Genomic DNA, 57,671 nt, shown 5'->3' with positions numbered 1-57,671 from the left:
CAGTGAAAACCGCACCCTGTGCGTCAATACCCTGAGCGCCGGACAAGAGCCGCTATCAAACCTGTTTGGGGGGAAAACCCCGATGGACGAGCGCTTCGCCGCCGCGCGCTGGGAGACCGGCGAAACGGGGTGCCCGCGTCTGGAGGAGGCGCTGGCCTCGTTTGACTGCCGTATCAGCCAGGTGGTGAGCGTGGGCACGCACGACATCCTGTTTTGCGACATCGTTTCGATTATTCGCCACCCCGCGCCGCAAGGGCTGGTGTGGTTTGACCGCGGCTATCACGCGCTTATGCGACCCGCCTGTTAACCCTCCTTAAGGAGTCAGCTCATGGCAATGTTCGGTTTTCCCCACTGGCAGTTGAAATCGACCTCTACAGAACCTGGCGTGGTCGCGCCGGATGAAAGGCTCCCGCTCGGGCCAACCTTAGTGATGGGGGTTCAGCACGCGGTCGCGATGTTCGGCGCAACGGTGCTGATGCCCATGCTGATGGGGCTTGATCCCAATCTGTCCATTCTGATGTCGGGTATCGGTACCCTGCTGTTCTTTTTCATCACCGGCGGGCGCGTGCCCAGCTATCTTGGTTCCAGCGCTGCGTTTGTCGGCGTGGTCATCGCCACCACCGGCTTTAACGGTCAGGGTATCAACCCGAATCTGAGCGTCGCGCTCGGCGGCATTATCGCCTGCGGGCTGGTCTACACGCTGATTGGCCTGGTGGTCATGAAGGTCGGGACGCGCTGGATAGAGCGGATGATGCCTCCCGTCGTCACCGGGGCTGTGGTGATGGCAATTGGTCTGAACCTTGCGCCAATAGCCGTCAGAAGCGTCTCCGGTTCGCCCTTTGAAAGCTGGATGGCGGTGATCACGGTACTCTGCATTGGCCTGGTGGCGGTGTTTACGCGGGGGATGATCCAGCGACTGTTGATCCTGGTGGGGTTAATCGTTGCCTGTCTGGTGTACGCCCTGCTGGCAAACGTCTTCGGTCTGGGCAAGCCGGTTGATTTTACACTGTTGCATAACGCCGCCTGGTTCGGCCTGCCGCAGGTGACGTCTCCGGTCTTTAACACGCAGGCGATGATGTTAATCGCGCCGGTTGCGGTGATCCTGGTGGCAGAAAACTTAGGCCATCTGAAAGCCGTTGCGGGTATGACCGGGCGCAGCATGGACCCTTACATGGGCCGCGCCTTTGTCGGCGACGGTCTGGCTACCATGCTCTCCGGCTCGGTCGGCGGTAGCGGTGTAACGACCTACGCTGAAAATATTGGTGTGATGGCAGTGACCAAAGTTTACTCCACCCTGGTCTTCGTGGCGGCAGCGGTGATGGCGATGCTCCTCGGGTTCTCACCGAAATTCGGCGCGCTGATCCACACCATTCCCGCGCCGGTGATTGGTGGGGCATCGATTGTGGTATTTGGTCTGATTGCCGTTGCCGGGGCACGCATCTGGGTGCAGCATCGTGTCGATCTGAGCCAGAACAGCAACCTGATTATGGTGGCGGTCACGCTGGTGCTGGGGGCGGGAGATTTTGCCCTGACGCTGGGCGGCTTCACCCTTGGTGGGATTGGCACCGCAACCTTTGGCGCAATCCTGCTTAACGCCCTGCTGAGCCGCCGGGAAGCGGCTGCACCGCAGGGCGACGTGGTACATCAGGACTCTTGATTTATCGCAGCGCTGTCACGCTCAGGCAGCGCTTTTTTCTTCCGTTTCAGCTTCAGCTCACTCACCAGCACGCCGGCGACAATAAACGCCGCACCCACCAGCGCCAGCAGCGGTAAACGCTCTCCGGCGATACGCCCGAAAATGCCCGCCCATACCGGTTCGCCGGTATAGATAACCGTCGCACGCGTCGGGGAAACGCTGCGCTGCGCCCAGTTCATGGTGACCTGGATAATGGCGCTAAAGATACCCAGCCCCAGCGCCACCACAACCAGCCCGGTGGACATCGGCGGAACAGACTCCCCTGCCGGCACCATGGTGGCAAAAGCCACCAGCGACGCGGTCGCCAGCTGAACCACGGTGACGCGCTTGACGTCCACTTTGCCAGCCCAGGCGCTGATCAGAATAATTTCCGCGGCAATCGCGATAGCGCCCACCAGCGTAATGATTTCGCCCGGCCCCAGCGCCAGCAGGTTGTTTTCCGGCCCGGCAAGCAAGATAAGGCCAATAAACGCCAGCACGATCCCCGTGCAGGACATCAGACCCGGTATTCTCCCCAGACAGAGCCATTGCAGTAACGGCACCAGCGGCACATACATGGCGGTGATAAACGCCGATTTGCTGCTGGTGATGGTCTGTAATCCCCACGTCTGCAGGCTGTAGCCCATGGCAATCGCAACCCCAATGGCCACCCCGGCCTTCAGTTCTTTAAGCGTCAGCCCGCGCAAGGTTTTAAGCGAGAGTAATCCCACGGCAATCGCCGCCGTCGCAAAGCGCAGGCCGACAAAAAAGAACGGACCGCTCAGCGTGACCGCGTACTGGACGGCGAGAAAGGTTCCGCCCCAGAACATGGTGATCAGAATGAGAAGGGCTTCCTGAGGTTTGACGGAGAATGTGAAACGGGAGAGAGACATGCGGCACCAGCAAATAAGCATCAATCCTCTAGTGTGCGATGCCTTTGGTGACAGTTCAATGTTGCAGAAATAAAAAACCGCCGGGAGATCCCGGCGGCAGGGTATCAGTCCGGCGTATTACTTATTGCTGCCATGACTGTTTTTGCCCCCTTTTTTGCCAGCTTCTGATGCCCGCTGAGGGTCATTTTTGAAATTCCCCCCGCTAGACTGGCCACCTTTACGACCTGCTTCTGATGCTCTTTCACGGTCTTCAGCGAAATTACCTGAACCACCACGATGGTTTGCCATCTCTAACCTCCAGAGTGTGAAACATTAGACATCATATTGCATTCAGTAAAAGAGGATTCTTTCACCGCGCGGCTGAAGGAAAGTGCCTTTATCTGTGCCGCGTGAAATTAAGCTTAGTGGAATGCGGCTATCCGGCAAGTCAGAGGTAATATTCTGCAACATGATCTCAGCCATTCGGGTGAGATTACGCGACGGCCATTTATAAGCCTTTCTTATCATTTTAAAAATCCGCAGCGGGAAAGTTGTTTCATTTTGCTACAAAGCGCTTTTGTATCCATATTGTTATAAATCAAAGAAATGCCGTTCATTTTTGCAGTCTGGCTGTGATGACTTATCTTTAAATGAACGCAGCGATCCGCTGTCAGAAAACACAAACGAGGAGTGATGCAAAATGGCAAAAGTTCTGGTGCTCTATTATTCCATGTATGGACACATTGAAACCATGGCTCACGCGGTAGCAGAAGGTGCAAACAGAGTGGACGGCGTAGAAGTTGTGGTGAAACGCGTACCGGAAACGATGCAGGCTGAGGCGTTCGCCAAAGCCGGGGGGAAAACACAAAATGCCCCGGTTGCCACCCCGCAGGAACTGGCTGATTACGATGCCATTATTTTCGGCACCCCTACCCGATTTGGCAATATGTCAGGCCAGATGCGGACCTTCCTCGATCAAACCGGAGGACTTTGGGCATCCGGAGCGTTATACGGCAAACTCGCCAGCGTCTTCAGCTCCACCGGGACCGGCGGCGGTCAGGAGCAGACGATTACGTCAACCTGGACTACCCTTGCTCATCATGGGATGGTGATTGTGCCGATTGGCTACGGCGCGCAGGAACTGTTTGATATTTCCCAGGTTCGTGGCGGGACACCGTACGGCGCCACCACCATTGCCGGTGGCGATGGCTCCCGACAGCCGAGCAACGAAGAGCTCACTATCGCCCGCTATCAGGGTGAGTATGTCGCAGGCCTCGCCAAAAAACTGAACGGCTAACTCAACAGGAGGACAAGCATGCCAACTCAAGAATCCAAAGCCCACCGCGTGGGTGAATGGGCAAGTTTACGCAACACCTCTCCGGAGATCGCCGAAGCCATTTTTGAAGTCGCGAACTATGACGAGAAGCTGGCAGAGCAGATTTGGGAAGAAGGCAGCGATGAAGTGCTGGAACGTGCCTTCGGGAAAACGGACAAAGACGCGCTCTTCTGGGGTGAGCAAACCATCGAACGTAAAAACGTCTGAACGTTTCCCCCCGCCTGAGCGGGGGGTTTTACCTATTTCGCCGCGTTATTCATCACCGCATTAAATTTATCGATTGGGCAAAAACCGTTCGCATCAACCGGACACCCCTTCAGCTCCAGCGTCACACGCTGTGCCGGCGCATCCAGTGACAGTACGCTGGCGTTACGCAGCTGGTCGGCGCTCTGATAGACATACTCAATCTTCATGAGTTCCTGGTTGGCGTTTTTATCATGCCAGCGCTGGAAAACAATTTTCCCGCCAATTGGCGTCCGCTCGTGCTGGTCATGCAGCTGGTACGGTTTGAAATCCAGCGCCGTAAGCAGCGACGCGATATTGGAATCATGCCCCACCAGCAGGGTGATTTTCGGCGCTTTCGCCTGCCCGGTGACGAGGGCCTGGTCGATATACTTCACCAGCGGTTTGGCCACGTTTTGCGCCACCTCGGTGGAGGTAAACAGCGAGTCCTGATAGCCATTTTTCAGTTGCGACAACACGCGCCACTGCTGATCGGTTTTAATTTCACCCCAGGCAACCTGGTCTGCCGGGAAGCCTTCGTAATACTGCAGCGTGAAGGCATCCACCAGCGAGTTACCGACTTTTAACGGCCCCGATACGCCAGGTTCTTTTTCATAGTCAGCGCTGAAGGTATCTTTCGCCTCCGCCAGCGAGCACACGTTCTTCTCTTTACAGGACGGTGAATCGGCGTAATTCGTCATCTGCTCCAGCAGCTTGTAGCTCTCGCCAAGCTGCATTTTCTGCCGCTCAGTCTCCATCGCCTTCAGCGCTTTTTCACGGAATGCAGGTGAGTTATCCGTAATCACCGGGTTAAAGGTCGGATCCATGGTGCCCATTTTTTCCTGATGATGCACAGGCACATCGCACCCCGGGAAGGCGCCGGTGATAAAGAACTGCGCGGTGGCGACAGTGCGCTGCAGGCTGTTGGCATAGGCATATACGCTATCCGCGGCCGGGCACTCGCCGGTTTTCACCATCCCCTGCTGTGCCAGCCACTCACGCATATAGTGGCCCATATAGACTTCAAGCACGCCACCTTTGGTGGTGAGCTGACCGCCTGGCACCTCCCATTCTGGCCACTGCTTCGGTGTGGATTGCTCGAGCACGCTGCCATTATTGGCGAGCGGCGCGCGCAAATTATGGCGACTCATGATTAAAACTTGTTCCAGCTGATACCCTTCCGGCGTCTCTTGCGCCTGCACGCCAGATGTCACTGCAATGGAACCGGCGATTGCCAGCGCGAGTAGTGCTTTTCTCATCCCTAATTCCTCACTCGTTTTAAAATGTCGCAGTGAGTGTGACAGATTCGTGACAATTTTCCGGGAAGCGTTTCGCAAACTGAGGATTACTTTTCAAGGCGATCGCCGTATTCGCTCATCCAGTCGGCCAGCGGGGAGAGCGCGCTCTGGAGGGTTAACCCCAGCGCGGTTATCTGATACTCCACCCGCGGTGGGATCTCCGGGTAGATAGTGCGCGACACCAGCCCGCGCTGCTCAAACAGGCGCAACTGCTTCGTGAGCTCTTTTTGCGTGATGGGGGCAGCGGCGCGCAGCAGATCGCCAAACCGGACCGGTGCATTGAGCATAATCAGGCGATAGAGCACCGGGATGGCCCACTTACCGGAAATCAGGTTTACAAACTGCGTCATCGGGCAGAGATAAACCTCAGATTTTTTTTCACAGGGTATATTGAGTGATTCCGCCATAGCACACCTCTAGCCTCATTAGTATCCAAATGGTACCTGGTTTCCTTTCGATACTAACGTTTCTATAGTGCTTTCTCCAGAGTCATTTCAGGAGAAGCACATGGGTCGTTTAGCAGGTAAATATACGCTGATTACCGGCGGCACTTCCGGTATTGGTCTCGCTACCGCGCAGGAATTTATTGCCGAAGGGGCGCACGTTGCTGTCACCGGACGTAACCCGGATACCCTTGCCGAAGCACAACGCATTCTGGGCGATAATGCCTGGGTTATTCCGACCGATGCGGGTGACATCGCCGCGCAAAAAGCGCTGGCGGACACGCTCGCCTCTCGCTGGCCACGTCTTGATGCCGTGTTTATTAACGCCGGCGATGTGACGCACGGGCTGCTTGAAGAGTGGCAGGAAGACGCCTGGGATCGCCTGATGGGCATCAACCTTAAAGGACCGTTCTTTTTGATTCAGGCCCTGCTGCCGCTGCTCAATAATCCCTCCTCTGTGATCTTGTGCGGGTCCGTGAGCGCCCGCATCGGGCTGCCTGCCAGCAGCGTTTATGCCGCCAGCAAGGCGGGATTACTGTCGCTGGCACGCACGCTGTCAGGGGAGCTGTTGCCGCGCGGTATTCGCGTCAACGGCCTGAGCCCGGGTCCGGTAGAAACACCGGCATTTAATAAAACGGGGTTAAGCGAGGAAGCGCTCAAGGCGATGCTGGGGGATATCACCAAACTTGTGCCGCTGGGCAGAATGGGCACGCCGACGGAGCTGGCGAAAGCCGCGCTCTATCTTGCCTCTGACGAATCGCGCTATATGGTGGGAACGGAACTGCTGGTCGACGGCGGAATGGGAAACCTGTAGGTCAAAAGGCGCTGATGCCGGTGACGATGCCGACATACAGCGCCGCCCATACGACGGCTGAAATCAGGCTTACCGCGTACACCTTCGCCGCGTTCAGTCTGAGCATGCCCGCTGCCAGCGGGACGATATAACGCAGCACCGCCAGGAAACGCGCGGTAAAGAGCACCAGCACGCCGTTTTTCTGCAGCTGATGTTGTACCCGCAAAAATTTCTCGGCGTGCCGGGAGGTGAAGCGCGTGACCAGCCGCGTGTGGCCCATCAACTGGCCGATATGATAATTCAATACCGACCCTGTTGTGGCACCCGCCGCGACAGCCAGCCACGTCAGTCCCGGATGCAGGCTGGTCTGGCTGACGGTGATCCCTGCCAGCAGCATCACCGAGGCCGGCGGAAGCACGGAGGAAACCAGTACCGTAGACTTGCTCAGCGCGATGACGAAAAGCAGCGCGAACAGATGCGTCGGATAGAGCGCAAAATGATTCAGCAGATTGTCAAACCACGTCATATTCCACCCCGCAGCGTTCGTGATGCTGACCATTAGAAACGAACAACCTTAAATGGGGTATCAACCGCTCAGACCTCCAGCAGGAAGGCATTAACGACACGCGAAAATGTCAGCGCCATTTAGAAACACAGAGGTGTGGAATTATACTCTCTTGAGCAATAACCACCGTCATTGATGAATAATCGATGTCATTAATACGCGGGATTAAATTATTGTTCTAAACGTTTCTTAAACGTCTTTTAAATTCCACAGCGCGATTTTTAAAGTGGCGTATTATCCCTCTCGTTTTACAACGATCTCGTTATGGCGAGGCTCCTGTACAAATACACGTTATCGCTCTGGTGGGTTCGAGAGAACCGGCACAGGGTAAAACAGGCACTGTCGAATCAAGGCTTTGTCAGTATAACTTCCCTTACGGGATACGGTGTACAGTGCTGAACCCAGGACGTGGGGATCTCCTCTTCGACATGCCCTGTCTTGCTCGCCCCTGAGAGATTTTATTATTCAAAGGGAATTCACTATGTCTTACGCTATTCACAATCAAAACCTGGCATTCAATGACAGCGCAATCGCGCAATATATGAATACCGATTTTATCGTCCTCGATATTTCATTATGCGTGGCGCTGGCACGCGAGCAATTTTTCGAAAAATTAAAAGACGATGATATTCCATCGCATATTTTCCTCGAAGATAACGGTCGGCTGGCAGGCATGGTTGCGGTGCGCAAACTGCTGCAGACCGCCGATACGGTACAGCCGGTGAAAACGCTGATGATTTCTCAGTTTCTGCAGGTCAAACCGGAAGACGAGCGTGCCGATGTCGCCGGGCTGCTGGCCCACGGCGAGGCGGATGTCGTGCCGGTGGTCACGCACGGTAAAGTGGTCGGCTGCCTGACCGAACGCGAAATCGCCCATCTGCTGGAAGATGATGTCACCGAAGATGCCCAGCTCCAGGGAGCAACGCTGCCACTGGAAAAGCCGTATCTGGAAACCAGCCCCTTCAGCCTGTGGAAAAAACGCTCCGTCTGGCTGCTGCTGTTGTTTGTCGCTGAAGCCTATACCAGCTCGGTTATTCAGCACTTCGAAGAGGCGCTGGAATCCGCCATTGCCCTGGCCTTTTTTATTCCGCTGCTGATAGGGACCGGTGGGAACAGCGGGACGCAGATCACCTCCACGCTGGTGCGTGCAATGGCACTGGGTGAAGTGCGTCTGCGCGACGTTGGCCGCGTGTTACGAAAGGAGATGACCACCTCGCTGATGATTGCCGCCACGCTTGGTCTTGCCGGGTGTGTTCGCGCCTGGATGATGGGTATCGGGCTGGAAATTACCCTTATCGTCAGCCTGACGCTGGTCTGTATTACGCTGTGGAGTGCGATTGTCTCGTCAGTTATTCCGATGGTACTGAAGCGCTGCGGCATTGACCCGGCCGTCGTTTCCGCGCCCTTTATCGCGACGCTTATCGACGGAACCGGTCTGATTATCTACTTCAAGATTGCGCAGTACACGCTGGGGCTGGAATAAGAGTGCAGCACCTCACCCACCGGGTTGAGGTGCTCACCGTTTTACATATCGCCAAGCTGATGTGCGATATCACGAAGCTGTTGCGCCAGCGCCTGCAGGTTTTTGCCCTTCTCACCTTTCGGCCCGGTCGACTGCCGCACCACCAGCCGGGCAGGCAAAATGGATGACATGCGCACGGCATTGTCTTCGCCACTGTCAAGAATGCGGCGCACCGCCTCTTTCCCCTGCAGATCCAGGTCCAGCGATACCGTGGTCAATGCCGGATAGAAGAATGAGCTTTCGTAGGTGTCATCGTAGCCAATCACCGATTTTTCACCCGGAATGGAAATCTGATGCTGATGGAAAGCACTTAGTACCCCCAGCGCCATCTGGTCGTTGGCCACCAGCACGGCAGAAAATTGCGGCGTCTCGCGCAGCATCTGCAGCGCACCCGCGTAACCGCTCTGCGCATCCCAGTTCCCGCGGATCACCGAGGCCGGCTCCAGACCGTAACCTTTCAGGGTTTCAATCCAGCTTTTCAGCCTGAGCTGCGCCGAGACAGAAGACGCAGGCCCCGCCAGCAACGCGATTTCCCGGTGCCCCAGTTCGTAGAGATATTTGACGCTGGCACGGGTGCCATCTGCCGGGTTAAACGAAACGTTAAACACGGAACTGTAAGGGTCAACGTCGAGGAACAGACAGACGATATCGTCGTTGTCCGTCGCGATTTTCTGCGCCTGCTCTGCTTCCAGCGGGACGTTGATGATCACCTTACTGACGAGCTGAGATTTCAGTTCATTGATCGAATCCTGGATGCTGTGGTTGACGTTCTCATCAATCATGGAGATCAACACCTGATACCCTTCCACATTTGCATAGCGTTTTACCGCCGCGGCGACCTGTGACGGCGCATGCAAAGCCAGCGAAATCGTCACCAGTCCGACGGTCTGGGTCTGCTTTCCAACCAGTTGCTGCGCCAGGCGGTTCGGGACATACCGCAATAACTCTATGGATTTCTCCACCTTGTGACGCGTGGCTTCGGATACATTGGCAGATTTATTCAGTACCCTGGACACGGTCTGATAGGAGACGCCCGCATGGCGTGCGACGTCCTCTAACGTTGCGCTTTTCGACTTCATGGTCCGGTTCCTTATGTTGTTATGCGCTGATTGTATCAGGGGCGATATAAAAAAACGCCCACTGGCCACTTCTGGCTGCCATAACACCATCAAAAAGTATTACGTTCACAATACTACATTTCTGGTCACACCTCATCAATCGTAACAAAATTGGCTATTTTATTTGCACTTAATCACAGATTAACGATCACGCAATTGCCAGAAAAAAGGTTTAGGCATTTTATGACAGCGGATTTGTGAACGTATTACAAAACAATAAGAGGGTAACAATGAACACGACGATCCGCTCTGTATCTGTTGCGTTGGCTGCCGCGTTAGCGTCTCCTTCGCTGTTTGCAGCGTCTTCAGTACCAATTGATTTTCATGGGTATCTTCGCTCCGGTGTGGGCGTCTCACGGGATGGTGGGATGGAGGAGTGGCAAAAAAATAAAATTGGCCGTCTGGGTAACGAGGCGGATACCTACGGCGAGCTGGAGCTGGGCTCAGAGGTGTACAAAAAGAACGATGTCAGCTTCTACCTCGACAGCATGGTGAGCATGGTCTCTGACGGCTCTAACGACAATGAAACCACCTTCGGCGACGATGCGCAGTTCGGGTTGCGTCAGCTGAATCTGCAGATCAAGGGCCTGATCCCCGGCGATCCGAACGCGGTGATCTGGGGCGGTAAGCGCTACTACCAGCGCCATGACCTGCACATCATTGACACCAAATACTGGAACATCTCAGGCGCGGGTGCCGGTATCGAAAACTACACGCTCGGACCGGGTGCGGTGTCCGTGGCCTGGATCCGTGGCGATGCCAACGACGTGGACTACCGCGTGGACGGCGATAGCGACGTTAATATCAACTACATCGACCTTCGCTATGCGGGCTGGAAGCCGTGGGCGGGTGCATGGACTGAAGTGGGCATTGATTACGCCATGCCAAACCCCACCAATAAGCAGAAAGAGTACGGTGGGCTGTATGAGGCCGATAACGGCGTCATGGTCACCGGTGAGATCAGCCAGGACATGTTAGGCGGCTACAACAAGCTGGTGCTGCAGTATGCGAACAAAGGCCTGGCGCAGAACATGGTGTCCCAGGGCGGCGGCTGGTATGACATGTGGAACTACGTGAACGACGCCAGCGGCTACCGTGTGATTAACACCGGCTTAATTCCGATTACGGACAAGCTCTCCTTCAACCACGTGCTGACCTGGGGCTCGGCGGATGACACCACGCAATTCACCGATAAATCGCGCCTTGTCTCTCTGGTGGGTCGCGCACAGTACCAGTTCACCGAATATGTGCGTCTGATTGGTGAAGTGGGCGGTTTCTACCAGAAAGATACCTACACCGACGGCTCCAGCTACAAGCAGAGCGGAGAGAAGTACACCCTCGCACTCGGACTGGCGGATGGGTCTGATTTTATGTCGCGTCCGGAACTGCGCGTCTTCGCCTCTTACCTGAATGACTCCGAGAAAGGACAATCCTTCGAAGACGGCACCGCAAATAATACCTGGAACGTTGGCGTGCAGGTGGAAGCCTGGTGGTAATATTTATTTCCTGATATGCGTTAATCGTTATTGTATCTCCAACAACTGGCAGTCTATTCTCCTCGTTTGGGATAGCCATTATTTTGGCTATCCCTTTTTTATTATTAGTGATTAAAATGCGCATCTAATAATTGCCGCAAGGTATCAGACTGCCGGCCAAATATCGCATGCACCTGCTGGCCGATAATAATCACGCCCAGCGCCCCCTCCTGTTGTAACGCCTGCGTATCCACCTTATTTAAATCTTTTACCGTGACGCGCAGACGGGTAATACAGGCTTCAACATGTTCGATATTATCGTCGCCGCCGAATGCAGGAATTAAACGCTGAGTTATTTCACTGTCCATAATACGCCTCTCTGTTATGCAGATAAAAAAATGCCTGCTCATAGAGCAGGCGCCTTCAGATTGATTAGCCAGGGTTGTACGACGCGACGCCCTCAGCGACTACGCTTTACGCCTGAGTACCCGACAATCCCACGGCAGCAGAGCGGTATCACCCGTGGCGGCGGCATCGGTCATGCAGTCGATATACCCCTGCGGCAGCGTAATGAGCTGCTGCTGGGCGGTGTAGTTCTGCACAAACACCCACGTGGTTTCGCCGTCCGTGCGGGCCGTTGCCACCACACCCGGTGGGAAATCGCATTCCATGGCCCGCGGCAGCGCCAGTTCGTCAATAATCCCGGCGAAGAAATCACGCTGGAACGGCAGATCGTTGCGCGACGCCACATGCCACGCTTTCCCCTTACCGAAACGGTTCACCGTCACGGCAGGCCGACCGGCGTAGAAATCATCCCGGTAGGTCGCCAGCGGCTGAGCGTTTTCGACATGGATCAGTTCGCACAGATGACGAACCTGATACGGGCCCTGCAGGCCAGCCGCATTACCCGCCAGCCCCTGTACCAGATTACGTTCTCCCTCACCGAGACAGTCGATCTCTTCTGCCCAGATGCCGAGCAGTTTACGCAGCGGCCCCGGGAACCCGCCGAGATGACAAAGATCGCTTTCATCCACGATGCCGCTCCAGTAGGTGGTCACCAGATGGCCGCCCCCGGCGACAAACGCTTCTGCGCGTTCGGCGAAGCCTTCCCGCACCATATAAAGCATCGGCGCAATCACCAGCGCGTACTGGCTGAGATCGCCATCGGCATCAATCACATCCACCGCGATGCCTTTTTCCCAGAACGGACGGTAGTGTTCGTTAACGGTTTTTTCGTACTCCATCCCCATGTTGCGCGGCCCTTCGGCATCGTCCAGCGCCCAGCGATTTTGCTGGTCGAAGATAATCGCCACCCGTGCCTGCGTGCGACACCCGACCACCCCCGGCAGGCGCTCAAGCATTTCGCCCAGACGCGTCACTTCGCGCCCGACACGCGTATCAAGATGCCCCACGTGGTCGATAACCGCCCCGTGGAATTTCTCCACCGAACCGCGGCTTTTACGCCACTGGAAGTACTGTACGGCATCGGCCCCGTGTGCCACCGCCTGCATTGACGAGAGAATATGCATCCCCGGCTTTTTCAGCTTGCTGGTCGGCTGCCAGTTGGTGGTACTCGGTGTGGACTCCATCAGCACAAAAGGTTTGCCGCCTTTCAGGCTGCGCATCATGTCGTGGTACATGGCGGTGTAGCAGGCGAGCTGGGTTTCGTCTTTCTCCTTGTGCCACATCGGGTAGCTGTCCCAGGAGATAAAGTCGATCGCTTTCGCAAGCTGCCAGTAGTCGTAATCGTAGAAGTACTCCATGAAGTTGGTCGTCACCGGCAACGCTGCGTTGACGGCTTTTAGCGGCGCAACCTCATGGCGGCAGAAATCTGTTACCTGCGCCGTATTAAAGCGGCGCCAGTCGAGGTTCAGACCGTGAATGGACACCTCGCCCTGCGGCGCAGGGGACTCAATCTGCGACCAGTCGCTATAGGTGTGGCTCCAGAAGGTGCTCCACCATGCGTGGTTCAGCGCATCCAGGGTTTTGTAGCGCGCTTTCAGCCAGTCACGAAAGCGCTCCTGGCACAGATCGCAGTGGCACTCACCGCCGTACTCATTGGAGATATGCCAGCCCAGCACCGCCGGGTGCTGTGAATAACGCTCAGCCAGTAAGGTATTCATTTTGAATGTCTTGTCACGGTACACAGGGGAAGACATACAGTGGTTATGACGCCCACCGTGCAGCGCAGGCACGCGGTTACGCCCTACGCGCAGCACCTGCGGGTATTTTTGCGACATCCATGCCGGTCGCGCACCGCTCGGCGTGGCGAGGAAAATATGGATCCCCGCTGAATATAATTTATCAATGACGTTATCCAGCCAGACAAAATCATATTCCCCTTCACGCGGTTCGAGCTTCGCCCAGCTAAATATGCCCACCGACATGACATTACATTTCGCCTGCTGCATCATGGCAATATCTTTTTCAATAATACCGGGGTAATTCTCCCATTGCTCCGGGTTATAGTCGGCGCCATGCAATAACGCAGCGACCTTCGAACTTAAAGGCGCAAATTTATTCATATTAAAAACGTCCTGAAGTGAAACAGAATACTATTTAAATACCGTTATCGACGGCAGCACTTTGCCATGACAATCAAATAACGCCTGGTTTTCGCGGGCATTTCCCTCTTTCCAGTCATCATGGATATATTTCATGCCGGTTTTGGTGGCCCATGTGGTGCCCGGTACGGCAATCCAGGTCGGCTCCCAGTAGAACAGACCCTTACCGCGACGATCGGGAACGTCAATCACGGCCTGCATTAAATCGTGGATATAATCGTACTGACCCTGCACGGTGCCGGGATAGCCACCGTCCTTCTCTTCTTTGGCCTGGAAACTGTTTTCTGCGTTATCGCAGTTCTCCAGCGTATAGCCATAGGCCGCTTCCACCACAATGACGTCTTTGTTATAGCGTTTGCTGATGTCGTCCATATTGGCTTTCAGCGCGCCGATCGGACCATTCCAGTAGGTGTACATCGACAGGCCGATAATATCGAACGGCACATCGCGCTTCGTGATCTCATCAAACCACCAGCGGAAGGTGTCATTTTTAGTGCCTTCGGCCAGGTGCAGCATAATTTTCACCTGCTCGCCGTCGGTCAGGTTCTCTTTCATCCCGCTGATTGCGGCGTTGAGTAACCCGGCTACGCGGTCAAACTCGCCGCCACCCTGCCCCCAGCTTTTGCCTTCCGGCCAGAGTATTCCGCCATTGATTTCATTACCAATCTGGACCATGTCCGGCAGCACGCCCTCTTTTTTAAAGCGGGCAATGGTGTCGCGCGTATAGTCATGGATTGCCGTTTTAAGCTGCGGGTAATCCATCTTCTCCCAGGCTTTTGGTTTGAACTGTTTGCCCGGGTCGGTCCAGAAATCGCTGTAGTGGAAATCGAGCAGGAGTTTTATGCCCTGGGCCTTCACGCGCTTCGCCAGCGCCAGCGTGTTTTCCAGATTGTTACTGCCGCCCCCGTAGGTATTTCCGTTGGCATCCTGCGGATCCACCCACAAACGCAGGCGCACATAGTTCACGCCGTTGGCTTTCAGAATGGCAATCGCGTCCTGCTGCTGGCCATTCTGGTTATAAAATGTTGCGCCATGCTGTTCCGCCTCGAGCAGCGTCGAGATGTCCGCCCCCTTAATAAAGTCTGCCGGCATGGCGTTAAAAGGACGCGTTTTTACCCCGTCCGCGGCGAACGCACTCGCGGCAAGACCGCAAGAAAGACAAACAGCAAGCAAAGCGGGTTTGAGTCTTTTCATGGTTATCCCTTAGTACTCCCGGAGGTCAGACCGGAGACGAAGTATTTTTGTAAGGCCAGATAAAGGATCGCGACCGGCACCGCAATCAGCACCGCGCCTGCCGCGTAGGTGGTGTAACTGGCACCCATTTTTTGCGCCACCAGGTTATAAAGCCCGATGGGTAAGGTGTATTTGTCCGGGGTGCGCAAAATGGTGCTGGAGAGAATGAAATCCCCCAGCGGCCCGGTGAAGGAGAACAGCGCCACCACCGCCACAATGGGTTTGGAAAGCGGCATGATGATCTCGATGAAGATGCGGAAGTTACTGGCTCCGTCCATGCGCGCGGACTCATCCAGATCCTTAGGAATGGCGTCCAGGTAGCCCTTCATCAGATAGGTGTTCATTGGGATCATGCCGCCAACGTAAATCAGCACCAGCGCCAGATGGCTGTTGATCAAGCCCAACAGCTGCGAGAGCACGAAGATGGCAATCAGCGCCGAGAACTGCGGGATCATCTGCAGCAGCAGGAAGAGCATCAGTCCGTTCTGCCGCCCCTTAAAGCGAAAACGCGAGAAGGCATAGGCGGTAAAGCTAACGCTGATTAAGGTCAACACCATGGTCAGGAAGCTGATTTTCATCGAGTTCCAGTACCACGTCATGTAGTTCACCTGACCATTAAACAGGTCGGCGTAATGCTGGAACGACAGGTTCTGCGGAATAACAGAGGAGCTTAACAGGCTGTTGCCCGCGTTGAGTGAGGCGCCCACCGTCCACACCAACGGGTAAATGATGATGACCGACACCAGCACAATAACCAGCCAGGAGAGTGAAAGGCGGACCCATTTCTCACGTTTAATACTTTGTGATTTAGCCATTGTTACGTCCCTTACGCCATGTCGTCATTTTTGAAAGATTTAGTGGCGCGGAACTGCCATAACGCCAGGCCGACGACAAAAACAGACAGCAGGATGGTGATGGTCGCCGCAATGGCATATTGCGAAGATGACATCGTCAGTTTGTAGATCCACGACACCAGAATGTCGGTGCCGCCCGCATTCGACCCCACTACCGCCGGCCCGCCGTTATTGAACAGATAGATGATGTTGAAATTATTGAAGTTGAAGGTGTATTGCGTAATCAGGATCGGCGCAATGGCGTAGAGCACCAGCGGCAGCGTAATGGTCCGCAACCGGGTCCAGCTGCTGGCGCCGTCCATGGTGGCCGCTTCATACAGGTCATCAGGAATGGCCTGCAGCACGCCGGTGGTCATGGCGAAAACAAACGGGAAACCAAGCCAGGTTTGCATCATGATCAGCGCCGTTTTGGTCCAGAACGGATCGGTCATCCAGCCTTTAGGCGCAATCCCAAAGAAGGCCAGAATGGCGTTGTTAATCACCCCGAACGAGTCATTAAACATCCCGGCGAAAACCAGGATGGTGACAAAGCCCGGCACCGCCCACGGCAAAATAAAGATGGTACGGATCAGCGGCTTAAAGCGTAAATCTTTCTGGTTCACCAGAATCGCCAGCAGTACGCCCACCGTACACTGCAGCGTAGTGGCGAGCAGCGTCCAGACCACCGTCCACTGCAGCACGTCGAAGAAGGTGGAACGCCAGATAGAGAGCGTAAAGATATTGATGAAGTTCTTAAACCCGACCCAGTCAACCAGCTTAGCCGGCGGCGTGTGGTAGAGGTTGTAGTTGGTAAAGGCGATGGCAAACCCGAACAAAATGGGAAACACCACCACAAACACCAGCAGGATAAAGCCCGGGGTGATCATCAGATACGGGAAGCCGTCGCTCAATAGCATCTGATACTGTTTACGCACGCTGTTAAGCTGCAACCCTTCGTCACGTTTCAGGCCATTGACCCACGCGTCACGCATCGACAGGTAATACACCATCACGCCGAACGCAGCGATTAACACGCTGATGATCCCCTCCGCCAGCAGGAAGATGGAGTTGTCGCGCGGCACCTCCTCACCCAGCGTCACCAGTCCCCACAGCCCTTCGCGCAGAAAATCAGCAAATACGCCGATAAAACTGGCAAGCAGCACCAGGAAGATGACCCCTTTCAGCCACTGACGGTGGTAAAACTGACCGAAGCCGGGAATGACCGCCAGCAGCAGGCTGGTCCAGGCGTGACGCCCGGCCACGCGCGGTTTGGCAAAATGTTCCGGGATGATACTCACAAACAACTCCTTTCAAAAAACGGGAGAGACACCCTCCCGTTCTGCGACGTCAGAAAACTACTGGTTGCTAACCTGCATGGCTTCGATTTGCATCTGAACCTGTTTTTCTGCGCTGTCGAGCGCGGCTTTCGGATCCTGTTTACCGGTCAGGCTCAGCTCGAGGGCCGCGTTCGCCGGAGCCCAGACTTCACCCATTTCCGGAATGCCCGGCATCGCTGTCGCCCGTGCGGCCTGCACGGCAACCGCGCTGGCTTTCTCGTCGTTCTTAATGAGCGGATCGTCAATCATCGCGGTCAGCGGCGGAATTTCTCGCGTCGCGATATAGCGCGTTTTGACGTACTGCGGCTGGTTGATAAATTCGATAAATTTCTGCGCCATGGCTTTGTCTTTGCTCCAGGTAGAGACGACATAGCCCTTCACGCCCAGGAATGAACTCATTGGCTTACCGTCCGGCAACGTCGGCAGCGGCGCAACGCCGTAGTTAATGCCCGCCGCCTCATACGGCTGGAACGCCCACGGACCGTTGATGACGGCTGCCGCTTTTTTCTCGGTAAACAGAGAATCGATCGCGTTCAGACCGTTATCGCCAATGATCCCCGCCGGGAACACGTCATCGGTATAGAATTTTTTCAGGTAGGTGACCGCGTCTACCGCGCCCGGCTTGTTCAGGCCCACGTCGCTGGCGTTATAACCGCCTTTATCGTTTTTACCGAAGATGTATCCGCCCATCGGGGAGATAGCCCCCCAGCTGTAGTAAATCTGGTCGAACTTGGCGAGCAGGCCGTACTGGTTTTTGGCGCGTTGCTGTTTAGAAAAGTCATACCAGTCCTGAAGTGAGTTGAGCGGCTTCGCGATCAGGTCTTTGTTGTAAATCAGCACCAGCGTCTCAACCGCTTTCGGCACACCGTAAAGGGTGTTATCCATTTTGAAGGCATTTATTGACGCCGGCGTGTACTGTTCGGTCTGCTTCGCCTCCAGATTCAGGGGGGTCAGCAGCCCTTGCACAACCGCCCCGCCCAGTTGATCATTGGGAATGACCAGCACGTCCGGGCCAATTCCTGCCGGGCCGTCGAGGCGCAGTTTTTCCAGCTGCTGCGCGTAAGGCATCTCCTGCAGGTTAACCTTAACGTCGTACTGCTTTTCGAAATCGGCGACCGCGTCTTTAATGCCGGACGACTTTTTGATGTCTTCCCAGACGTTAAGCTGCGTGGTGGCATAAGCCTGCACCGCGAGCGTAGAGAGGATCAGAGCAGCGAGTATGTTCTTTTTCATTATCAACCTCATGTGAAGGTATAACAATTTTATGGTTGTTATTGCATTCCACCGCCATACACCTTCGCCAGAAAACCGACTAACACTGGCGTACAACGTATAACATCAAATGCCTTTGGTTTGGTATACGCTACCCTTCACATCATGATAACTCTACAAAAAACTGTAAGTTGTGTGATCGTCATAACATTAATGGAATATCGGTATAGGGTGCGTGAATACTGGAAGTTATAGTCAGAGCAGACAAATTGCACCGTCCAGCCATGTAGCAAATAATTGTTATACGTAATACATACGCGGCGGTTTACTCGGGGAATACAGATGTCGAACATACAATTGAGGAATGTCACCAAACGCTTTGGCGACACCGTAACCTTGCACAACGTGAATCTTGAGATTGAAGACGGTGAGTTTGCCGTCTTTGTCGGTCCTTCCGGCTGCGGTAAATCGACAATGCTGCGCATGATTGCCGGACTGGAGGACATTAGCGAAGGGGAAGTGTTAATTGGTGACGAGGTGATGAACGACGTTGCCCCCTCCCACCGCGGCGTGGCGATGGTGTTTCAGTCCTATGCGCTCTACCCACATATGACGGTGGCCGAAAACATGGGCTACGGCCTGAAGGTCAATAAGGTGCCGAAAGATCAGATCCGCCATCAGGTCGAGATGGTGGCCAAAACGCTGCAGCTTTCCCACCTTCTGGATCGCAAACCTAAGCAGCTTTCCGGCGGCCAGCGCCAGCGTGTGGCTATTGGCCGCGCCATCGTACGTAATCCGCGGGTCTTTATGTTCGACGAACCGCTCTCCAACCTGGATGCCGAGCTGCGCGTGGAGATGCGTCTGCACCTTGCCCGTCTGCACCAGGAACTGAAAACCACCATGGTGTATGTCACCCACGACCAGATAGAAGCGATGACCCTGGCTGATAAAATTGTGGTGATGAACTACGGAAAGGTTGAGCAGATGGGCGCGCCGATGGAACTCTACTACAAACCGGCGAACAAGTTCGTGGCCGGGTTTATCGGCTCGCCGAAGATGAATTTCCTGCCGGCAACGGTAGAGGCCTGGCAACCGGGTGAGCTGACGGTGAGATTATCCCAGCAGAAGACGCTCACACTGGCCCTGACCACCACACCGTTGAACGCAGGCAGCCCGGTGACGCTGGGCATCCGTCCGGAACATTTAACCACCGATCTCCGCCACGGCACGCGGCTGACGTTTAACTGTGAAGTGGTTGAGCGTCTGGGCAACAACACCTACCTCTTTGGTCAGTGCTACGGCCATGACAATGTGAAGATTTTGCTGCCGGGCGATGTGAAATTCGCACCGTGGCAGCAAATTGATGTGGCTTTTGACGATCGCCACTGCATGGTGTTTGACGAGCAGGATGTGCGGGTGAGCGCCGACATCGATGAAGCGGTACGCTCGGTCGCTTAACCCGCCAGACGCGTTACCGCACGCGTAAAGGCATCAATCGCCAGCGCGACATCCTCAGCCATCACCGATTCCGCCGGATGGTGGCTGACGCCTCCCCTACACCGCACAAACAACATCCCTACCGGCCAGCGCTCCGCCAGGGCGATGGTGTCATGACCGGCACCGCTCGGCAGCGATAATGTCTTCCCCTGCACCGATTCTACAGCCTCCGCCAGCAGCGCCTGCAGACGTGTATCGCATGGCGTGGCGGCGATTCGGTAAAATTCGTCGGCTGCAAAATGTATTCCGCGACGGGCCGCTATCGCCTGCGCCTGCGTCAGCAGTGCAGTAAGCAGAAGGTCAAGCGGCGCATCCTGCGGGCCGCGAATATCTAACGAGAGCGCGACCTCGCCGGGGATGACGTTTACCGCACCAGGCAGACAGCGCAACTCACCCACCGTGGCCACCAGGTTGCCGCCGTGCTGACGGGTGGTGTTTTCAATCAGCACCATCCATTCGGCGGCGGCGGCCAGCGCGTCCTTACGATGCGCCATCGGCACGGTCCCGGCGTGGCCGGCCTCACCGGTGAAGCGGCAGTTCAGACGACGCGCGCCGTTAATGGCTTCAACCACGCCCAGCGCCAGACCGGCCTGTTCCAGACACGGTCCTTGTTCAATATGCAGCTCCAGACAGGCGCTGAAATCATCCGGGCGTCGGGCGGCCATCGCGACACGGCTGGGATCTAACCCTGCCTGTACCATCGCCTGCGCCACGCTGATACCTCTGGGATCGCACGTGTCGAGCCAGCCCACAGGCCAGGTGCCCGTCAGGGCGCGGCTGCCCAACAGCGTGATACCAAAGCGGGTACCCTCTTCATCGCAAAAGCCGACAATCTCAACGGCCTGCGCCAGCCGTTTTCCCTGCTGGTGCAGGCTGTCAACGACTTCAATGGCCGCCAGCACCCCCAGCATCCCGTCGTAGCGTCCGGCATTGCGCACGGTATCCAGATGCGAGCCAAGCAATACCGCCGGTGCGCCCTCCTGCTCGCCTTCATAACGTCCGCAGATATTCCCCACGCTGTCCTGCCAGACGGTCATGCCCGCCTGGTTCATCCACTGCCCGACCAGCTGGTTAGCCTGCAGATGCTGGGCAGAGAGGTACACGCGGGTAAGGGAATCCTGGGTTTCGCTGATGGCGGCCAGCGCATCGGCGCGGGCCATCACACGTTCTGCCGCCTGCTGGCGTGTCGCGTGATTCATAGCGCCGTCTCAGTGCGGTAATGATCCCACGCGGCCTGCATCGCGGCACCCTGCGTAGTGGAAAACTTCAGGTAGTTCAGTACCGACTCCAGCGCACTCAGGGTGGTCATTACGCAGTCTTTACGCGCGTTATAGCCCATGGTGCCAATACGCCACACTTTGCCGTGCAGCGGACCAAACGAAGTACCGATTTCAATGCCGAAATCCTCCAGCATCAGTTTACGCACCTGGTCACCGTTTACGCCCTGAGGGATAAGCACGCCCAGCACGTTGTTCATCTTGTGCCTGAGGTCGCCGAAGGTCTCGAGTCCCATCGCCTGAATACCTTTCAGCAGCGCATCCCCGTGCAGCTTGTGGCGGGCGATACCGTTATCCAGCCCTTCCTGCAGAATGAGGCGGGCACATTCGCGGGCGCCAAACAGCGCGGTGGTCGCTTCGGTGTGGTGGTTCAGACGCTCGGGTCCCCAGTAATCCATCACCATGCCGAGGTCGAAATAGTTGGAGTAAATCATCTCCTCGTCGCCGTCGCGATGGGCATCGGTACGGATCCCCTCTTCGATGCATTTGCGGCGACGGATTGCCTCTTCCATCCGTGGGCTCAGGGTAACAGGCGAGGTGCCGGACGGACCGCCAAGACATTTCTGCATCCCCGCCGAGACCGCATCCAGCCCCCAGGCATCGGTCTCCAGGGCGTTGCCGCCGAGCGACGCGGTAGCATCGGTATAAAACAGGACATCGTAACGACGGCAGATTGCCCCGAGTTCTGCAAGCGGCTGCAGCATGGTGGTGGACGTATCCCCCTGCACGGTTAACAGCAGGCGCGGACGCACGCGTTTAATGGCATCTTCCACCCGATCCGGTGTGAACACCTCGCCCCACGGTACCTCGATGGTGTGGACCTCTGCGCGGCAGCGGCGGGCAATTTCGCACAGCAGATGGCCGAAGCGACCAAAAACGGGCACCAGCACTTTGTCCCCCGGACGAATGGCCGATACCAGAATCGCTTCAATCCCCGCGCGGGAGGTGCCGTCCACCAGCATCGTCCAGCGGTTTTCCGTGCGGAACACGCCGCGGTAGAGTGCCATGACGTCGTTCATGTAGTGGGTCATCGCCGGATCGTACTGGCCGATAAGCTGGCTCGACATGGCTCGCAGCACGCGCGGATCGGCGTTGATTGGCCCCGGCCCCATCAGCAGACGTTGTGGCGGATTGATTTGCGGAAATTGAGCGATATCCATTTTTTAGTCCTTAGTTAATTGAGGCCGCGCACGGAGGAGATAAACTGTTTAAGCTCAGTGGTCTGTGGGTTAGCGAACAGCGTTTTGCTGTCGCCCTGCTCCCAGACGCGCCCCTGATGCATAAACACCACGCGGTCGCCCACTTCGCGGGCAAAATTCATTTCATGGGTCACCAGGATCAGCGTCATCCCCTCAGCGGCCAGTTGTTCCAGCACCTTGAGCACTTCGCCTACCAGTTCCGGATCGAGCGCGGAAGTTATCTCGTCACAGAGTAAAACTTTAGGCGACATCGCCAGAGCACGGGCAATCGCCACGCGCTGCTGCTGGCCGCCGGAGAGGCTTGACGGGTAGTAATCCAGACGGTCACCCAGCCCGACTTTCTCCAGCATGCGCTGCGCCAGCACCTGACATTCTGCTGCGCTTTTCTTCAGCACCCGACGTGGCGCGAGCATCACGTTTTCCATCGCCGTCATGTGCGGGAAAAGGTTGAAGTTCTGAAATACCATGCCGACCGAGCGGCTGATTTCACGCGCCTGGGAATCCCGGTCGGTAATGGTCATGCCGCCGAGCTTGATGCTGCCGTCCTGATACCCTTCGAGGCCGTTAATGCAGCGCAACAGCGTGCTTTTACCCGAACCGCTGCGCCCGATAATTGAAATGACCTGGCCCATGTCGATGTCCAGATCCACGCCCTTGAGCACGTGGTTATCGCCGTAGTACTTCTGCACCTGATTAATGGTGATGAGAGGCATTGAATTTAGTCTCCAGATAACGGCTGTAGCGCGACAGCGGATAACACAGAATGAAGTAGCCGAGCGCCACCAGCGCAAAGACTTTAAACGGCTGATAGGTCACGTTGGTCAGCATCGTCCCGGCCTTGGTCAGCTCGATAAAACCGATAATGGATGCCAGCGCGGTCCCCTTAATCACCTGCACGGCGAACCCCACCGTTGGGGCGATGGCGATGCGTAACGCCTGGGGAGCCACCACGCGAAACAGCGTCTGGCCGAAGGTCAGCCCCAGACAGCGCGACGCCTCCCACTGCCCTTTCGGCAGCGCACGAATACTGCCAAACCAGATATCAAGCAAAAAGGCGCTGGTGTAGAACGTCAGGGCCAGCGACGCGGCGGTCCACGGCGAAACATCGATACCCAACAGCGCCACGCCGAAGAAGGCCAGGAACAGTTGCATCAGCAGCGGCGTGCCCTGAAACAGTTCGATATAGCCGCGGATAAGACGTTTTACCGTACGCCCGCCCGTGAGGCGCAACAGCAACAGCGGCAGCGTTACCGCCGCCCCGCCGACAAACGCCACCAGCGACAGCAGCACCGTCCAGCGTCCGGCGAGCAGCAGATTGCGAATAATGTCCCAGTCGGTAAAGGTGGTCATCATGCCTGTACCCCCAGCCACTTCCGTCCTGCCGCCATCATTAGCTGGCGCAGGGTAATTGACAGCACCAGGTAAATTCCGGTGGTCACCAGATAGACCTCAAAGCTCAGGAACGTTCTTGACTGAATCAGGTTGGCGGCAAAAGTCAGCTCTTCATAGGAGACCTGCGACACCACCGACGAACCGAGCATAACGATAATGCACTGGCTGACCAGCGCCGGATAAATACGCTGCAGGGCCGGTGGCAGCACCACGCGTATAAACGTTTGCAGGCGGGTAAGCCCCAGCACGCGGCCGGCCTCCCACTGTCCTTTGGGCGTAACCTGAATACCGGCACGGACAATCTCCGTGCTGTACGCGCCCAGGTTGACGACCATTGCCAGCAGCGCCGCTTCGCCCGCCGTCATCTTCAGCCCCAGATTCGGCAGACCGAACACAATGAAAAACAGCTGCACGACAAAGGGCGTGTTGCGGATAATCTCCACGTAGCCGCCCCAGATCCTGCTGAACCACGTCGTCCGGCCGCTGCGAATCGCCGCCCCGAAAATACCGATCGCCAGCCCGCCGAGGGTTGCCATCACCGTCAGTTGAATGGTGACCCACAGCCCTGCCAGCAGCGCCGGCCAGTACGGCCAGAGCGCAGAGAAATGGAGTTGCTCTGTCATCGCCTTACACGCCCAGGCTTGCCGGCAACGGCGCTTTCAGCCACTGCTCAGAGAGGCTATTCAGGGTGCCGTCTTTAATTCCCTGCTCAATCACCGCATCAACTTTCGCTTTCAGCGCCGGTTCGTTTTTCTTCAGCCCGATAAAGCACGGCGAGTCCTTCAGCATAAAGCTCGGAACCGGGGCTTTGGCGGCGTTCTGGCGGGAAATCGCCGCCACGACCAGATTGCCTGTCGCCACGTACTGGACCTGACCGGACAGGTAAGCCGACAGGGTGGTGTTATTGTCTTCGTAGCGTTTGACGTCTGCATCTTTCGGCGCAAGGCTGGTCAGCACCATGTCCTCCACCGCACCGCGCGTCACGCCAATGGTTTTTCCACTCAGCTGAGCAGCATCTTTCAGTTCAGCCCCTTTCGGGCCGAACACGCCGAGGAAGAACGGCGCATAGGCACGGCTAAAATCGATCACCTTTTCACGCTCGGCGTTTTTACCGAGGCTTGAGATCACCAGATCCACCTTATCGGTTTGCAGATACGGCACGCGGTTGGCACTGGTCACCGGCACCAGCTGCAGCTTGAGCTTCATCTGTTTTGCCAGATAGCGCGCCATGTCGATGTCGTAGCCCTGCGGCTGGAGATCGGTCCCGACTGAACCAAACGGAGGAAAATCCTGCGGGACGGCGATACGAAGAGTGCCGCGTTTCTCAATATCCTGAAGCTGGTCAGCTTTTGCTGGCAGGTTTGCAAACAGACAGACGGCCCCGGTCAGTGCAATCAATAACTTTTTCATGGTGCTTCCCCGTAACGTTAACATGAAACAAAAGATTCTTTGAGTTGGATTTTGCAACTAATGTGCCAGATGAAGCGAAACGGGAAATTTTCTCTGAAGGCCTGATAAAACGAGAGCGGGGCGGAAAAGGCCTCCCTTTTCCGCCCCGCTCTTCTGCACTATTTTAATGCAAAGCACCAGCCTGATGCCCCATTATCGCTGTTCCAGTTCGTCCAGTTGCTGATACAGGGAGGCGATATCGTGGATCCGGGGACGGCCTTTATCGAGGATTTCATGCAGGAAGGCGTTAGCCAGCAGGTTGATCAGACTGTTGACCGACGAGTAGCTGTCGTACGCCGAGACGCTGTCCAGCGGGGCGCAGAGCTGCCAGCTGGTCAGCGGAAACAGGCTGTGTGCCTGCGGCTCACACATCAGCAGAACCGGAATACCGCTGTGCTGAAGCTGCTGCAACAGCGGCCGAACGATCCGCGGGCGACGGCGAAACGCCATCATAATCACCAGATCGTCGGGCGTGAGATCGACCAGTTCCTCGCTCAGACTCTGCCCCGGCTGCGGCTGCAGCAGCACCTGCCCGCGCGCCTGCAACAGCTGCTGGCGCAGGTGCAGCGCCGCCGGATAGGCGTTGCGCATCCCGATAATCACAATCCGCCGTGCCTTCACCATTGAGGCCATGGCCTCGGCAAACTGCTGAGCATCCAGAGCGTTGACCCACTGGGTGAGGTTTGCCATCTCCTGCTTATAATGCCGCGCCAGCAGAGTGTTGCCCTGCACCGCATCGCGGTTATCGGTCAGCGGCATGCCGCTCTGGCGCAGCGTGCGCAGTTCGTCGCGCATCTCTTTATACTTCTCATAGCCCAGACGCTTAAACAGACGGCTCACCGTGGCTTTCGACACCCCGCTCAGCTGCGCCAGCTCGGCGCTGTTATAACTAATGAGGTCGTCGAAATGATCAAAAATAAAATCAGCCACCCGTTGCTCCTGCGGTGACAACGACGCGTATTGCGCTTTCAGACGTTCATCAAGCTGTTCCATAAAGCCTCTGTAACTTTTGTTTCACCTCACTATACCTTTCATTAAGCATGCCAGCTTCTTAAAACGTTATGTTACGACTGACGTGAAACTTTTCATTCATAACTGGAACAGCTTTTGCAGCACCTTGTGACTTTTGGGTTATGAGGACTCTCCATGCAAAGTAATGTCTCCGTACACGGAATGGCCGTGGCGCCCCACCATCTTGCCAGCCAGAGCGCTCTGGCCATTCTGCGCGAAGGCGGTAGCGCGATTGAGGCAATGGTCGCCGCCGCCGCAACCATTGCCGTGGTTTACCCGCACATGAACGGTCTCGGTGGGGACGGTTTCTGGCTTATCGTGCCGCCCGATGGCGAACCGGTCGCCATTGACGCCAGCGGCGCAGCTGGCTCACTGGCGACGCTTGCCGCCTATGACGATGTCTCTCAGATCCCCCATCGCGGGCCTCGCGCGGCGCTGACCGTAGCGGGAACGGTGAGCGGCTGGGACGAAGCGCTGAAGGTTTCGCGCACGCTGACGGGCACCGCTCTTCCCCTGAATCGCCTGCTGGCAGACGCCATTGACTATGCCCGAAACGGCACGCCGGTGACCGCGTCTCAGGCCGCCGCCACGGCCAGTAAGCTGGATGAACTGAAGGACCTGCCCGGCTTCGCGGAGACCTGGCTGACGGACGGCAAGCCGCCGCAGGTCGGCAGCCGGTTTTATCAACCGGCGCTGGCCTCCACGCTCTCGCACCTCGCAGAAGACGGTCTGGACAGTTTTTATCGCGGCCCGCTGGCGGAGCGTCTGGCCCGGGGCATGGAAACGCTGGGGCTGCCCATCACCCTGGCTGACCTAAACGCGCATGTCGCCCGGCGCACCACGCCGCTGAAATTACAGCATCAGCAGGGCGAAGTGTGGAACCTTGCGCCGCCAACGCAGGGGCTGGTGTCGCTGGCGATCCTCGGGATAACCGACCGCCTGTCCATGGCCGATGCTGACGAAGCGACCACCGTTCACCGCATTGTAGAGGCCACCAAACTGGCGTTTGGTCTGCGCGATGCCCATATCACCGACCCGCGCGAGCTGAAAACCGATATCCAGAGTCTGCTGGAACCTGCCGCCCTCGCCGCCCTCGCCGACCAGGTCGATGATAACCAGGCCGCACCGTGGGGCTGCGGCAAAGGCCCTGGTGATACGGTCTGGATGGGAGTGATGGATAACAGCGGTCTTGCCGTGTCGTTTATCCAGAGCATTTATCACGAGTTCGGCAGCGGCGTGGTCCTGCCTGATACCGGCATCGTCTGGCAAAACCGGGGAGCCTCATTCAGCCTCAATCCCCGTCACCTGCTGGCGCTTGCGCCAGGAAAACAACCGTTCCACACCCTGAACCCGGCAGCCGCGCGTCTGCATGACGGACGCGTCATGGTCTACGGCTCGATGGGCGGTGACGGCCAGCCGCAAACCCAGGCCACCCTGTTTACCCGCTATGTGGTGCAGGGGGTACCACTGCAAGAGAGCATCGCCCGCCCGCGCTGGTTACTGGGGCGCACCTGGGGACAGACATCCGACACTCTGAAGGTGGAAGGCCGCTTTACGCCGCAGACCGTCGCGCGCCTGCGGGCGCTGGGCCACGACGTGGAGAGCCTCCCGGAATTCAGCGAAGCCATGGGCCACGCGGGTGCGATTGTTCGTCATCCCAACGGGCTGTTTGAAGGGGCATTTGACCCGCGCAGCAACGGCGCCGCCGCCGGATTTTAAGGGGAGACTGATGAATACCACACAACCTGACTGGCATGCCTATCTGGCGCAAATGGAGTCCGTGCTGGGCGTTGAGCTGGATGACGCCCGCCGGGCAGAACTCCATGTGCAGTTCTGCCGTATCGCGGCGATGGCCGCCCCGCTGATGGCGCTGCCGCTTGATGACCGTCTGGAGATCGCAGGAGTATACAAAGCATGACGCTACACGAGATGAGTATCAGTGAGATCCAGCAGGCGCTGAGTGCAGGCGACCTGAGCGCCCATGACATCGCCCGCCAGACCCTGGAAGCCATTACGCGCATCAATCCCCATATCAACGCCTGGACCACCGTCACGGAAGAACGCATGCTGGCCGAAGCCGAGAATATCGACACCCTGCGTCGGGAGAAACGCCCTCTGCCGCCGCTGGCAGGTATTCCCTACGCGGTGAAAAACCTGTTCGACGTCGCCGGGCATACGACCCTTGCCGGTGCAGAGCTGTTCAGCCAGCGCCCCCCCGCCACCGCTGACAGCTTTGCGGTACGCCAGCTGCGCAGTGCCGGCGGCTTATTGTCGGGGATGGTCAACATGGATGCCTACGCCTACGGCTTTACGACGGAAAACAGTTACTACGGCGCAACGCGTAACCCGCACGATGTGACGCGCATTGCCGGAGGATCGTCCGGCGGCTCTGCCGCCGCGGTCGCTGCCGGACTGGTTCATTTTTCGCTCGGCACCGACACCAACGGGTCGATTCGCGTACCGGCCTCCCTGTGCGGAATATACGGTCTTAAGCCCACTTTTGGTCGTCTGTCACGCGCCGGCAGCCATCCGTTTGTCGCCAGTCTGGATCACATCGGGCCGTTTGCCCGTCGCGTGAGCGATCTGGCGTCGGTGTACGATGCACTGCAGGGTCGGGATACCAGCGACGGATTTCAGGCGGAGAGCTCCCGGGAGCAGACCCGGCCCCTGCTCGACCGCGGTCTGGATGGTTTGCGCTGCGCGGTGCTCGGCGGCTATTTCAGTACCTGGTGCGACAGCGACATGCGAGACGCCGTGGCGCGGGTGGCAAAAGCCCTCGACGTGCAGGAAACGCTGCAATTCCCCGATGCCGAACTGGCCCGCTCCGCGGCGTTTATCATCAGCGCCTCGGAAGGCGGAAATCAGTACCTGCCCGCGCTTCGCCGCGAGCCCGGGCGTTTTGAACCGCACTCCCGCGAGCGACTGCTGGCCGGCGCGATGATCCCTTCAGCCTGGTATATTCAGGCCCAGCGTTTTCGCACGCAGGCCCGACAGGCGTTTAAAGCGTTGTTTGCGCAGGCCGACGTGCTGATCGCCCCGGCCACGCCGCGCAGTGCAACGCAAATTGGCGAAGAGATTATGGAGATCAACGGCCAGCCGTTACCGGTTCGCGCCAGCATGGGCATGCTGACGCAGCCGATTTCGTTTTTAGGTTTACCCGTTACCACCGTCCCGCTGCGCACCGCTCAGGGCGCACCTGTTGGCCTGCAGTTGATCGCCGCACCGTTTAACGAGCAAGCCTGCCTGCGCGTGGCGCGGGTGCTGGAAGCAAGCGGAATAACCGATGCCCGGCCGGCGGAGATGGCACCATGATAAATCACGATGACATTAACCTTCCGTGGGTCGTTGCAGAAGTGACCGCAGCCTTTTACCGCTATGAAGATGCGCTGGTAAGCAACAACATTCCGGTGCTGGATGAGCTGTTCTGGCACGACAAAAACACGGTGCGTCTCGGTGCGGGCGAAAACCTGTACGGCATTGAGGAAATCCGCGCCTTTCGGGCGGCGCGCCCATCCGCGGGTCTGCAAAGGACATTGCGCCATACGGTAATCACCACCTTCGGAGAGGATTACGCCGTGTGTAGCACCGAATTCACCCGCGAAGGAACGGAGCGGATTGGCCGCCAGCAGCAGACATGGGTACGCTTCCCGTACGGCTGGCGAATTGTGGCGGCGCAGGTCAGCGTGATGGCGTAATGTTTATAACCCTGCCCGGTGGCGCTTTTCCCATCAGATAAGCAGCAGGCCGGGACAGGCGTCACCGCCCGCCCGGCGCACTGCTGGATCGTTATTGTTGAAACGGGTGCACCTCACGCCAGTGATCGGCTATCTGCTGGCGGGTACAGACCCATACCCGATCGTGCTGCGCAAGGTAATCAAGGAACCGCTGCAGAGCACGAAAACGCCCCGGACGCCCCAGCAGACGGCAATGCATGCCGATGGACATCATCTTCGGCGCACGTTCCCCTTCTTCGTACAGCACGTCAAAGCTGTCTTTCAGGTAGGTATAAAACTGCTCGGCGGTGTTGAACCCCTGAGCGGTCGCGAAGCGCATGTCGTTGGCATCCAGCGTATACGGCACAATCAGGTGGGGTTTGCGCGTGCCGTCGCTGCACGCCACTTGCGTCCAGAACGGTAAATCATCGCCATAGTAGTCGCTGTCATAGTCAAAGCCCCCATGCTCCACTACCAGCTGGCGGGTGTTTGGGCTGTCACGCCCGGTGTACCAGCCGGCAGGCGGTTTGCCAAACAGGTCAGTCAGGACATGCACCGCCTTGTGCAGGTGCTCGCGTTCCTGGTTGATATCCATACTTTGATAGTGGATCCAGCGCCAGCCGTGGCTAACCACGTCGTAATCAGCTGCTTTGATGGCGTCGACGATATCGGGATGTCGCGCCAGCGCCATTGCCACGCCAAAGACCGTCAGCGGCAGGCCACGCTTGCAGAATTCGTTATGGATCCGCCAGAACCCGGCACGGCTGCCGTATTCATAGAGGGAGTCCATCGACATGTGTCTGTCCGGATAACTGGCCGCACCGATGATGTCCGAGAGGAATTGTTCTGAGCCGGCATCACCGTGCAGCACGTGGTTTTCCGCCCCTTCTTCATAATTGAGTACAAACTGCACGGCGATGCGCGCCTGGTTCGGCCACTGCGCGTGCGGCGGCTTGCCTGCATAGCCGCGTAAGTCCCGCGGATAATCCTCGTTAAAAAGCGCCATTATCACCCCCTCAATTAAAATGGATTCAGTGCCTGAAAGTGTCCGCTCAACGCTTTTTTCTCCGGGAAAGCCAGGTCCCCGTGCTTGCTGGTTGACAGCCCCAGCGCCACCAGCGACTCGACCATTTTTACCGCCGCACTGACGCCGTCGATCACCGGCACGTGCAGCTCACGCGTCAGCTCCTGCGCCAGCGTCGCCATTCCACCGCAGCCGAGCACAATCGCGCCGCAGCCATCTTCTTTCAGCGCCTGGATGCAGCGCGCGCGCACCTTCTCCTGAGCCAGGCCGCTACCGTCTTCCAGTGCCAGCACCGGCAGATCGATGGCATGCAGGGCTGCACAGTGGTCCTGGAAACCATACTGGTGCAACAGATGACGGGCGATAATCCGCGTGCGCGGCAGCGTGGTCACAACGGAAAAGCGCGTTGCCACCAGCGTGGCCATATGCATCGCAGCTTCTGCGATACCGATGACCGGCCCCTGCGCCAGCTCGCGCGCCGCCAGCAGGCCGGGGTCACCAAAGCAGGCAATCACATGTCCATCCACGCCCTGTTGCCGTCCGCGTTTTATCTGTTCGAGAACGCCCACGGCGGCGATGGCCTCATCAAAATGACCTTCTATCGAGGGCACACCTGCGCTCGGGCAGACGGCGAGGATCTCCGTTCCCGGTGCTGCTACCGCGCGGGCTGCGGCGCCGATGGTTTCCGTCATCGCGAGGCTGGTGTTGGGGTTAATCACTTGTATACAAACAGACGACATTACGACTCCTTGTGGCTGGCGAACAGCCGGGCAAAATCAGGCAGGCACTCACCGGCCCGTTCGAAACAGAGACTGGCGACAATATGTTCAAAATGGTGCATTAAGGCCTCACTCAGGGGCTGGAGCGCCTTCTGGCGCAAGAGTTCCACCAGTTGCTCGTGGTCATTGCAGCGGCAGCCCTGACGCCACGGCGCGCCCCAGGCTGCGATCACCAGCGACGACCGCTGGCTCAGTCCGGTCACCATCTCTGTCAGCACCTGATTGCCTGAAATGGCCTGAAGCTGAATATGGAAATTGGCGGAGTGGCGGATTGCGGCGGGGCCGTCATACGCTTCGTGCGCCTGCTGCTCCTGGCGAATAATCCCTTCCAGTGCAGCCAGATGCGGCGGCTGACAGTGGGCCAGCACGTCCGGCAGGTTAGCCACCTCAAGCAGCGCGCGCGTGCGGAAGATCTGCTGCGCTTCTTCTACCGTCGGGCTGGCCACGTGTGCACCACGTTTGGGCGTTAAGGTGACCATTTGCACAGCGGCGAGTCGTTGCAGCACCTTGCGAATACCGGTGCGGCTCACGCCGAAGACCTCAGCCAGCGCCTCTTCAGGCAATTTACTTCCCGGGAGCAACTGATGTTCGACTATCGCGGTCATCAGCGCCTGAAAGATAGATTCATCTTTGTCATGCAGGTCTGGCGCGGTCTGCAGGCTGTTTATGTTGTTCATTCACCACTCCGATTTTTACTTTTCGTTATCGAATCGTATACATAAAAATAAAATATTGCATACAAGATTTATTATTTTGGCCTGGATCCTGCAACACCGTCTGCACTCCCACTTAACGGGTTTTCATTCACAGGAGCAGGTTTCATGCCAAACAGACAAAACGCGCAGCACGGTACGGCCGCTGATTCCGGTGCGGTTTACAGCCCACGGCTTTGCAATGAGGATCTGGCACCGACGCGTGACCAGAACTGGAGCTGGTACAACATCTTTTCTTTCTGGATGTCGGACGTCCACAGCATGGGGGGTTATGTTGTTGCCGCGAGCTTCTTTACGCTCGGGCTGGCAAGCTGGCAGGTCTTGCTCTGCCTGCTGATAGGGATTTGCATTGTGCAGTTGTGCGCCAACCTGGTGGCGAAACCGAGTCAGATGGCAGGCGTACCCTACGCGGTGATTTGCCGTCAGGCATTTGGCGTTTTCGGGGCCAATATTCCGGCGGTGATCCGCGGGCTGATTGCTTTCGCGTGGTACGGTATTCAGACCTACCTGGCCGCCAACGCGCTGATGCTGGTGGCGCTTAAGTTCTGGCCTTCACTCGCGACGCTCACCACCGGTTCGTTCCTGGGCCTGTCGCATCTTGGCTGGATCTGTTTCGCTATCATGTGGGTGCTGCAGGCGATGGTCTTCTGGCACGGCATGAGCGCCATTAAGCGCTTTATTGATATCGCCGGTCCGGCGGTCTACGTGGTGATGCTGGCGCTGGCGGGATGGATTGTATACAAGACCGGTTTTGACGGCATCTCCTTTACCCTTGCCAGCAAATCCCTGAGCGCCGGTGAGCAGACCTGGCAGATGATCACCGCCACGGCGCTGGTGGTCTCTTACTTCTCCGGCCCGCTGCTCAATTTTGGTGACTTCTCCCGCTACGGTAAAAGCATGGGGGAGATCCGCCGCGGTAACCGCTGGGGCCTGCCGTTTAACTTTCTGTTGTTCTCCATCGTTACCGTGGTGATTGTGTCGGGTACGCAATCGCTGTTTGGCCGCATGATCACTGACCCGATTGAAACCGTCAGCCGTGTGGGCAACGATCTGGCGGTGGCCATTGGCTTGCTGACCATGATCACCGCCACCATCGGGATCAACATCGTGGCGAACTTCGTCTCCCCGGCGTTTGATTTCTCTAACTGTTCACCGCAAAAAATCAGCTTCCGCACCGGGGGGATGATCGCCGCCGTCGGCTCTATCCTGTTAACCCCGTGGAACCTGTTTAACTCGCCGGAGCTTATCCACTACACTCTGGACGTGCTCGGGGCGTTTATTGGCCCGCTGTTCGGGATTCTGATTGCCGATTTTTACCTGATTAAGCGCGGCAAGGTCTCCGTAGACGATCTGTTTGATGACACGCCAAAAGGCAAATACTGGTATCGCAACGGTTTCAACCCGAAAGCCATCGGCGCGCTGGTGCCATCCGTTGCCGTTGGGCTGGTGATAAGCTTTATTCCCTCCCTGCATGAAGTGGCAAACTTTAGCTGGTTTATCGGCGTCTTCCTGGGCGGGGTCACCTACCGCTGGCTGGCGCGGGAAGAGCGTGAAGCGGCAGACGCCTCGTCGTTCAGCCCCCGCGTGGCGACGCAAAAAGAGTAACCCTTCCTCCGGGCCGCAGTTCCTCTGCGGCCTTTTTCATTCTGGCACCGTTTTTGCTCAGTCTCATCACCCCGCTACGCAAACACTAAGGCAGGAATCATGATGGACTACCAGACTGCGATCCGCGGTGCATTTTTTGATATTGCCCGGGTCTGCGACAGTGCAGACATTATCGCCCAACAGGCGCGCTACCTTGAAGACGGGCTGCTGTTCATCCATAACGGCAAAATTCTGGCGCAGATGGCCTGGCAGGAGGGCGAGCAGTATCTTGATCCCTATAAAGGGTACACCGACCTGCGTGGCAAACTGCTGCTCCCGGGTTTTGTCGATACCCACGTCCATTACCCGCAGACGGAGATGATTGGCGCTTTTGGTGAGCAACTGCTGGAGTGGCTGACCACATACACGTTCCCGGTAGAAAGCCAGTTTGCCGATGAGGCCTATGCGAAAGAGATCGCGGCGTTTTTCATCAACCAACTGGTCAGCCACGGCACCACCACCGCGCTGGTGTTTTGTACGCTGCATCCTGAATCGGTCGAGGCGCTGTTCACCGAGGCCCTGCGCCTTAACATGCGCCTTATCGCCGGCAAGGTGATGATGGACCGCCACACGCCTGACTACCTGAGTGAAACCGCGAAAGAGAGCTACCGGCAGACGCGCGAGTTGATCCAGCGCTGGCACCACCGTGGACGGTTGGGCTACGCCATTACGCCACGCTTTGCCCCGACCTCCTCACCGGAACTGCTGGCCGCGGTCAGCCTGCTCAGAGAGGAGTTTCCCGACACGTGGATGCAGACCCATCTGAGCGAAAACCCAAATGAAGTGGCCTGGGTAAGCGATCTGTGGCCGGAACATGAACGTTATCTGGATGTGTATCATCATTACGGGCTGACCGGCGAACGCAGCGTGTTTGCCCATGGGATCCACCTCCATGAGAGTGAATGGCGCTGTCTGCACGATACCGGCTCGGCAGTGGCGTTTTGCCCCACCTCGAACCTGTTTCTTGGCAGCGGACTGTTCCGCTTACCCGCCTGCTGGCAACACCAGGTGCGTATGGGCATTGGCACCGATGTGGGTGCCGGAACCACCTTCAGCATGCTGCGCACCCTCGGGGAGGCGTACAAGGTGGGTCAGCTGCAGAGCTACCGCCTGCGCGCCAGCGAAGCGTTTTATCACGCCACGCTGGGAGGCGCTCACGCCCTGAGGCTGGACGATAAGATTGGCAATTTCGCCCCCGGCAAAGAGGCCGATTTTATCGTCATCGACCCGGCCGTTACGCCGCTACAGCGCCTGCGTAACCGGCGCTGTCAGGACATTTATGAGCAGCTGTTTGTGCTGATGACCCTGGGCGACGAGCGCAATATTAGCGAGACCTGGGTCAACGGTGTGCAGGTGTGGTCAACTGCCGCGGTAGGTTGACCACCCGCCCGGCGCAATCACAAACGGCAGGTGGAAGTGCTCGTCTGCCGTTTCTCCCGTCACAAAATCGATCTGTGCGCAGGGGTAAAGCGTGTCGCGGCCGGTTTCGGTGAACCAAGCCCCTATCTCGGCCACCAGCCGGTAACGTCCTGCAGGCAGGAAAGGGATAAACGCGGTGATGCGCCCCTGGGCGTTAGTGAAAGCAGTGGCCAATACGACGCCGTCCTGCTCAAGATAAACCCTTACGCCCTGCGCAGGTTTTCCCGTCGAAATATCAAGAATATGTGTGCTTAACGTACTCATTCGTCAATGACTCCTTCCAGCCGAAGCAGCGTAATTTCCCGCAGCTGTTCCAGTGCGGCCTGTACCTCCTGCGCATCGCTGTTTTCCAGCCGGGCGTTGAGGGCGCGTAAAATCTCCTCACCGCTACGGCCTTTCGCGCGGATCAAAAACACGCGTCCAAAACGGGCCTCGTAGCGAGCGTTCCCTTCCTGCAGTGCCTGTGCCAGCTGCCTGTCGCGGTTGTCGACGGCACCCTGCTCCTGGCGCGAAAGCACCGCCTCCGCCCGGGCTCCCGTCGGTTTCTCACCAATTCGCGGGTGCGCATTCAGGGCCTGCGTAAGCGCCGTTTCATCCCAGGTTTGTGCCAATGTCCGGGCGGCGTCGAACAGTGCTTTGCGGTGTGAATAGGGCCGCCCCTGCACCAGCGCATCGGCCCAGTCGGGCAACGCCACGCAGGGCTGCAAATGCGCGAGCGCCTCTTCGTGGCTCAGTTGATTAAAAGTTTGCAATGCAATCATACTCACTCCCGTCATATCGTCGTTTTCTCGCTTTGCACAAACTACGCCACTCTTGCCATCCCCCATGAAACAGTCGATTCCGGATCGCACAACAGGAAATTATTGATTCATAAAAAGGCATTCTCACCGCGTTTGCGCACCTTAGCAGTGCAAAACCACCCCATACAACGCGCTTCTCGCCACTCTGCAGCCTGGTACGCAAATTGCTCTTCCCTTTTTACACCCTGCAAAAGGAGAGAAGGATGAGAGCAATCGTTATTGGCGCGGGCATTGGCGGCCTGAGCGCCGCTGTAGCGCTGAAGAAGGCGGGAATCGACTGTACCGTGTTTGAGGCCGTGAAAGAGATGAAGCCCGTCGGTGCGGCCATCTCCATCTGGCCCAATGGGGTGAAATGCATGCAGCACCTCGGGATGGGCGACATCATCGAGACCTACGGCGGCCCTATGCGCTTTATGGCCTATAAGGATCACCGGCGCGGCGATACCCTCACCCGCTTTAGCCTTGCCCCGCTGGTCGAGCGCACGGGCGGTCGCCCTTGCCCCGTGTCGCGCACGGAACTGCAGCGCGAAATGCTGAACTTCTGGGGGCACGAGAACGTTCAGTTCGGCAAACGCGTTGAAAGCGTCCGTGAGGACGCGGCTGGCGTCACCGTCACCTTCACCGACGGTACTACCGCGACGGGGGATTTCCTGATTGCCGCCGATGGCAGTCACTCCGCGGTTCGCCCGTACGTGCTGGGCTATACGCCCGAGCGCCGCTACGCCGGTTACGTCAACTGGAACGGGCTGGTGAAGATTGATGAAGAGATTGCCCCTGCGCACCAGTGGACCACCTTCGTCGGCGAGGGCAAGCGCGTTTCGCTGATGCCCGTCGCCGGCGGACGCTTCTATTTCTTTTTTGATGTTCCGCTCCCCCTCGGGCTGGCGGAAGATCGCACCACTCTTCGCGCCGATCTCACGGGCTACTTCCGCGGCTGGGCGGCACCGGTACAGAAGCTCATCGCCGCGCTGGATCCCGGGACCACCAACCGTATCGAAATCCACGACATTGAACCGTTCGACACCCTGGTGCGCGGCAACGTGGCGCTTCTTGGCGATGCCGCGCACAGCACCACGCCGGATATCGGCCAGGGCGGATGCGCGGCGATGGAGGACGCCGTGGTGCTGGGTGACTGCCTGCGCGAGAACCACAACATCGCACTGGCGTTGCGGCAGTACGAAGCGCTGCGCTGTGACCGGGTCCGCGACCTGGTGCTTAAGGCCCGTAAACGCTGTGATATCACGCATGGCAAAGACATGGCATTGACCCGGGCCTGGTACCAGGAGCTCAAAGAGGAGACCGGAGAGCGCATCATTAACGGTCTGTGCGACACCATTCAGGCCGGGCCTTTAGGCTGAACGCGAGAGGGACAACCATGAAAATACAACCGACTCCACCCGCCCATTGTACGTTTGAGCCAGAGGACTGGCTGCGTCTGGCAAAATGCTGGCATCCGGTTGCTCGCGCCTGCGACATCGGCGCGGCACCGGTCAAAGCCACCCTGCTCGACGAACAACTGGTTATCTACCGCGTCAAAGACCAGGTTGTGGTCGCCCGGGACGTTTGCCCGCACCGCGGCGTACCGCTGACGCTGGGCTTTCACGATGAACACGGGATAATCTGCCCTTATCATGGCTTACGCTTTGGTGAAGATGGACGCTGCAACCGCATTCCGTCCAGCCCTGACCAGCCGGTTCCCGCGAAGCTTAACCTGATTAACTATGCCGTGGAGGAGCGCTTTGGGTTGATCTGGACCTGCCTGGCGTTTGATCCCGATAACCCAATGCCGCTGCCCACCATGCCGCACTGGGATAACGACGGATTTCAGCAGATCAACTGCCCGGCGTTTGAAGTGAATGGCTTCGCCGGCCGTCAGGTGGAAGGCTTTCTGGACGTGGCGCATTTTGCCTGGATCCACACTGACACCTTTGCTGACCCCAATAATCCGCTGGTTCCCCATTATCAGCCCCAGGAGACGCCGTTTGGCTTTGTTGCCGATTACTGGAGCTCGGTGAGCAATTACCCCGCCAGCTCCGATGTCCAGGCCCCGGAAGGCTTCCAGTGGCTGCGTCATTTTGAAATGCATTTACCGTTTACCGCCACGCTGACGATCCATTTTCCGGGGGAAGCCAGGCTGGTGATCATGAACGCCGCCTCACCCGTCTCTTCACGGGTAACCCGCATGTTCGCCCCTATTGCGCGCAACTTTGACCTGCATATTCCGGTAGAGGAAGTGCACGCCTTCAATTTGCGTATTTTTGAAGAAGACCGCCTGATGGTTGAGACGCAGCGCCCGGAAAGCCTGCCGCTGGATCTGACTCTGGAAGCCCACATCCCTGCGGATAAAAGCTCGATTGCCTACCGCCGGGGGCTGAAAAAGATGGGCTTCGGCGAGTTTTTCCTGGTGTGACGGAGGAACGTGATGAGCGAAATGTTGAGCGTTATTGTCGACGGTCTCTGGCGTGAGGGGGATAAGAGTCTCGCCATCAGGCTGGTGTCAGAATGCGGTGAAGCCCTGCCTGGCTGGCAGCCCGGGGCGCACATTGACGTGCATCTGCCCTGCGGGCTGGTTCGCCAGTATTCGCTGACCGGGGCAAGCGACAGCGAGTGCTATCTTATTTGCGTAGGACGTGAAACCGCCTCGCGCGGAGGGTCACGCTATGTTCACGAGACGCTACGTCCGGGGCAGAAACTGCTTATCTCCTCACCGCGCAATCTGTTTGCGCTGCACGAGGCTGAACGCTTCTTGCTGCTGGCGGCAGGGATAGGCATAACGCCCTTGTATGCGATGGCCCGGCAGTTGGAGGCTTCCGGTACCCCATTTACGCTGCACTATTACGTTAAAGAGCATGGCAACGCGGCGTTTGCACGTGAACTCATGCAATTTAAACACGGCGAGTGTGTCATCCATACCATCAGCCCGCGCACTGCGCTGGCAGAGCACATGCCCACGCCAGCGCCCGGTTTCCACGCCTGGGTCTGCGGGCCGGCAGGCTTTATGGAGAAAGTGTATCAGGTCGCCCTCACGAGAGGCTGGGCGGAGAGCAATCTTCACAGCGAAGCATTCCAGCCCGTTATGCCCGCCGACTGTAATGAAACGGGCGAGATTTTTACAGTCAAGCTGGCATCAACCGGCGAGCGCTGGCCAGTGCCGGCGGACAAAACTATCGCGCAGGTGCTGCTGGAAAACGGCGTGGCGGTACCGCTCTCCTGTGAAATGGGGATTTGCGGCGCCTGTCTGACGCCAGTTATCGATGGCGTAGTGGATCACCGGGATAGCGTGCAGTCGGAGGCGGAGAAAAGCGCGGCAGACCAGCAGGTGGCGCTGTGCTGCTCGCGAAGCCATACAGGGGAACTGGTGATTGGGTTGTAGAACGAAAAAACCCTGCGATATTGCTATCGCAGGGTTTTCGGATTTGGCGGGATCCACGGATAGTCAAAACAAACGGCATACCGGGCTTCGGAGAAAAAGCATGTCCATTATCACCGATATCACCTCAAAAACAGCGGAACGGACGATAAAACGATCCCTCATGGCAGCATAACTGGCCTGACGCTTCATCATCTTAAAACGGGGAAATATCCGTGAAGCTTCCCGTCATAATGACGAGTTTTAAAGTATCTTAACGATGGATTTACTCTGATGCATTCCGTTTTATTTCAGCATATCGGGCTGCCAGTTGTTTCAGATGCATCTCCAGCTGCGACCTCGCAGCTGCAGGTAAAGGTACACCAGGAGGATTTTCTGACAAGATACGCAGTTGCTCTTCAGCCGGTATGGACTGGTTAAAAGACTGCCGGACGGAAAATACAACGGACTTCAGTTCACTGACCGTCATGTATTTGCCTTTCTGCTCATCAAGCCCGTTCAGCCGGTCACTCAATTTTTGTAGCGATGACATCCCCTTATACCAACCATTGAGCTGTTCTACCGGTAATGCGGCAGCATTAAGGTGTTGCTGCCACTGTTGTATCAGGGGTTTTGCTTGCTCCGGCCACAGCACCTGAGCCTGTTCTGTAAGTTTTCGGCTGTAAGTAATACTCCAGTCAGGAGGCAATTTATCCAGTCGGGCAAGCTGCTGCTGTGTTTGTTCTATCATTGTTTGTGATGACGGAGATTGCTGACGCAACATATCCAGTTTTTCAGGCGCGAGAGGTGCAGGTAACGGAGCCAGTGAGGCAGCAAGCTGAGTCTGTAGCGGGTCTGGTCGGTGAAGAAATTGCCAGCTCCACACTGCGCCCGTACTTATTATCAGCATGGTACACATTCCGGCAGCGAAGGATTTCCACTTTTTTACCTGAGTGGGCATTGCCGTCAGTACTTCCACATTTGCGTGGTGTTCTGGCTGTGCAACGAATACCCATTTCACTGGGCTGTCTGGCGCTGGGGTCTCTTCAGAGAGACTACCGGTATGAGAGCCTGTTGATATGACTGCACCATTCTTTACGGTGGCAGGCAGGACAATACCAGACTGAATATTCGACCCGGTACCGGTTGTATCGTTGCTGTTTTCCAGCCGGACAGCACTGTTGTGCATCAGGGAACGCAACGTATCGAGCTGGCTCAGATGCTTAAGCTCAAGACGTTGAAGCACCTCCCCCAGACTGCCAAGCAGTTGCTCAGCCCGATACAGTTGTCTGAGGTCGCTGTAATTGAGCGGGAGCGAGCGCATCCGCTGCTGAAGACGCTGGTTCAGACTGCTGAGGATTTCCATGCGGGCATGTACCGGCTGCGGCCACAGTGTCCCCCATTGATGGCTTATCAGCGCATCCAGTATCGCCAGGCCTTCATTGAGGCCGAATAAGCCGGCCAGTTGCGTCCGTGCCAGCGTGTACCAGGCCGCCGTCTGTAACTCCACACCGTTTTGCTCAAACAGTGAAAGGCAGAGTTTTTCGACATAATGCCAGTTCACATCCGGACGGGCCGGATGTGTCAGTTTACTCAGTTCATCACGCAGGGTGGCATAATCCGCTAGCGTGCGCGGATCGCCACCGGTTTTGATTTTTCGTGGATTGATGTCATTCATGGCTGAATATCCAAATGAAGGTTGCGGTGCTGTACTTCCTGTTTATGCAGCTTCACCACAAGTCTGCTGGTACTGCCAGGTTAACAGCTATGAAAGAAGCGCTAAAATCAGACAAAAAGAAGTACTTTGATCAAAAGGTTGTACTGTGCGCAGCAACATCCCCGGGGGATTAAAGGTCCAGTCACTGAAATGACCTGCCCGTATGAACAGGCGCCCCAGAGAGATCACGCAGCCTTCTGCATGAAGGGTCACTTCCACGCATCCGGTCACGCCCTGGCCGTACAAAAATACTGGTGTAAATTTCACAGACTGGTCATCTACACACAGAAAGATATCGGTAATCTCAAGAGCCCCGTACTCCACCAGCAGATCCGTAACGGATGTATTCAGCGTCCCCTCGTTCAATCCGGTACCCTCCAGCCACGCGTCCATTTGCTCCTGAAGCTGCGCATTCGCTGGCAAAAATCTGCAATATCGGCCTGACTCTTACCGTGTGTTGGAACTGATGAAAGCTGTCTGGCCTTACACACGAATTGCGGTATCGAGATACTGCTGTTGCTTCAGGTGCCTCAGCATCACGCGTCCTTCGGGCATAAACTCGGTGCCGTAACGTACGAGGCCAATGCCCTTAAGCTCAGCATCAATGGCATAACGCAACTCTCCTGGCACGTGCTGTTCAAGTAAAGTTACATTGAGGGACTGCAAACGGGGTTCATACTTGAGCAGGACACCGGCCAGCGTATCGATCAGCTCGTGGGCTGTACCCGGCATGCCTTGCAGAATTTTGGTCATGTCCGGCAAACCATAATCTGGTAAATGGGATATGGTCCCGGCTCGGGCGTTCAAAATACGCTGGATGTTATCCAGTACAGATAAAATGACCTGGTCTTCTTCGTTTACATCTTCAAGGGGAAGATCCCCTGTAAAGTTGCCGGTAAGAATTTCATATAAAGAGGGCGTTTTTTGATTCATAATATAGCAAATTATTTTAAATGATAGAGATTTAGGTTCTAAGGGATGTGAATTACCTTATGTTTCTTTTAAGGATTTTTTTGCAAAAATAATTATTGAACAACCGGATAATGAGGAACAAAACATCAATATTACTCGAAGTGGATTTGTTCCATACCAAGAATAAAACATAAAGATAATAACCAGACCAAAGATTACTGAAGAGTGCTTTGGTTTTATAGATGTTGCTAGAAATGTAATGGATTCGGTCTCCGGCTCCGGGTTGGTGTCATCACCTGCGTCACGATAAGGCGCTGAGTAGCGGTAATGCTTTCCGGTGGTGACCGCGTCGCTACGCACGCTGACCGTCGCATCCATCAGTGTGGAGGCTGTCCGGTAGTTGTAATCCCGCGTTGCTACCGTGCCGGTGGCAAGGATGTGCCAGGTTCGTACATCCCAGACCGACTCTGCCGCACCGTCAAACAGACCCGACGGCTCGCTGCAGGGCAGGCGCACATCAAACTGGTAGTTGAGCTGGCTGTCGGCCAGTATGTACGTATCCAGACCGCGCACGTCGTCCATCACCGTACGCCAGTAAATCCCCACTTCAGACAGAATGCGCCGGATAAACTCAAGGTCCGTTTCCCGCCACTGGGTGATAATTTCACGCGGCGGGTACGTGCGCTCCAGTCTGAACTCGAAATCAGGTCCCTCCAGCCCGTGTTTGCGCAGCACTTGCTCCACCACCTCAGGAACGGACTGGTTCTGATATACCGCACACTGCCGGGTGTATCCCAGGAGCGCCAGGCGGGAACTGAGCGTAAGACGGTAGTGGGACTGATCCTTTGAGGTGGAAAGCCATTCCAGGCGGGTAATAATGCCGTGGACATTTTTACCGCTCCGCACCCGGAAAGAGGCATATTTCATCAGGACCTGTTCAGGGGGGATATTCGCCTGTTGGGTCGTGAACTCAATATCCCATTTGAACGGTTCGCTCAGTACTTCCCTGCCCCGAAATCGCAGAACATCCGGTTTTACCAGGCTGTCGTTGATATCCAGAAAGTAACGGGTCTGTCCGTCAAAAAGCGCTAACATTTTGTTGACTTCTTGCCTTGCAGATATCGACTATTTGGAAAAGCGTTGGAGCCATTCCCCATATATTGAGACACTCATAAATGTTAACTGTACTCTGGGATCTTCCTCATTTGTAAGCTCAAGAAGAAGATTACCTGTAAAATTGCCGGTGAGAATTTATATATTGCTTATGCCTTTATTGTAAATTTCTATTCAACCAAGATATAGAAAAGGCCAGAAATATAACGCAGGCAATGAATAATGAAACATTCCTGAACATTTCCACTTCAAAGAAGAGGTATGCTGGATAAACAATTAACAGAATATATTTAAGTCGCCTTGCTGTTTTGGATGTGTGCGACTCAGAAGGTACTTTTCTCAATTGACCATTTAATGAGAAAACAAATAGATAAGACAAAGAAGAAGAGAAAATAAACAATAAGGCCCTATATGGAAAATCAGCTTCAAAGATTTCAATCCCCAATAGCAGAGTTGAACTTATTGCTACGATGATACCTATTGCTTGCTTGGGAACAACTGCTGATATAAATATGCAAAACACAAGAATTAAATATACATAAAAACCATATAGGTTTGTTGATATGTGGGTTTTATGTGGAATAAAAAACTGGGCGTAAAGTAAAGAAATCGAAATGGTGATGATTCTATAGATCATACATGCTAACAAGCCGATCAGTAGTTTACTATTAAATGAATTAATGTTTTTATTTATTCCATGCCGCATAGTTATCATACTCTTCTGAGGTTATAGAGTTACCTAATGCATCAGTTGACGCTCCATTATCTTGCTCGACAACATTCACAGCAGGGTAAGTGCTACCACCAGATTTAATGCTATATGTAAATCTTTGGCTTGCATATAACGCCCCTCGGAGTACAAAGAAATTATCATACGTATTAGTTCTATCGGCAACATCAGTACGTTTACCAGTTCCCCATATCATACCGGTTTCAACAGTTGATGGTATATTTTTTTCCATTCTATATGTATCTATGGCGAAAGGTATTTGCCCAACGGCATCAGTCCAGTATGGGATTTTATTTATCATTACGAGGAGATAGCTGGCACCACCCACACTATTATTTTTCCAGTCGCCCTCACCTTTTGGACGAAAAGCCAAAGGCGTTCTATCGATAACTGAAAATTCTGCAATATCATCCCAAGTGAATATTTTGTAAGCTTCTTTTGCGTAATCAGCTTCGTTAACATACAACAATTTCCGATAGTTATCTGCCAATGGTTCAAACCATTGATACTGGAATTTATCATACAACTCTTGAGCTGTCATGATTTTAAAAGAATCCTTTTCACCCCCTCTCAAAACGAACAAAACATCAGCGTTTTTTCTTGTGATTATCAAAATGTTTGGCACTTCAATTTTATGGGCTTCTTCATCTTTTTCAGGCGTGGTATTACCTTTTATTCCTAATTCCGTTTTTTCATTTTTTGTAACAATAAAATAGGGGGTGCCATCGACTTCAATATTTATTTTTTTCATTGAATTATTACTCAGCTTAAAAATACCCAATACTCAGACTCACTGTCTTTCTTGTCGATATATCCATCTGTGCCAGAGCCTGAAAGTATTTCCTCTCCCTCCATTGTTTCAACACGATAATTGACATTTGAAGAGAAATTTAACTTTCTGTCGTAATACTGAGTGATCATTACCATCTGCTTCAATGACTCAATTGGTAGATTGGTTGCACCAGCAAACATCGTCCGCTTCACCTTCCGCAAATAAGACGCCGTCGTACCATACTCGACCTTCCCGGCCTCGAGTCGCAGATAGCTTCCGCCGCCGATCAGCGTGATACGTTTTTTCCCAGCGAATGAAATGTCACTCGCCGAGCTCAGCGTCAGCTTCTTCTCAGCAAACAACCGCAGGCTGGCGTTTTGCGCCTGGATATCTATTGGCCCTTCTCCGGATTTGACGCTCAGTTGTCCGGTCCGGGCAAATAGCCCCAGTTTTTCTCCGGCCAGCGTGGTTAGATTGCCCATAGTTCCGACGCTGATATCGCCCCCGGCGTTGACGACCACGTTTCGTGCTGCGGCCAGTTGCATATCTTCACCACTGGTCAGGGCCATGCCTTCCGGGGCTGTAAAATGCACAGCTTCATTGAGCGGTTTCAGCCGCTGCTCAAATATCTGTATCTGGCTGTCGACATCCGCTTTCAGGGCCTGTGCATTTTCGGCGGCTATTTCCAGCTGTTGCAGTTGCTGATTAAGCCTGTCTATTTCCTTCAGCGCGGCATCCATGTCCAGGGCTTCGCCCTGCGCTTTCGCCTGTGCATCTGCACTGATGAACAGTCCCTTTCCGGCGCGGATAACCCCGTATTCATCAGTGCGCAGTTCGCTACCGGTGCCGCGGGATTTGCCCTGATTGTCCACCAGGTGCCCGCTGTTGAGCTGCGTCTTGCCGTATTCCGTGGCGAGCTTGATATGCTCCTCGCCACGTTTGTCCTCCATCCGCAATTTTGAGTTAGCGGGTGTTCTGAGGATATTTCGGGTGTGATTATCCCGGTTCACGAGGTCCGGGTGTTCCGAGTCGTGTAGTGCATACGCGATGTACGGCAGGTCAATATCGCCGTTGCTGTAGGCAATGGCCACTTCGGTCCCGTCGGTGAGCGGCGCATGCCAGCCCAGCGTTTCACCAGCATAAGGTTTCGCCATCCGCAGCCACAGGTAACCGTATCCGGGTTCCGTCCCCTCCTGGTCGAAGTCCAGCTTCACCCGGTAGCGCCCCTGCGCATCCAGGTGCGCGTAGATATCATTTTTCTCCCGGCTCTCAATCCGGGCCGGAAGCGTACCCGGGATGACCGGACGCGGGACTTCTACAGGACGGAAGCAGTAACGCTCGGTGTAAGGCATTCCCCACACCGACACATGCAGACGGGAATCACGGGCTCCCCGGTAGGTCACCAGGGTGAGGATAACGCCCTCTTTCAGGGCAGTTATGACATCGCCCTGCGGCTCAAGCACCTGTCCCGGTGCAAGGTGGGCAGCGTTGCTGAACAGGTGAATGCGGGCCGTTCTGTTCAGCTCCCGCTCATGATGGAGCCGGGCCCAGAACGCGCCGGATTCGGTCTCCGGCTCCGGGCTGGTGTCATCACCTGCGTCACGATAAGACGCTGCGTAGCGGTAATGCTCTCCGGTGGTGACCGCGTCGTTACGCGCGCTGACCGTCGCATCCATCGGTGTGGAGGCTGTCCGGTAGTTATAATCCCGCGTGGCGACCGTGCCGGTGGCAAGGGTGTGCCAGGTTCGTACATCCCAGACCGACTCTTCCGCACCGTCAAACAAACCCGATGGCTCGCTGTAGGGCAGGCGCACATCAAACTGGTAGTTGAGCTGGCTGTCGGCCAGTATGTACGTATCCAGACCGCGCACGTCGTCCATCACCGTACGCCAGTAAATCCCCACTTCAGACAGAATGCGCCGGATAAACTCAAGGTCCGTTTCCCGCCACTGGGTGATAATTTCACGCGGCGGGTACGTGCGCTCCAGTCTGAACTCAAAATCAGGTCCCTCCAGCCCGTGTTTGCGCAGCACCTGCTCAACCACCTCAGGAACGGACTGGTTCTGATATACCGCACATTGCCGGGTGTATCCCAGGAGCGCCAGGCGGGAACTGAGCGTAAGACGGTAGTGGGAATGATCCTTTGAAGTGGAAAGCCATTCCAGGCGGGTGATAATGCCGTGGACATTTTTACCGCTCCGCATCCGGAAAGAGGCATATTTCATCAGGACCTGTTCAGGGGGGATATTCGCCTGTTGGGTCGTGAACTCAATATCCCATTTGAACGGTTCGCTCAGTGCTTCCCTGCCCCGAAATCGCAGAACATCCGGTTTTACCTGGCTGTCGTTGATATCCAGAAAATAGCGAGTCTGCCCGTCAAAAAGCGCCAGCCAGTTATCCATTATGTCACTCCTTTACCGGCACGAGGCTGAGCCAGCCATCACCCAGCTCGATGGTCCGGGGCTTGTCCGGATCGAGGTCGTCACGGGTCAGTACCAGACGCCAGCGGTTGTCCTTCTGATCCGGTCGGTTAAACAGCCCCACCACCGCCACGAACTGTGCGTCTTCATCCATGGGCATATTCAGAGAAACGCTGCCGTTGGGCATCACCAGCAGCTCTTTTGATGCCAGTACATCGTCCTTAAGTACCGTATCGGCATTGCGCAGCAGCGTCTGGTAATCGGCGGCATCAACCGCTTTCCGATCCCTGAGGAGATAAACCCGCACCATTGTTGCCAGCGGCGTCTGTGCGGCATCGGCGTTAATGGCCGTGCGTGGGGTAAAATCCAGATGCACCGTTTTAATTTTCTTATAGAAGATGGATTTCGTGATGCTGACCGTACCGTCCGTGACGGTCTGCGTCAGACCGCAGCCTGCGAGTAGACCACAGGCAATAAGCGTCAGCGCCCACCAGCGGGTTACTGTTGCCATTCAAAAGTTCCTTTATTGAGAGAGGGAATACGTGATTAGTCGAAGCGGTAACGTCCGTCTTCTGCGGGTTGCAGTACCGAATAGTGAAGCCCTTCATAGCAACCCAGGTTGATGGTCAGACTTTCCCGTGGCGTATTGAGTTTGCCTTCCTTCAGACCCAGTAAACCGGTTCTGCCCAGCTGTATACGCCTGCCCTTGCCCAGACGAGGCTCAGGGAGCAATCGCACAGGCACGGTGAGGCGCACTCGGGCGTCACTGCGGTAGCCGAGGTAGACACGCAGCAGGACCATCAAATCGGTATGAAGGACACCACCAGGTAACCAGCCTTCCGCCTCGTCAGGATCCGCTGTCTCCAGTGACACCAGGACCCGGCTGCATGCTTCTTTTGCGGTTTTACCCAGCGTGGCTCGCTGCGAAAGACGGATCTGGCTCCCGATACCCAGCCCGCTACGGTTATCGATATGCACCTTAACCGGATCGGGTTCGGTGATAATTGTCCGGGTATTCGGTGCCAGCAGGCTCACCAGGGCCCGGATGCCTTCAGCATTGCGGGTGGGTAATCGCATGGTGCCCAACAGGGCCAGGAAGCGTGAAACCGGCGTTGCCACCTGCTCAGCCGTGCCCGGTATACCAAGGCCGACCAGCCCCAGCAGACACTGTGATATGGCATCGCGGCCACCTGCCTCGAAGGTCGCCGGATAGGCGTATTTTCGCCAGATCCGGTAATATTGTGTGGTGATCCGGTGGCTGAAAATATCCAGAAATGAGGTGATCGCCTCGTGTCCTTCACGGCGCTGCGCAATGTCGTCCAGGTAGGTCGTCGGCAGAGGCGAATCCACGCCATACATGCCGAGGAATGTGGTGCGGACGGTCGGTGGCAATGTCGGTTGGTCTTCGTCGTTCTCCACCGCTTTCAGGGTACTGACCGGAAAACCCATACCAGGCCAGGGCCTGAAACGCACCGGATCGTCGCCCGGATGGCTGGTGGTACCCAGTTTCGGGGCGTCCGGATTTTCCTGCTCCAGCAGTTGGCAGAAACGATAGAAATTGGCCCGCCAGATATCTTTGTTAAGGGCCAGGGCCAGCGTCAGCCCGGTACGTGCTGGCTGTGATTCTCGCGCCATCTCAGTCGTTTCCCTGTCGGTTGCAGCACCAGCGTGAGCTGATTAAAGAGGTGAATATCGGCATAGAGCGCGAAGAACCGGTGCAGCATCTCCCCGAAGAGATTCACATCACCCTCGCCTGCAAAATTATCCATATTCAGCGTGACCTCAATGTCCACGCCCCGGAGCATAAAGCCCTTCTCAAAACGGCGGATCAGGGTGTGCTTCACGGAGACGATTGCTTCAAGCCGACGGCGGTTCATTTCATCGTCGGTCCAGTCATAGAGCGCCAGCGTCCCCCGCAGGACTTCAGGGTTATTCATCATGCTGAGGAAGTTTGATCCGAGGTGACTCATCACCCGCCAGTGGAAACGGTCGTTTGCCGGTGGATACAGTGGCATGGTGGGGGCCGAGAGGTTCAGTACCCTGACGGGCACTTTGCCTGCTTTCACGGCCCTGTCTAGTAGTGTGCTTTCCAGTGCCTTACGCGGAAGCTGCCCGTTGGTCCCGGTTATTCGCATCGAAAGGGATTCTGGTTTATCAGACAACTGCTCCAGCTCGAACGAGCGGCCCCCGAGAATTAACCATGTGTCATACAGACCAGAGGGGCCGCGTTTCACGCGGGTATGGAAGTAACGCTCAGGGGCATCGTGGCGCATCATACCGCCCCGGTGGCGGAAACTGGTGAACGGTACATAGGGGTGTTTGCCATTCTTCACCGCGCCGTGGATGTTATCGACGCTGTAAATCTCGGTGTGACCATCCTGAAGACGCAGCGGCCTGAGCAGATATTCATTATCGAGCGGATCCAGGGTCAGCGGGTCGGCTTCCAGAGTGAAGAGATTAATGACCGGTGCACAGTGCAGACGGAAGTTTTCTGTCTCAAAAGGCAGATCGGATGACCAGGCTTCACTGAGCACAATGTCGATTTCAAACCAGGTGCTTGTGGCAGAAAGCCCGATGCTGTCGAGTCCACGTAACTCAACAAACATAAACTTCGGACGGAAGCTGAAATACTCCAGCAGCAGCTGGTAACCGCTAAAGGCGGTATCGGCTTTCTTCCACAGTCCATCATTGTCATCAAAGCCCATGGGTTTGCACCAGCCATCGAACTGATGGCGTTCGATGTAGGTCCCGGCGTGACGGGCATACATGGCGTGAACACGACGGGTCATTGCCAGATGCAGCGCATAGCTAACTGGACTTTCTGCATTGAGGAAGATGGCGACCTTGTCGATCCCGGCTTTACTCCAGTCCACTTTTTCAGGGCATTCGAAGCGCAGACGGATAGCAGAGCGGCCATTGGTTTCAGTATGGAGGCGGGCATCTGCAAGGTGCAGCGGTTGTAGCGGCACATCGCGAGTCGTCCGGTACTGACAGGCGGTTTTGTGCGGCCCGACAGGACGAGACAGAACGGAGAAGCCTTCAGCCAGCATTTCGGCCTGACGCAGACTACGCCAGTCAGGCGAGAACTCGACGATGGCCAGCGACGGGATGGTCCGCATATAGTGTGGCCACAGCAGGCTCACCAGACCTTCGGTCAGCTCTGGCAGGTCGTCATCAAGCTTTTCACGCAGACGGCCCATCAGGAAAGCAAAGCCTTCGAACAGGCGTTCCACATAAGGATCGCGGGCGCCGGGTTTATCCAGATTAAGCATCGCAGCACGATCCGGATGAACCCGGGCAAACTCTTTACCGGCTTCTCGCAGGTAGCGCATCTCTGCTTCGTAATAGCGCAGGGTTAAATCATCCATATAAATTATAAATCCCGATAGATTGATTTTATTTAATTAGGTTCTTTTGCTATGTATATTTCTGACTTAAAATCATCTTGATAAGAATATGCATAAACAGAAAGAATCAGGTCCTCTCCGTCATACTTTATATAAAATGGATCTAAAATACCTTCTACGGGAATAATCCGCTTTGTTGTTTTATTGCCAATATCGGTTTTCCAGATGCAACCTAAAGCGCCGCTATTATCAAAATAAAATGAATTGCTGTCATCTCCCCAGACATATTGCCGTGTATATCCAAATATATCGTCAGTGATAGAGTTATCCGCTTTGTCTGCAAAAACATTCAAACCCAGGTCCGGACGATTGGCCGGAAATACGTACATACCTTCATCTGGATCTTTAACGTTACCATCACTTGAAGTAAGTCGCCATTTGCCATCAGGTGATATCAATGAAGCATTGCACTCTGAGCTGCCACAATACCCAGCCCATGGTGTGGTTTTTTTTGTTAAGGAATCAGCTTGCTCTGGGGATATATCAGAAATGCCTTTTTCGCCACTCGGAGATATAAATAAATAATGATAGTCTTTATGAGTATCATCGCCAATAGAAAAATAGGCTAAAGCGTTTCCTTGTGCATCTCTGGCACGGGATATTAAATTTATATTACCGTCATATTGTTGAATGATGCGAGGGTAAGTATCGTCCTTAAGCTCTACGAGCAGTGTAGTGTCTTTATCCTGGTACCGCCCGCTAACAGAAATGTAAATGTATAAATCATTCTTAATTATCTGGTATGTTAGTATTGACGATACATTCTTGCTCTCAAGATTAATTCCACCCTCGAAGCTTTCAGAAGAAAATATTTCTTTTACATGCCATGGAGAGTCAGTTATTGTAAATCCGGATTTGGTCTTAATTGGGGCATCTAATGCTTCGTCCAGTTTGTCGCCATCGCGATTAAAAATATCATTGACATTCTGGAGGGTGTTGCTTCCTGACAGATTTCTATTGCGTATTAAATAGCTGTTGGTAATACAGGTTACATCACTCTTGCAATTGTTTCTCTCTTTTAGCCATTCATTTTGACGCTCAGACAGGCTTCCATGGCTTAAAGAACTGTCATAGGTCTTTTTGAAAAAATTGTTTAGAGCACTGTCAAGCCCTGATAAATATTCATTGCTACATATCGTTTTTTCTGTCTGTGATAAATTTACAAGGGAACAATCAAATCCCGCAGATACTGCAACGTTGCTACCAGAAAGAAGGCATAAAGCCAGGGCAATAAAGCGAAAACGCATAATATTCCTTATTTGTATCCATTCAATATTACTGGCAAAGTACCATGGCACGGGCCGGGTCAATGGCGATCAGACCTGCCAATAGCGTATCCATCTCAGGCATCAGACGGGCTTTATCAGATTCGCTGCGACCGGCTTTCATGCGTAGCAGCTTCAGGCGTCGGGCCTGGACTTCAAATAACAGAGCGGGCTCCCAGTCTTCCAGCGTCAGCAGTGGCGCACGGGTCGTGAGTTCACCAAGCAGGTGAAGCGCCATATCGTTTCGGCCATACTGCTCTGCCACCCGGGCCATGAGCAGGCGTATCAGCCAGCGATGGCGCGGGGTATCCATCCCCGGTCGGGACTGGAGCCAGGCAAGCGCTGCTTCAGGCCCTTCAGTGTCTCCCTTTTCCATGGCTTCGGACTCAAGAAGCAGCACATCGTCCGCCTGACCATTAACGACGTTAGCGGATTCATCGCCGTACAACAGGCCCTCTTCATTCACTTTTTCAGCAATCCAGGCAGTAGTGACTTCGTCGGCAAAGGGAGTGCCGTCATTCCATGCCAGCCCTTCAAGGCCCGGGAGGCGTTTAAGCAGCAACCGCAGATCGAAGAGGACAGAGTCTGACCAGGTATCCCAGGGCTGACCCGCATGGCTGAGCCCCTGCCAGAGATACCACTGGAGATCGAGCCAGAAATGATTCACGCCTTCGCAATACATCTGGCTGGCCTGCTCAACCAGCTCGACCCAGTTTTTCTGAAGGTAAAGGCGCTTCAACTGAGCTCGATACTCGGGTTTAGGCGGTACCAGGCGGGTGCGCCCGCTACTGTCCAGCGGAGGGATCTGATCGACCGTATCCCACCGCACGGTCTTTATCAGTCGATGAGAAGCCAGCCAGCCCTGCGGCTGCTCGCTCAGCCAGCGGGAAAGTAACTTTGCCTGGTCGAGTAAATCGCGGCCAGATTTCACGGCTGACAGCTGCGGAGAATCAGAATGGGCAGGTTCACGCCCGTGCTCATGCGTACTGCTGTTCTGGGGGACCAGCGCTTCCATGCCACCCGAACGTGCCAGACGGTTTTCAAGAGCGGTACAAAGGCCTGCAAAAGACGGTTTCTCGGCTTCCGGCCAGTCAGCCACTGTGGATTCAAGCAGGCTGATGACGCCAGCCGTCAGACCGGCATCATTGCTGTCCACCTCGGGCCATAACAGCAGTGCATCAATCACTTTTGCACTGTTCAGCCACTCCAGCGCAGCTTTTCGGGCTACGGGACGCCGGGGATGGCATGCCTGCCCGTAGCGGGCCAGCATCGCGACAAGCAGCAGTAAGCCTTCGGACAACCCTTTTTCACCGTCGCGGCTGAGTCGGGCCTGCACGTACCAGGTCACGACACGAATGTCTTTGGCGCATTCGCAAAGACACTTCTGGGCCAGCTCACACAATAACGCTGAATCGGTACCTGAAAGCTTGTTGATCTCCTCACGCATCAGCTGAAAATTATCATCATATGCGGGATCGTCCCCGGTTTCTGCCCCGAAGGTGAACGGGTGCAGCCAGTTATCCCAGAGCGACAGGGCATCATTTGCCCGCGAGATGAGGCGCTGCCTTTCTTCCTGCCTGGTGGCGCAGGCGGTTAACAGTTCTTCCGGTGAGCTCATTCTTTTTCCCGTTTGTTTGTCTCTTTTATAAACCTCACGACCGCGTCCAGAGAATCGTCGTCCTTACCATTGACGATTTGCGGTAGCTTCCATTTCAGCAGCATACTTTTCTCCTCCCCCTGAGTGGGTTTGGCCTTCCAGTAGCTTCACCAGTGGGCTTTTCTGACATGGGGACGAAGGCGCCGATGGGGCGCGGAGGCGCTGTCCCCTGGTGTACCTGGCGCTGGATTATGCTTCAGCCAGTCGCTGAGCCATGCGCGACACTACCGAAAGGTCATAAACTGGCATGGGGATAAGGATTCAGTTTCGTGCCATCGGTTCACTTTGCTGCAAATACCCAGAGACCAGCCTTCAACCTGTTTTGCGAAAGCCAGTGCCGGGTAAATTTTCCCGCCCATCATTATTGGCGCTCTTCTCCGCCAGCTGCGACGCTAAAGATAGTGTCGGGCAGCGTGAATCCCTGAAGTTTCAGCAATGCCAGGGGACCTGTACCGAGCTCGCTACGCATCACAAACTTCAGAGGGTTGCCATCGGCGGTGATCCACACCAGTTGTGTACGGCTGGCGTCAAGCGGAGTGATGAGAGCCTTGTCCAGCAGGCGAATGAAACCCCAGTTGCCCTGGTTACTGGCATACAGCTGCATGCCACTGTTCACACTACGCCAGCTGAGCGACACGCCAGGATAGTAAGTGTTTCCAGGCCAGGTGAAGCTTTGCCAGCTTTCCATCTGATTGAAGTAATCCAGGTTCTGCTCATCGAGAGTAAGCTGCACTCTGGCAACATCCCGTGAAGGACGCGCCATCAGTTCGAAGTGAACACCCGCATCGCCCTGAGAAAACACGATATCTGACAGTTCCGCCAGCTGATTAATCGCCCGGAGGAAATCCGGGCTGACAACCATCCCCTGACTTGCGGAAAGGTCAACGACCCAGCGATTTCCCTCCTGGTGGAGGATCCCGCCAAGATTCGTTTTCAGGAAGGTCGTGATTCGACCCGAGTCGCTACGCAGGAACTGAGCCAGCAACGGCAACGAGGCATCGCTGCCGGTGGCTTTAAACGGATAGCGTCCCGCAAAGGCCTTATTCCACTGTTCGACAATAGTCGACTGCCAGCGGGCATTGAGGCTTCCCGCTGCCGGGGCAAGTACCTGCCGCCAGGCCAGATCAAGCGGTTGCACAAATAACGACTGGCCAAATCCATTCCACTCCTGCCCCAGACTCGCCGCAACCAGACTGCCATAGTCGCGGGTATCGGTCAGATCGATGGCTTTGCCCTGGAATACTGTCTGGGCTAGCATCTGCGACATGGCCTGCGGATCCGGGGCGCTGGTAACCTGCTGGAGTTTCAGGCGTACCTGCGTGACGCGGGCAAGCCAGGACTGGAAACTGAGGTTACCGTTGGCACCGGTGCCCTCTTTACCTTCCATCAGCCCCATCAGTGGTCCAAACACCTCATCGAGCGGCCCTTTTGGGCCCTGTGCCTGTTCAATAAACTGTCTGGCATTTTTTTTCTGACCGATTAGCTTTTTCGCTGAGTCCACTATCGAATCAGCCAGTGCCTCACCTTTCTGCCCTGTTTTTCCCTGCCAGGCCAGCGTGTTCATCAGTGCCACCAGCGGCGACTGACGGACATCGCCGATCAGGTTGAGCTGGGCAATCGCCTCAGAAAGTGACGTGGCTTCCTGCCACTGAATGCTGTTGACCATGTTCAGCCAGGCATTGCCAAAATCGGTAAAATAGCGTTCAGTCAGGCGGGCTTTCAGCGCCTCCGGGGAGATATCGCTCCCTGTCTGGTGCGTCTTATCCGTCAGTACCCAGTCAATTTCATCACGGCGTGTCTTGACGACCTCGTTAATCGCATCCTGAACCTGCTCTTCCCAGGCCTGGCGTGTAAACATTCCCGGGACGACTTCGTCAGTGCTGAATACCGTTGAGGCATCGGTGTCGCCTGTCATATCGGCAAGCGTTAAATCAGGCCAGTTGCTGGCAACCCGCTTCAGCATGTCCTGGTACAACCCGGATTCAGCGTTACGCTGGCCAATCTGCTTGAGCAGGATCTGACGGATCGTGCTGATTAATTCCGCGTCAGGCTTAATTTTCCATTCCGGATGTGCCGGGAGGTTTTGCGCATAAAAGCCCAGCAGTTTCGGTGCGAGGTCCTGCCATGTGCCATCCGGCACATTCTGGCGTTTCGGTAAGGCTTTCAGCACGTTTTTTGCCAGCCAGCCTGCGTCCGCTTTGTCCGGACGGGCCAGCATCAGATAACTTTTGAGCACGTCGTAGGTATGCTGTGTACCCTGCATTCGGGCATCACTGGCAGGAGGAAGTTGCACAAAGGCATTCAGCTGCTGCCTGAGACTATCTGCGGTGACATCCCTTATCAGCTGTGCGTTATTTTTCGCATACAGCGGCCAGAGTGCGGCCAGCGTGTCGCTGTCCTGATTAAGACCAAATCGGGTATACCATGGAGCACCGGTCGCCTCACGGTGTTGCAGACGGGCAATGGCTTGCTGGAGTACGAGCTGGTTGTGCAGGCGTTCTGCCAGGGGTTTTGTGGTATCCGCTGCCTGACTCGCCGTTTCCTGTGCCTGATAAATCTGGGTACGGTTAACGATCAGGGACAGCAGTGTACCGGCCCCCCACAGAACAATCAGGGAAAGCAGAATTAACCGCAGCATCTTCAGCCAGTCGAAGCCCAGCTTTCTGCCGCTGACGGCATCACAGTCATCAATGACGGCTTTCCAGGTCGGTGTGTCGATGCGTGTATTTGGTACCGTTCCGGCAACGGCCAGTTCGGGGCTGAACATGACACCACGTAAACGCCATGCCGCAGATCCCTGCATCAGCCCGCTGAGTAAAACAGCCAGACTGGCTTTCAATTCGTGTTGAAGACGGGAAGATAACTGAAGCAGGCCGTTATGTGCCGGATTATTCAGTATCTGTGTTATACCGACTTTTTGCAGGCGCTGAGACAGCGTAGTCAATGCCTTATCCGCCTCTTTTACAGTGCCTTCTGGTCCGAATATCACCCCTTTCGCAGCCGTTTCCGCGTCCTGCTGAGCACTTTTGGCTTTGTCAGTCAGCCACAGCCAGACAGGCGCCTGCCAGCCCAGCTGATGATCGGCTTTCTGGCGGCAACGCAAGAAAGCATCCCGTTCGCTATCCGTCGGGAGCGCTGAAGTACTCATCACCTGAATAATGCCATCAATCGGCTGGCCAGATCGCAGGCGCTTCAGTTTTGAAAGGAAGATCTCATCCGGGAGTGACTGCGCATCACCGCCATAAATCAGCACGTTGCCGTCGCCTTCCTGCCAGAGGTCATAAGACAGGCCCGGGGCCGCTTTCTGGACGTCGTCCGGATTACCCATCACCAGCAGGATTCGCACTTTACGCTGCCAGCGACGGCCATAACGGAAACGGAGGTGCTCAGATACGGCATCCTCGCTGAAGACAGGCTCTTCTTCATCATCTTCGCTCGCAATGGTGCCTGTTGCCGGGGCGACCATCTGAGCCTTTTTCTGACCCCAGTGGAAATACAGCCCCGATTTACCTGCGAAGTCGAAGGCCTTCTCAATCAGCCAGCCGAATAAAAGCATCGCGGCAACCAGGATGGCACTGAACGTGAGGATCCGTTGCCCGTCATACGGCCCAAACCCCGTGACCAAGGCGACATTTTCCGGAAAGGCATAAAAGAGAAATGCCACGATAACCGTCAGAAAAAAGGCGACAGTCACAACGGAGCCGATGAGTGTTTTTACTTTTACCTTAGACATTTTTGGGCGTTCCCTTGCGAACTTCTTCTTTGGTGATGACCGCTACCCAGATGTCGTCTTTGTCAGCGGCGGGTTGTGCAGCGATAACCTGCACTCCGCGCTGTTCAAAGGCTGCATCAGCAAGCGTGATGGCGACCCATGGGGCACCATGGCCGGTATAGCCCAGCACGGGATCGATACT

51 protein-coding genes, 3 pseudogenes and 1 riboswitch (2 of these 55 only partly in view) are annotated in these 57,671 nt (G+C 55.7%); of the genes and pseudogenes, 17 read left to right on the top strand and 37 right to left on the bottom strand.

Going from position 1 to position 57,671, the window contains the following annotated elements; genetic code table 11:
- Positions 1-307 carry the 3' portion of an NADH-dependent FMN reductase RutF gene (rutF, locus tag HV242_RS08055; RefSeq protein WP_014169496.1) on the top strand. 188 nt of this gene lie to the left of the window's left edge, so 307 of the gene's 495 nt are visible here — the last part of the coding sequence; its start codon lies beyond the left edge, outside the window; its stop codon occupies positions 305-307.
- 21 nt (positions 308-328) lie between these two features.
- Positions 329-1,657, top strand: a complete 1,329-nt coding sequence (gene rutG, locus HV242_RS08050; protein ID WP_014169495.1) for a pyrimidine utilization transport protein G — start codon at positions 329-331, stop codon at positions 1,655-1,657.
- Here the strand turns inward: rutG and HV242_RS08045 are convergent.
- Positions 1,645-2,568: a DMT family transporter gene (locus HV242_RS08045; RefSeq protein ID WP_041162529.1), complete on the bottom strand. Its 924-nt coding sequence runs from the start codon at positions 2,566-2,568 to the stop codon at positions 1,645-1,647. The genes rutG and HV242_RS08045 overlap by 13 nt on opposite strands.
- Positions 2,569-2,685: 117 nt before the next feature.
- Positions 2,686-2,856, bottom strand: a complete 171-nt coding sequence (locus HV242_RS08040; protein WP_001273664.1) for a con-10 family general stress protein — start codon at positions 2,854-2,856, stop codon at positions 2,686-2,688.
- Between the two features lie 391 nt (positions 2,857-3,247).
- On the opposite strand from HV242_RS08040, the gene wrbA reads away from it, so the two are divergent.
- Both wrbA and HV242_RS08030 read left to right on the top strand, forming a co-directional pair.
- Positions 3,248-3,844: an NAD(P)H:quinone oxidoreductase gene (gene wrbA / locus HV242_RS08035; protein ID WP_014169491.1), complete on the top strand. Its 597-nt coding sequence runs from the start codon at positions 3,248-3,250 to the stop codon at positions 3,842-3,844.
- An 18-nt stretch (positions 3,845-3,862) separates the two neighbouring features.
- Entirely contained in the window at positions 3,863-4,090 is a 228-nt protein-coding gene (locus HV242_RS08030; protein WP_014169490.1) for a YccJ family protein, read from the top strand.
- 32 nt (positions 4,091-4,122) lie between these two features.
- Here the strand turns inward: HV242_RS08030 and agp are convergent, their stop codons facing one another.
- Positions 4,123-5,364 carry a bifunctional glucose-1-phosphatase/inositol phosphatase gene (agp, locus tag HV242_RS08025; protein ID WP_025204488.1) on the bottom strand — a complete coding sequence of 414 codons (1,242 nt, stop codon included), beginning with the start codon at positions 5,362-5,364 and terminating at the stop codon, positions 4,123-4,125.
- 86 nt (positions 5,365-5,450) lie between these two features.
- Complete coding sequence (locus HV242_RS08020) at positions 5,451-5,810, bottom strand: winged helix-turn-helix transcriptional regulator (RefSeq protein ID WP_014169488.1); 360 nt, start codon at positions 5,808-5,810, stop codon at positions 5,451-5,453.
- Positions 5,811-5,910: 100 nt separating this feature from the next.
- On the opposite strand from HV242_RS08020, the gene HV242_RS08015 reads away from it, so the two are divergent.
- Positions 5,911-6,660, top strand: a complete 750-nt coding sequence (locus HV242_RS08015; RefSeq protein WP_032681279.1) for an SDR family oxidoreductase — start codon at positions 5,911-5,913, stop codon at positions 6,658-6,660.
- A gap of 1 nt (position 6,661) precedes the next feature.
- Here the strand turns inward: HV242_RS08015 and HV242_RS08010 are convergent, their stop codons facing one another.
- Complete coding sequence (locus HV242_RS08010; protein WP_032670645.1) at positions 6,662-7,165, bottom strand: DedA family protein; 504 nt, start codon at positions 7,163-7,165, stop codon at positions 6,662-6,664.
- Between the two features lie 290 nt (positions 7,166-7,455).
- Positions 7,456-7,625, top strand: a riboswitch (M-box (ykoK) riboswitch).
- A gap of 60 nt (positions 7,626-7,685) precedes the next feature.
- Here HV242_RS08010 and HV242_RS08005 point away from each other — a divergent pair.
- Positions 7,686-8,687 (top strand): magnesium transporter, encoded by a 1,002-nt coding sequence (locus HV242_RS08005; RefSeq protein ID WP_020884727.1) that lies wholly within the window; start codon positions 7,686-7,688, stop codon positions 8,685-8,687.
- A gap of 41 nt (positions 8,688-8,728) precedes the next feature.
- Here HV242_RS08005 and HV242_RS08000 read toward each other — a convergent pair whose 3' ends face one another.
- Positions 8,729-9,805 (bottom strand): LacI family DNA-binding transcriptional regulator, encoded by a 1,077-nt coding sequence (locus tag HV242_RS08000; RefSeq protein WP_032677847.1) that lies wholly within the window; start codon positions 9,803-9,805, stop codon positions 8,729-8,731.
- A 269-nt stretch (positions 9,806-10,074) separates the two neighbouring features.
- Between HV242_RS08000 and HV242_RS07995 the strand changes: the two genes are divergently transcribed.
- On the top strand, positions 10,075-11,340 hold the full coding sequence (locus tag HV242_RS07995; RefSeq protein ID WP_050736616.1) for a maltoporin: 1,266 nt from the start codon (positions 10,075-10,077) through the stop codon (positions 11,338-11,340).
- 104 nt (positions 11,341-11,444) lie between these two features.
- Here HV242_RS07995 and HV242_RS07990 read toward each other — a convergent pair whose 3' ends face one another.
- The 6 genes from HV242_RS07990 to HV242_RS07965 all read right to left on the bottom strand — a co-directional run bounded on the left by HV242_RS07990 (position 11,445) and on the right by HV242_RS07965 (position 18,519).
- Complete coding sequence (locus tag HV242_RS07990) at positions 11,445-11,687, bottom strand: glucose PTS transporter subunit EIIB (protein WP_025204491.1); 243 nt, start codon at positions 11,685-11,687, stop codon at positions 11,445-11,447.
- A 99-nt stretch (positions 11,688-11,786) separates the two neighbouring features.
- Complete coding sequence (locus tag HV242_RS07985) at positions 11,787-13,844, bottom strand: beta-galactosidase (protein WP_050736615.1); 2,058 nt, start codon at positions 13,842-13,844, stop codon at positions 11,787-11,789.
- Between the two features lie 30 nt (positions 13,845-13,874).
- Positions 13,875-15,077, bottom strand: a complete 1,203-nt coding sequence (locus tag HV242_RS07980; protein ID WP_014169480.1) for a glycoside hydrolase family 53 protein — start codon at positions 15,075-15,077, stop codon at positions 13,875-13,877.
- A 2-nt stretch (positions 15,078-15,079) separates the two neighbouring features.
- Complete coding sequence (locus HV242_RS07975) at positions 15,080-15,931, bottom strand: sugar ABC transporter permease (RefSeq protein ID WP_014169479.1); 852 nt, start codon at positions 15,929-15,931, stop codon at positions 15,080-15,082.
- A gap of 11 nt (positions 15,932-15,942) precedes the next feature.
- On the bottom strand, positions 15,943-17,247 hold the full coding sequence (locus tag HV242_RS07970; protein ID WP_063858505.1) for a carbohydrate ABC transporter permease: 1,305 nt from the start codon (positions 17,245-17,247) through the stop codon (positions 15,943-15,945).
- Between the two features lie 57 nt (positions 17,248-17,304).
- On the bottom strand, positions 17,305-18,519 hold the full coding sequence (locus tag HV242_RS07965) for an extracellular solute-binding protein (protein WP_063858506.1): 1,215 nt from the start codon (positions 18,517-18,519) through the stop codon (positions 17,305-17,307).
- A gap of 321 nt (positions 18,520-18,840) precedes the next feature.
- On the opposite strand from HV242_RS07965, the gene HV242_RS07960 reads away from it, so the two are divergent.
- Positions 18,841-19,956, top strand: coding sequence for an ABC transporter ATP-binding protein (locus HV242_RS07960; RefSeq protein WP_020884735.1), 1,116 nt, complete (start codon positions 18,841-18,843; stop codon positions 19,954-19,956).
- On the opposite strand, the gene hpxK is transcribed toward HV242_RS07960, so the two are convergent.
- The 7 genes from hpxK to hpxU form a co-directional block, all read right to left on the bottom strand.
- Positions 19,953-21,194, bottom strand: a complete 1,242-nt coding sequence (gene hpxK / locus HV242_RS07955) for an allantoate amidohydrolase (protein WP_063858507.1) — start codon at positions 21,192-21,194, stop codon at positions 19,953-19,955. The genes HV242_RS07960 and hpxK overlap by 4 nt on opposite strands.
- Positions 21,191-22,432: a pyridoxal-phosphate-dependent aminotransferase family protein gene (locus tag HV242_RS07950; RefSeq protein WP_014169474.1), complete on the bottom strand. Its 1,242-nt coding sequence runs from the start codon at positions 22,430-22,432 to the stop codon at positions 21,191-21,193. Before HV242_RS07950 ends, hpxK begins: the two co-directional genes overlap by 4 nt.
- Before the next feature lie 14 nt (positions 22,433-22,446).
- Positions 22,447-23,184 carry an amino acid ABC transporter ATP-binding protein gene (locus HV242_RS07945; protein WP_020884737.1) on the bottom strand — a complete coding sequence of 246 codons (738 nt, stop codon included), beginning with the start codon at positions 23,182-23,184 and terminating at the stop codon, positions 22,447-22,449.
- Positions 23,165-23,821 carry an amino acid ABC transporter permease gene (locus HV242_RS07940; RefSeq protein WP_025204495.1) on the bottom strand — a complete coding sequence of 219 codons (657 nt, stop codon included), beginning with the start codon at positions 23,819-23,821 and terminating at the stop codon, positions 23,165-23,167. Before HV242_RS07940 ends, HV242_RS07945 begins: the two co-directional genes overlap by 20 nt.
- Positions 23,821-24,486: an amino acid ABC transporter permease gene (locus HV242_RS07935; RefSeq protein ID WP_014169471.1), complete on the bottom strand. Its 666-nt coding sequence runs from the start codon at positions 24,484-24,486 to the stop codon at positions 23,821-23,823. Before HV242_RS07935 ends, HV242_RS07940 begins: the two co-directional genes overlap by 1 nt.
- 4 nt (positions 24,487-24,490) lie before the next feature.
- Positions 24,491-25,273: a transporter substrate-binding domain-containing protein gene (locus tag HV242_RS07930; protein WP_020884739.1), complete on the bottom strand. Its 783-nt coding sequence runs from the start codon at positions 25,271-25,273 to the stop codon at positions 24,491-24,493.
- A gap of 192 nt (positions 25,274-25,465) precedes the next feature.
- Positions 25,466-26,305 (bottom strand): MurR/RpiR family transcriptional regulator HpxU, encoded by an 840-nt coding sequence (gene hpxU / locus HV242_RS07925; protein WP_063858508.1) that lies wholly within the window; start codon positions 26,303-26,305, stop codon positions 25,466-25,468.
- 153 nt (positions 26,306-26,458) lie between these two features.
- Between hpxU and hpxW the strand changes: the two genes are divergently transcribed.
- Genes hpxW through hpxZ form a run of 4 tightly spaced genes read left to right on the top strand, consistent with a single transcriptional unit; the run spans position 26,459 to position 30,018 of the window.
- Entirely contained in the window at positions 26,459-28,042 is a 1,584-nt protein-coding gene (hpxW, locus tag HV242_RS07920; protein WP_063858509.1) for an oxamate amidohydrolase, read from the top strand.
- Between the two features lie 10 nt (positions 28,043-28,052).
- Positions 28,053-28,241, top strand: coding sequence for an oxalurate catabolism protein HpxX (gene hpxX, locus HV242_RS07915; RefSeq protein WP_025204497.1), 189 nt, complete (start codon positions 28,053-28,055; stop codon positions 28,239-28,241).
- Positions 28,238-29,635: an AtzE family amidohydrolase gene (locus tag HV242_RS07910; protein ID WP_050736610.1), complete on the top strand. Its 1,398-nt coding sequence runs from the start codon at positions 28,238-28,240 to the stop codon at positions 29,633-29,635. The genes hpxX and HV242_RS07910 overlap by 4 nt, the downstream gene beginning before the upstream one ends.
- A complete protein-coding gene (gene hpxZ / locus HV242_RS07905) occupies positions 29,632-30,018 on the top strand; it encodes an oxalurate catabolism protein HpxZ (RefSeq protein ID WP_032677834.1) in 387 nt (128 codons plus the stop codon). Before HV242_RS07910 ends, hpxZ begins: the two co-directional genes overlap by 4 nt.
- 91 nt (positions 30,019-30,109) lie before the next feature.
- Here hpxZ and puuE read toward each other — a convergent pair.
- From puuE to HV242_RS07890, 3 genes and pseudogenes are all read right to left on the bottom strand, one after another.
- Positions 30,110-31,027, bottom strand: a pseudogene (gene puuE / locus HV242_RS07900) (allantoinase PuuE); the annotation flags it as partial.
- Positions 30,927-31,800 (bottom strand): annotated as a pseudogene (hpxA, locus tag HV242_RS07895) (allantoin racemase). The pseudogenes puuE and hpxA, both read right to left, overlap by 101 nt.
- Positions 31,800-32,516 carry a GntR family transcriptional regulator gene (locus tag HV242_RS07890; RefSeq protein ID WP_020884746.1) on the bottom strand — a complete coding sequence of 239 codons (717 nt, stop codon included), beginning with the start codon at positions 32,514-32,516 and terminating at the stop codon, positions 31,800-31,802. Before HV242_RS07890 ends, hpxA begins: the two are co-directional and overlap by 1 nt.
- Before the next feature lie 144 nt (positions 32,517-32,660).
- On the opposite strand from HV242_RS07890, the gene HV242_RS07885 reads away from it, so the two are divergent.
- Together HV242_RS07885 and guaD are read left to right on the top strand one after the other, a co-directional pair.
- Complete coding sequence (locus HV242_RS07885; RefSeq protein WP_014169461.1) at positions 32,661-34,157, top strand: NCS1 family nucleobase:cation symporter-1; 1,497 nt, start codon at positions 32,661-32,663, stop codon at positions 34,155-34,157.
- A gap of 99 nt (positions 34,158-34,256) precedes the next feature.
- On the top strand, positions 34,257-35,576 hold the full coding sequence (gene guaD / locus HV242_RS07880; protein WP_063858510.1) for a guanine deaminase: 1,320 nt from the start codon (positions 34,257-34,259) through the stop codon (positions 35,574-35,576).
- Here the strand turns inward: guaD and uraH are convergent.
- Both uraH and uraD read right to left on the bottom strand, forming a co-directional pair.
- The gene (uraH, locus tag HV242_RS07875; RefSeq protein WP_014169459.1) at positions 35,556-35,879 is read right to left on the bottom strand and encodes a hydroxyisourate hydrolase; all 324 of its coding nucleotides are present in this window, start codon (positions 35,877-35,879) and stop codon (positions 35,556-35,558) included. The genes guaD and uraH overlap by 21 nt on opposite strands.
- Positions 35,876-36,376, bottom strand: coding sequence for a 2-oxo-4-hydroxy-4-carboxy-5-ureidoimidazoline decarboxylase (uraD, locus tag HV242_RS07870; RefSeq protein ID WP_050736609.1), 501 nt, complete (start codon positions 36,374-36,376; stop codon positions 35,876-35,878). Before uraD ends, uraH begins: the two co-directional genes overlap by 4 nt.
- A gap of 242 nt (positions 36,377-36,618) precedes the next feature.
- On the opposite strand from uraD, the gene hpxO reads away from it, so the two are divergent.
- The 3 genes from hpxO to HV242_RS07855 are packed head-to-tail and all read left to right on the top strand — an operon-like array spanning position 36,619 to position 39,788.
- Complete coding sequence (hpxO, locus tag HV242_RS07865; RefSeq protein WP_050736608.1) at positions 36,619-37,773, top strand: FAD-dependent urate hydroxylase HpxO; 1,155 nt, start codon at positions 36,619-36,621, stop codon at positions 37,771-37,773.
- Between the two features lie 17 nt (positions 37,774-37,790).
- Positions 37,791-38,825 (top strand): molybdenum cofactor-independent xanthine hydroxylase subunit HpxD, encoded by a 1,035-nt coding sequence (gene hpxD / locus HV242_RS07860; RefSeq protein WP_032677828.1) that lies wholly within the window; start codon positions 37,791-37,793, stop codon positions 38,823-38,825.
- A 12-nt stretch (positions 38,826-38,837) separates the two neighbouring features.
- Positions 38,838-39,788, top strand: coding sequence for a PDR/VanB family oxidoreductase (locus HV242_RS07855; RefSeq protein WP_050736607.1), 951 nt, complete (start codon positions 38,838-38,840; stop codon positions 39,786-39,788).
- A gap of 262 nt (positions 39,789-40,050) precedes the next feature.
- Here the strand turns inward: HV242_RS07855 and HV242_RS07850 are convergent, their stop codons facing one another.
- The 13 genes and pseudogenes from HV242_RS07850 to HV242_RS07790 all read right to left on the bottom strand — a co-directional run.
- Positions 40,051-41,442: a VasL domain-containing protein gene (locus HV242_RS07850; protein WP_044868150.1), complete on the bottom strand. Its 1,392-nt coding sequence runs from the start codon at positions 41,440-41,442 to the stop codon at positions 40,051-40,053.
- Positions 41,443-41,529: 87 nt separating this feature from the next.
- The gene (locus HV242_RS07845; protein ID WP_104440251.1) at positions 41,530-41,874 is read right to left on the bottom strand and encodes a hypothetical protein; all 345 of its coding nucleotides are present in this window, start codon (positions 41,872-41,874) and stop codon (positions 41,530-41,532) included.
- A gap of 90 nt (positions 41,875-41,964) precedes the next feature.
- Complete coding sequence (gene tssE, locus HV242_RS07840; RefSeq protein ID WP_050736606.1) at positions 41,965-42,414, bottom strand: type VI secretion system baseplate subunit TssE; 450 nt, start codon at positions 42,412-42,414, stop codon at positions 41,965-41,967.
- A 225-nt stretch (positions 42,415-42,639) separates the two neighbouring features.
- Positions 42,640-43,488, bottom strand: a pseudogene (locus HV242_RS07835) (type VI secretion system Vgr family protein); the annotation flags it as partial.
- Positions 43,489-44,192: 704 nt separating this feature from the next.
- Positions 44,193-44,987: a hypothetical protein gene (locus tag HV242_RS07830; protein WP_050736605.1), complete on the bottom strand. Its 795-nt coding sequence runs from the start codon at positions 44,985-44,987 to the stop codon at positions 44,193-44,195.
- An 11-nt stretch (positions 44,988-44,998) separates the two neighbouring features.
- Positions 44,999-47,410, bottom strand: a complete 2,412-nt coding sequence (locus HV242_RS07825; protein ID WP_249417857.1) for a type VI secretion system Vgr family protein — start codon at positions 47,408-47,410, stop codon at positions 44,999-45,001.
- Positions 47,411-47,414: 4 nt separating this feature from the next.
- Positions 47,415-47,939, bottom strand: coding sequence for a type VI secretion system lipoprotein TssJ (tssJ, locus tag HV242_RS07820; RefSeq protein ID WP_050736603.1), 525 nt, complete (start codon positions 47,937-47,939; stop codon positions 47,415-47,417).
- A gap of 35 nt (positions 47,940-47,974) precedes the next feature.
- Positions 47,975-49,063, bottom strand: coding sequence for a type VI secretion system baseplate subunit TssG (tssG, locus tag HV242_RS07815; RefSeq protein WP_050736602.1), 1,089 nt, complete (start codon positions 49,061-49,063; stop codon positions 47,975-47,977).
- Positions 49,027-50,796: a type VI secretion system baseplate subunit TssF gene (tssF, locus tag HV242_RS07810; RefSeq protein WP_050736601.1), complete on the bottom strand. Its 1,770-nt coding sequence runs from the start codon at positions 50,794-50,796 to the stop codon at positions 49,027-49,029. The genes tssG and tssF overlap by 37 nt, the downstream gene beginning before the upstream one ends.
- Before the next feature lie 32 nt (positions 50,797-50,828).
- Entirely contained in the window at positions 50,829-52,082 is a 1,254-nt protein-coding gene (locus HV242_RS24215) for a lysozyme inhibitor LprI family protein (RefSeq protein ID WP_237760679.1), read from the bottom strand.
- A gap of 28 nt (positions 52,083-52,110) precedes the next feature.
- The gene (gene tssA / locus HV242_RS07800; RefSeq protein ID WP_050736600.1) at positions 52,111-53,718 is read right to left on the bottom strand and encodes a type VI secretion system protein TssA; all 1,608 of its coding nucleotides are present in this window, start codon (positions 53,716-53,718) and stop codon (positions 52,111-52,113) included.
- A 400-nt stretch (positions 53,719-54,118) separates the two neighbouring features.
- A complete protein-coding gene (locus HV242_RS07795; protein WP_050736599.1) occupies positions 54,119-57,490 on the bottom strand; it encodes an ImcF-related family protein in 3,372 nt (1,123 codons plus the stop codon).
- Positions 57,483-57,671 carry the end of a hypothetical protein gene (locus HV242_RS07790; protein WP_050736598.1) on the bottom strand. 1,020 nt of this gene lie beyond the right edge of the window, so only the last 189 of its 1,209 coding nucleotides appear in the window; the start codon falls outside the window, past its right edge; it ends in the stop codon at positions 57,483-57,485. The genes HV242_RS07795 and HV242_RS07790 overlap by 8 nt, the downstream gene beginning before the upstream one ends.

This window comes from Enterobacter sp. RHBSTW-00593, assembly GCF_013784105.1.
Taxonomy (GTDB): domain Bacteria; phylum Pseudomonadota; class Gammaproteobacteria; order Enterobacterales; family Enterobacteriaceae; genus Enterobacter; species Enterobacter ludwigii.
Note: the sequence above shows the minus strand (reverse complement) of the source record. Positions and strands in the feature narration are given on the sequence as shown.

Excerpts from the sequence above, each read along its gene's own strand:
- rutG (WP_014169495.1), top strand. The coding sequence starts at position 329 with ATGGCAATGTTCGGTTTTCCCCACTGGCAGTTGAAATCGACCTCTACA.
- HV242_RS08045 (WP_041162529.1), bottom strand. The coding sequence starts at position 2,568 with ATGTCTCTCTCCCGTTTCACATTCTCCGTCAAACCTCAGGAAGCCCTT.
- HV242_RS08040 (WP_001273664.1), bottom strand. The coding sequence starts at position 2,856 with ATGGCAAACCATCGTGGTGGTTCAGGTAATTTCGCTGAAGACCGTGAA.
- wrbA (WP_014169491.1), top strand. The coding sequence starts at position 3,248 with ATGGCAAAAGTTCTGGTGCTCTATTATTCCATGTATGGACACATTGAA.
- HV242_RS08030 (WP_014169490.1), top strand. The coding sequence starts at position 3,863 with ATGCCAACTCAAGAATCCAAAGCCCACCGCGTGGGTGAATGGGCAAGT.
- agp (WP_025204488.1), bottom strand. The coding sequence starts at position 5,364 with ATGAGAAAAGCACTACTCGCGCTGGCAATCGCCGGTTCCATTGCAGTG.
- HV242_RS08020 (WP_014169488.1), bottom strand. The coding sequence starts at position 5,810 with ATGGCGGAATCACTCAATATACCCTGTGAAAAAAAATCTGAGGTTTAT.
- HV242_RS08015 (WP_032681279.1), top strand. The coding sequence starts at position 5,911 with ATGGGTCGTTTAGCAGGTAAATATACGCTGATTACCGGCGGCACTTCC.
- HV242_RS08010 (WP_032670645.1), bottom strand. The coding sequence starts at position 7,165 with ATGACGTGGTTTGACAATCTGCTGAATCATTTTGCGCTCTATCCGACG.
- HV242_RS08005 (WP_020884727.1), top strand. The coding sequence starts at position 7,686 with ATGTCTTACGCTATTCACAATCAAAACCTGGCATTCAATGACAGCGCA.
- HV242_RS08000 (WP_032677847.1), bottom strand. The coding sequence starts at position 9,805 with ATGAAGTCGAAAAGCGCAACGTTAGAGGACGTCGCACGCCATGCGGGC.
- HV242_RS07995 (WP_050736616.1), top strand. The coding sequence starts at position 10,075 with ATGAACACGACGATCCGCTCTGTATCTGTTGCGTTGGCTGCCGCGTTA.
- HV242_RS07990 (WP_025204491.1), bottom strand. The coding sequence starts at position 11,687 with ATGGACAGTGAAATAACTCAGCGTTTAATTCCTGCATTCGGCGGCGAC.
- HV242_RS07985 (WP_050736615.1), bottom strand. The coding sequence starts at position 13,844 with ATGAATAAATTTGCGCCTTTAAGTTCGAAGGTCGCTGCGTTATTGCAT.
- HV242_RS07980 (WP_014169480.1), bottom strand. The coding sequence starts at position 15,077 with ATGAAAAGACTCAAACCCGCTTTGCTTGCTGTTTGTCTTTCTTGCGGT.
- HV242_RS07975 (WP_014169479.1), bottom strand. The coding sequence starts at position 15,931 with ATGGCTAAATCACAAAGTATTAAACGTGAGAAATGGGTCCGCCTTTCA.
- HV242_RS07965 (WP_063858506.1), bottom strand. The coding sequence starts at position 18,519 with ATGAAAAAGAACATACTCGCTGCTCTGATCCTCTCTACGCTCGCGGTG.
- HV242_RS07960 (WP_020884735.1), top strand. The coding sequence starts at position 18,841 with ATGTCGAACATACAATTGAGGAATGTCACCAAACGCTTTGGCGACACC.
- hpxK (WP_063858507.1), bottom strand. The coding sequence starts at position 21,194 with ATGAATCACGCGACACGCCAGCAGGCGGCAGAACGTGTGATGGCCCGC.
- HV242_RS07950 (WP_014169474.1), bottom strand. The coding sequence starts at position 22,432 with ATGGATATCGCTCAATTTCCGCAAATCAATCCGCCACAACGTCTGCTG.
- HV242_RS07945 (WP_020884737.1), bottom strand. The coding sequence starts at position 23,184 with ATGCCTCTCATCACCATTAATCAGGTGCAGAAGTACTACGGCGATAAC.
- HV242_RS07940 (WP_025204495.1), bottom strand. The coding sequence starts at position 23,821 with ATGACCACCTTTACCGACTGGGACATTATTCGCAATCTGCTGCTCGCC.
- HV242_RS07935 (WP_014169471.1), bottom strand. The coding sequence starts at position 24,486 with ATGACAGAGCAACTCCATTTCTCTGCGCTCTGGCCGTACTGGCCGGCG.
- HV242_RS07930 (WP_020884739.1), bottom strand. The coding sequence starts at position 25,273 with ATGAAAAAGTTATTGATTGCACTGACCGGGGCCGTCTGTCTGTTTGCA.
- hpxU (WP_063858508.1), bottom strand. The coding sequence starts at position 26,305 with ATGGAACAGCTTGATGAACGTCTGAAAGCGCAATACGCGTCGTTGTCA.
- hpxW (WP_063858509.1), top strand. The coding sequence starts at position 26,459 with ATGCAAAGTAATGTCTCCGTACACGGAATGGCCGTGGCGCCCCACCAT.
- hpxX (WP_025204497.1), top strand. The coding sequence starts at position 28,053 with ATGAATACCACACAACCTGACTGGCATGCCTATCTGGCGCAAATGGAG.
- HV242_RS07910 (WP_050736610.1), top strand. The coding sequence starts at position 28,238 with ATGACGCTACACGAGATGAGTATCAGTGAGATCCAGCAGGCGCTGAGT.
- hpxZ (WP_032677834.1), top strand. The coding sequence starts at position 29,632 with ATGATAAATCACGATGACATTAACCTTCCGTGGGTCGTTGCAGAAGTG.
- HV242_RS07890 (WP_020884746.1), bottom strand. The coding sequence starts at position 32,516 with ATGAACAACATAAACAGCCTGCAGACCGCGCCAGACCTGCATGACAAA.
- HV242_RS07885 (WP_014169461.1), top strand. The coding sequence starts at position 32,661 with ATGCCAAACAGACAAAACGCGCAGCACGGTACGGCCGCTGATTCCGGT.
- guaD (WP_063858510.1), top strand. The coding sequence starts at position 34,257 with ATGATGGACTACCAGACTGCGATCCGCGGTGCATTTTTTGATATTGCC.
- uraH (WP_014169459.1), bottom strand. The coding sequence starts at position 35,879 with ATGAGTACGTTAAGCACACATATTCTTGATATTTCGACGGGAAAACCT.
- uraD (WP_050736609.1), bottom strand. The coding sequence starts at position 36,376 with ATGATTGCATTGCAAACTTTTAATCAACTGAGCCACGAAGAGGCGCTC.
- hpxO (WP_050736608.1), top strand. The coding sequence starts at position 36,619 with ATGAGAGCAATCGTTATTGGCGCGGGCATTGGCGGCCTGAGCGCCGCT.
- hpxD (WP_032677828.1), top strand. The coding sequence starts at position 37,791 with ATGAAAATACAACCGACTCCACCCGCCCATTGTACGTTTGAGCCAGAG.
- HV242_RS07855 (WP_050736607.1), top strand. The coding sequence starts at position 38,838 with ATGAGCGAAATGTTGAGCGTTATTGTCGACGGTCTCTGGCGTGAGGGG.
- HV242_RS07850 (WP_044868150.1), bottom strand. The coding sequence starts at position 41,442 with ATGAATGACATCAATCCACGAAAAATCAAAACCGGTGGCGATCCGCGC.
- HV242_RS07845 (WP_104440251.1), bottom strand. The coding sequence starts at position 41,874 with ATGGACGCGTGGCTGGAGGGTACCGGATTGAACGAGGGGACGCTGAAT.
- tssE (WP_050736606.1), bottom strand. The coding sequence starts at position 42,414 with ATGAATCAAAAAACGCCCTCTTTATATGAAATTCTTACCGGCAACTTT.
- HV242_RS07830 (WP_050736605.1), bottom strand. The coding sequence starts at position 44,987 with ATGAAAAAAATAAATATTGAAGTCGATGGCACCCCCTATTTTATTGTT.
- HV242_RS07825 (WP_249417857.1), bottom strand. The coding sequence starts at position 47,410 with ATGGATAACTGGCTGGCGCTTTTTGACGGGCAGACTCGCTATTTTCTG.
- tssJ (WP_050736603.1), bottom strand. The coding sequence starts at position 47,939 with ATGGCAACAGTAACCCGCTGGTGGGCGCTGACGCTTATTGCCTGTGGT.
- tssG (WP_050736602.1), bottom strand. The coding sequence starts at position 49,063 with ATGGCGCGAGAATCACAGCCAGCACGTACCGGGCTGACGCTGGCCCTG.
- tssF (WP_050736601.1), bottom strand. The coding sequence starts at position 50,796 with ATGGATGATTTAACCCTGCGCTATTACGAAGCAGAGATGCGCTACCTG.
- HV242_RS24215 (WP_237760679.1), bottom strand. The coding sequence starts at position 52,082 with ATGCGTTTTCGCTTTATTGCCCTGGCTTTATGCCTTCTTTCTGGTAGC.
- tssA (WP_050736600.1), bottom strand. The coding sequence starts at position 53,718 with ATGAGCTCACCGGAAGAACTGTTAACCGCCTGCGCCACCAGGCAGGAA.
- HV242_RS07795 (WP_050736599.1), bottom strand. The coding sequence starts at position 57,490 with ATGTCTAAGGTAAAAGTAAAAACACTCATCGGCTCCGTTGTGACTGTC.